The sequence below is a fragment of the Arthrobacter sp. BF1 genome, from assembly GCF_056680215.1.
The window spans coordinates 2910827-2967431 of sequence record NZ_CM155271.1 but is presented as its reverse complement, the minus strand read 5'-3'; the positions used below and the strand labels follow the sequence as shown (position 1 = coordinate 2967431).

Annotated in this window: 53 protein-coding genes and 1 tRNA gene (2 of these 54 cut by a window edge); 36 read left to right on the top strand and 18 right to left on the bottom strand. The window is 65.9% G+C overall.

Annotated features, from left to right (window positions below):
• The 3 genes from tsaB to tsaD form a co-directional block, all read left to right on the top strand.
• Positions 1-358 carry the 3' portion of a tRNA (adenosine(37)-N6)-threonylcarbamoyltransferase complex dimerization subunit type 1 TsaB gene (gene tsaB, locus AC1MCD_RS13865; RefSeq protein ID WP_498672794.1) on the top strand. 314 nt of this gene lie to the left of the window's left edge, so the window shows 358 of its 672 coding nt (coding positions 315-672); the start codon falls outside the window, past its left edge; it ends in the stop codon at positions 356-358.
• 68 nt (positions 359-426) lie between these two features.
• Positions 427-930, top strand: a complete 504-nt coding sequence (rimI, locus tag AC1MCD_RS13860; protein WP_498678351.1) for a ribosomal protein S18-alanine N-acetyltransferase — start codon at positions 427-429, stop codon at positions 928-930.
• Positions 927-2069: a tRNA (adenosine(37)-N6)-threonylcarbamoyltransferase complex transferase subunit TsaD gene (gene tsaD / locus AC1MCD_RS13855; RefSeq protein WP_498672793.1), complete on the top strand. Its 1143-nt coding sequence runs from the start codon at positions 927-929 to the stop codon at positions 2067-2069. The genes rimI and tsaD overlap by 4 nt, the downstream gene beginning before the upstream one ends.
• A gap of 120 nt (positions 2070-2189) precedes the next feature.
• On the opposite strand, the gene AC1MCD_RS13850 is transcribed toward tsaD, so the two are convergent.
• Positions 2190-3341: a glutamate--cysteine ligase gene (locus AC1MCD_RS13850; RefSeq protein ID WP_498672791.1), complete on the bottom strand. Its 1152-nt coding sequence runs from the start codon at positions 3339-3341 to the stop codon at positions 2190-2192.
• Positions 3342-3697: 356 nt separating this feature from the next.
• Here AC1MCD_RS13850 and AC1MCD_RS13845 point away from each other — a divergent pair, with 356 nt between their 5' ends.
• Both AC1MCD_RS13845 and AC1MCD_RS13840 read left to right on the top strand, forming a co-directional pair.
• Complete coding sequence (locus AC1MCD_RS13845; protein WP_498678350.1) at positions 3698-5155, top strand: glycoside hydrolase family 3 N-terminal domain-containing protein; 1458 nt, start codon at positions 3698-3700, stop codon at positions 5153-5155.
• Between the two features lie 99 nt (positions 5156-5254).
• Positions 5255-6052: a shikimate 5-dehydrogenase gene (locus AC1MCD_RS13840; RefSeq protein WP_498678349.1), complete on the top strand. Its 798-nt coding sequence runs from the start codon at positions 5255-5257 to the stop codon at positions 6050-6052.
• Here AC1MCD_RS13840 and AC1MCD_RS13835 read toward each other — a convergent pair.
• A complete protein-coding gene (locus AC1MCD_RS13835) occupies positions 6036-7283 on the bottom strand; it encodes a THUMP-like domain-containing protein (protein WP_498672790.1) in 1248 nt (415 codons plus the stop codon). The two genes, AC1MCD_RS13840 and AC1MCD_RS13835, sit on opposite strands and share 17 nt — an antisense overlap.
• Positions 7284-7337: 54 nt before the next feature.
• Between AC1MCD_RS13835 and AC1MCD_RS13830 the strand changes: the two genes are divergently transcribed.
• Positions 7338-7718, top strand: coding sequence for a hypothetical protein (locus tag AC1MCD_RS13830; RefSeq protein WP_498672788.1), 381 nt, complete (start codon positions 7338-7340; stop codon positions 7716-7718).
• Here AC1MCD_RS13830 and AC1MCD_RS13825 read toward each other — a convergent pair.
• Entirely contained in the window at positions 7643-8209 is a 567-nt protein-coding gene (locus tag AC1MCD_RS13825) for a DMT family transporter (RefSeq protein WP_498672786.1), read from the bottom strand. The genes AC1MCD_RS13830 and AC1MCD_RS13825 overlap by 76 nt on opposite strands.
• Positions 8210-8233: 24 nt before the next feature.
• Positions 8234-8575 carry an EamA family transporter gene (locus AC1MCD_RS13820; RefSeq protein ID WP_498672783.1) on the bottom strand — a complete coding sequence of 114 codons (342 nt, stop codon included), beginning with the start codon at positions 8573-8575 and terminating at the stop codon, positions 8234-8236.
• A gap of 227 nt (positions 8576-8802) precedes the next feature.
• On the opposite strand from AC1MCD_RS13820, the gene groES reads away from it, so the two are divergent.
• Positions 8803-9096, top strand: a complete 294-nt coding sequence (gene groES / locus AC1MCD_RS13815; RefSeq protein ID WP_056344177.1) for a co-chaperone GroES — start codon at positions 8803-8805, stop codon at positions 9094-9096.
• 76 nt (positions 9097-9172) lie between these two features.
• Positions 9173-10783: a chaperonin GroEL gene (gene groL / locus AC1MCD_RS13810; protein WP_498672780.1), complete on the top strand. Its 1611-nt coding sequence runs from the start codon at positions 9173-9175 to the stop codon at positions 10781-10783.
• 86 nt (positions 10784-10869) lie between these two features.
• Here groL and AC1MCD_RS13805 read toward each other — a convergent pair whose 3' ends face one another.
• The gene (locus AC1MCD_RS13805) at positions 10870-11472 is read right to left on the bottom strand and encodes a dihydrofolate reductase family protein (protein ID WP_498672778.1); all 603 of its coding nucleotides are present in this window, start codon (positions 11470-11472) and stop codon (positions 10870-10872) included.
• A 62-nt stretch (positions 11473-11534) separates the two neighbouring features.
• On the opposite strand from AC1MCD_RS13805, the gene AC1MCD_RS13800 reads away from it, so the two are divergent.
• A complete protein-coding gene (locus tag AC1MCD_RS13800; protein ID WP_498672776.1) occupies positions 11535-13058 on the top strand; it encodes an ATP-dependent DNA ligase in 1524 nt (507 codons plus the stop codon).
• Positions 13059-13062: 4 nt separating this feature from the next.
• Here AC1MCD_RS13800 and AC1MCD_RS13795 read toward each other — a convergent pair whose 3' ends face one another.
• Entirely contained in the window at positions 13063-14031 is a 969-nt protein-coding gene (locus AC1MCD_RS13795) for a DUF389 domain-containing protein (RefSeq protein WP_498672774.1), read from the bottom strand.
• A gap of 131 nt (positions 14032-14162) precedes the next feature.
• Between AC1MCD_RS13795 and AC1MCD_RS13790 the strand changes: the two genes are divergently transcribed.
• From AC1MCD_RS13790 to AC1MCD_RS13780, 3 genes are all read left to right on the top strand, one after another.
• A complete protein-coding gene (locus AC1MCD_RS13790) occupies positions 14163-16229 on the top strand; it encodes an acyltransferase family protein (RefSeq protein ID WP_498672772.1) in 2067 nt (688 codons plus the stop codon).
• 219 nt (positions 16230-16448) lie between these two features.
• Positions 16449-17960: an IMP dehydrogenase gene (gene guaB / locus AC1MCD_RS13785; RefSeq protein ID WP_498672770.1), complete on the top strand. Its 1512-nt coding sequence runs from the start codon at positions 16449-16451 to the stop codon at positions 17958-17960.
• Positions 17903-19807: an ABC transporter ATP-binding protein gene (locus tag AC1MCD_RS13780; RefSeq protein ID WP_498678347.1), complete on the top strand. Its 1905-nt coding sequence runs from the start codon at positions 17903-17905 to the stop codon at positions 19805-19807. The genes guaB and AC1MCD_RS13780 overlap by 58 nt, the downstream gene beginning before the upstream one ends.
• Here AC1MCD_RS13780 and AC1MCD_RS13775 read toward each other — a convergent pair.
• Entirely contained in the window at positions 19792-20781 is a 990-nt protein-coding gene (locus AC1MCD_RS13775) for a hypothetical protein (protein ID WP_498672768.1), read from the bottom strand. The genes AC1MCD_RS13780 and AC1MCD_RS13775 overlap by 16 nt on opposite strands.
• A gap of 300 nt (positions 20782-21081) precedes the next feature.
• Between AC1MCD_RS13775 and AC1MCD_RS13770 the strand changes: the two genes are divergently transcribed.
• The 7 genes from AC1MCD_RS13770 (at position 21082) to AC1MCD_RS13740 (ending at position 31955) form a co-directional block, all read left to right on the top strand.
• A complete protein-coding gene (locus tag AC1MCD_RS13770) occupies positions 21082-22218 on the top strand; it encodes a GuaB3 family IMP dehydrogenase-related protein (protein ID WP_498672765.1) in 1137 nt (378 codons plus the stop codon).
• 83 nt (positions 22219-22301) lie between these two features.
• On the top strand, positions 22302-24041 hold the full coding sequence (locus AC1MCD_RS13765) for a glycerol-3-phosphate dehydrogenase/oxidase (RefSeq protein ID WP_498672764.1): 1740 nt from the start codon (positions 22302-22304) through the stop codon (positions 24039-24041).
• A gap of 45 nt (positions 24042-24086) precedes the next feature.
• On the top strand, positions 24087-24575 hold the full coding sequence (locus tag AC1MCD_RS13760; protein WP_190992005.1) for a PTS sugar transporter subunit IIA: 489 nt from the start codon (positions 24087-24089) through the stop codon (positions 24573-24575).
• 100 nt (positions 24576-24675) lie between these two features.
• Complete coding sequence (locus tag AC1MCD_RS13755) at positions 24676-25536, top strand: SURF1 family protein (protein WP_498672761.1); 861 nt, start codon at positions 24676-24678, stop codon at positions 25534-25536.
• Positions 25533-26033, top strand: a complete 501-nt coding sequence (locus AC1MCD_RS13750; protein WP_498672759.1) for a DUF3817 domain-containing protein — start codon at positions 25533-25535, stop codon at positions 26031-26033. Before AC1MCD_RS13755 ends, AC1MCD_RS13750 begins: the two co-directional genes overlap by 4 nt.
• A gap of 100 nt (positions 26034-26133) precedes the next feature.
• Positions 26134-27723, top strand: coding sequence for a glutamine-hydrolyzing GMP synthase (gene guaA, locus AC1MCD_RS13745; protein WP_498672758.1), 1590 nt, complete (start codon positions 26134-26136; stop codon positions 27721-27723).
• A gap of 128 nt (positions 27724-27851) precedes the next feature.
• A complete protein-coding gene (locus AC1MCD_RS13740) occupies positions 27852-31955 on the top strand; it encodes an AAA family ATPase (protein WP_498672756.1) in 4104 nt (1367 codons plus the stop codon).
• Between the two features lie 51 nt (positions 31956-32006).
• On the opposite strand, the gene cpaB is transcribed toward AC1MCD_RS13740, so the two are convergent.
• The 3 genes from cpaB to AC1MCD_RS13725 all read right to left on the bottom strand — a co-directional run bounded on the left by cpaB (position 32007) and on the right by AC1MCD_RS13725 (position 33963).
• Entirely contained in the window at positions 32007-32753 is a 747-nt protein-coding gene (gene cpaB, locus AC1MCD_RS13735; RefSeq protein ID WP_498672755.1) for a Flp pilus assembly protein CpaB, read from the bottom strand.
• Positions 32754-32939: 186 nt separating this feature from the next.
• Positions 32940-33206, bottom strand: a complete 267-nt coding sequence (locus tag AC1MCD_RS13730; RefSeq protein WP_498672753.1) for an FmdB family zinc ribbon protein — start codon at positions 33204-33206, stop codon at positions 32940-32942.
• A 136-nt stretch (positions 33207-33342) separates the two neighbouring features.
• Positions 33343-33963, bottom strand: coding sequence for a 5-formyltetrahydrofolate cyclo-ligase (locus AC1MCD_RS13725; RefSeq protein WP_498672752.1), 621 nt, complete (start codon positions 33961-33963; stop codon positions 33343-33345).
• Positions 33964-34073: 110 nt separating this feature from the next.
• On the opposite strand from AC1MCD_RS13725, the gene galU reads away from it, so the two are divergent.
• The 6 genes from galU (at position 34074) to AC1MCD_RS13695 (ending at position 39346) form a co-directional block, all read left to right on the top strand.
• Complete coding sequence (galU, locus tag AC1MCD_RS13720) at positions 34074-34979, top strand: UTP--glucose-1-phosphate uridylyltransferase GalU (protein ID WP_498672751.1); 906 nt, start codon at positions 34074-34076, stop codon at positions 34977-34979.
• A gap of 5 nt (positions 34980-34984) precedes the next feature.
• Positions 34985-35602 (top strand): GNAT family N-acetyltransferase, encoded by a 618-nt coding sequence (locus AC1MCD_RS13715; RefSeq protein ID WP_498672749.1) that lies wholly within the window; start codon positions 34985-34987, stop codon positions 35600-35602.
• A 109-nt stretch (positions 35603-35711) separates the two neighbouring features.
• Positions 35712-36635 carry a hypothetical protein gene (locus AC1MCD_RS13710; protein WP_498672748.1) on the top strand — a complete coding sequence of 308 codons (924 nt, stop codon included), beginning with the start codon at positions 35712-35714 and terminating at the stop codon, positions 36633-36635.
• Between the two features lie 83 nt (positions 36636-36718).
• Positions 36719-36791, top strand: a tRNA-Ala gene (locus tag AC1MCD_RS13705).
• A 179-nt stretch (positions 36792-36970) separates the two neighbouring features.
• Complete coding sequence (locus AC1MCD_RS13700) at positions 36971-37555, top strand: hypothetical protein (protein ID WP_498672746.1); 585 nt, start codon at positions 36971-36973, stop codon at positions 37553-37555.
• 195 nt (positions 37556-37750) lie between these two features.
• Complete coding sequence (locus AC1MCD_RS13695; RefSeq protein ID WP_498672744.1) at positions 37751-39346, top strand: ABC-F family ATP-binding cassette domain-containing protein; 1596 nt, start codon at positions 37751-37753, stop codon at positions 39344-39346.
• Between the two features lie 23 nt (positions 39347-39369).
• On the opposite strand, the gene corA is transcribed toward AC1MCD_RS13695, so the two are convergent.
• Genes corA through AC1MCD_RS13680 form a run of 3 tightly spaced genes read right to left on the bottom strand, consistent with a single transcriptional unit; the run spans position 39370 to position 41288 of the window.
• Complete coding sequence (corA, locus tag AC1MCD_RS13690; RefSeq protein ID WP_498672741.1) at positions 39370-40365, bottom strand: magnesium/cobalt transporter CorA; 996 nt, start codon at positions 40363-40365, stop codon at positions 39370-39372.
• 1 nt (position 40366) lies between these two features.
• Entirely contained in the window at positions 40367-40792 is a 426-nt protein-coding gene (locus AC1MCD_RS13685; protein WP_498672739.1) for a DUF1761 domain-containing protein, read from the bottom strand.
• 10 nt (positions 40793-40802) lie between these two features.
• The gene (locus tag AC1MCD_RS13680) at positions 40803-41288 is read right to left on the bottom strand and encodes an Lrp/AsnC family transcriptional regulator (protein ID WP_498672736.1); all 486 of its coding nucleotides are present in this window, start codon (positions 41286-41288) and stop codon (positions 40803-40805) included.
• A 168-nt stretch (positions 41289-41456) separates the two neighbouring features.
• On the opposite strand from AC1MCD_RS13680, the gene AC1MCD_RS13675 reads away from it, so the two are divergent.
• A complete protein-coding gene (locus AC1MCD_RS13675; RefSeq protein WP_498672734.1) occupies positions 41457-42698 on the top strand; it encodes an MFS transporter in 1242 nt (413 codons plus the stop codon).
• An 11-nt stretch (positions 42699-42709) separates the two neighbouring features.
• Here the strand turns inward: AC1MCD_RS13675 and AC1MCD_RS13670 are convergent, their stop codons facing one another.
• A complete protein-coding gene (locus tag AC1MCD_RS13670) occupies positions 42710-43213 on the bottom strand; it encodes an Lrp/AsnC family transcriptional regulator (protein ID WP_498672732.1) in 504 nt (167 codons plus the stop codon).
• A 147-nt stretch (positions 43214-43360) separates the two neighbouring features.
• Positions 43361-44617: an MFS transporter gene (locus AC1MCD_RS13665; protein WP_498672730.1), complete on the bottom strand. Its 1257-nt coding sequence runs from the start codon at positions 44615-44617 to the stop codon at positions 43361-43363.
• Between the two features lie 104 nt (positions 44618-44721).
• On the opposite strand from AC1MCD_RS13665, the gene AC1MCD_RS13660 reads away from it, so the two are divergent.
• Positions 44722-45708 carry a LysR substrate-binding domain-containing protein gene (locus AC1MCD_RS13660; protein ID WP_498672728.1) on the top strand — a complete coding sequence of 329 codons (987 nt, stop codon included), beginning with the start codon at positions 44722-44724 and terminating at the stop codon, positions 45706-45708.
• Between the two features lie 131 nt (positions 45709-45839).
• Positions 45840-46733, top strand: a complete 894-nt coding sequence (locus AC1MCD_RS13655; RefSeq protein ID WP_498678345.1) for an N-acetylglucosamine kinase — start codon at positions 45840-45842, stop codon at positions 46731-46733.
• Here the strand turns inward: AC1MCD_RS13655 and AC1MCD_RS13650 are convergent.
• The gene (locus AC1MCD_RS13650) at positions 46719-47747 is read right to left on the bottom strand and encodes a pirin family protein (RefSeq protein WP_498672726.1); all 1029 of its coding nucleotides are present in this window, start codon (positions 47745-47747) and stop codon (positions 46719-46721) included. The two genes, AC1MCD_RS13655 and AC1MCD_RS13650, sit on opposite strands and share 15 nt — an antisense overlap.
• Before the next feature lie 221 nt (positions 47748-47968).
• Between AC1MCD_RS13650 and AC1MCD_RS13645 the strand changes: the two genes are divergently transcribed.
• From AC1MCD_RS13645 to AC1MCD_RS13620, 6 genes are all read left to right on the top strand, one after another.
• A complete protein-coding gene (locus AC1MCD_RS13645) occupies positions 47969-49069 on the top strand; it encodes an ABC transporter ATP-binding protein (RefSeq protein WP_498672725.1) in 1101 nt (366 codons plus the stop codon).
• Positions 49069-49779: an ABC transporter permease gene (locus AC1MCD_RS13640; protein WP_498672724.1), complete on the top strand. Its 711-nt coding sequence runs from the start codon at positions 49069-49071 to the stop codon at positions 49777-49779. Before AC1MCD_RS13645 ends, AC1MCD_RS13640 begins: the two co-directional genes overlap by 1 nt.
• Positions 49776-50528 (top strand): ABC transporter permease, encoded by a 753-nt coding sequence (locus tag AC1MCD_RS13635; RefSeq protein ID WP_498672723.1) that lies wholly within the window; start codon positions 49776-49778, stop codon positions 50526-50528. Before AC1MCD_RS13640 ends, AC1MCD_RS13635 begins: the two co-directional genes overlap by 4 nt.
• On the top strand, positions 50518-51474 hold the full coding sequence (locus AC1MCD_RS13630) for an ABC transporter substrate-binding protein (protein ID WP_498672722.1): 957 nt from the start codon (positions 50518-50520) through the stop codon (positions 51472-51474). The genes AC1MCD_RS13635 and AC1MCD_RS13630 overlap by 11 nt, the downstream gene beginning before the upstream one ends.
• 137 nt (positions 51475-51611) lie before the next feature.
• Positions 51612-52832, top strand: a complete 1221-nt coding sequence (locus tag AC1MCD_RS13625; protein WP_498672721.1) for a pyridoxal phosphate-dependent aminotransferase — start codon at positions 51612-51614, stop codon at positions 52830-52832.
• Between the two features lie 50 nt (positions 52833-52882).
• Positions 52883-53737 carry a polyphosphate kinase 2 family protein gene (locus AC1MCD_RS13620; RefSeq protein WP_498672720.1) on the top strand — a complete coding sequence of 285 codons (855 nt, stop codon included), beginning with the start codon at positions 52883-52885 and terminating at the stop codon, positions 53735-53737.
• Here AC1MCD_RS13620 and AC1MCD_RS13615 read toward each other — a convergent pair.
• A complete protein-coding gene (locus tag AC1MCD_RS13615) occupies positions 53734-53952 on the bottom strand; it encodes an exodeoxyribonuclease VII small subunit (RefSeq protein ID WP_441868836.1) in 219 nt (72 codons plus the stop codon). The genes AC1MCD_RS13620 and AC1MCD_RS13615 overlap by 4 nt on opposite strands.
• A 13-nt stretch (positions 53953-53965) precedes the next feature.
• Positions 53966-55258: an exodeoxyribonuclease VII large subunit gene (gene xseA / locus AC1MCD_RS13610; RefSeq protein WP_498672719.1), complete on the bottom strand. Its 1293-nt coding sequence runs from the start codon at positions 55256-55258 to the stop codon at positions 53966-53968.
• A gap of 195 nt (positions 55259-55453) precedes the next feature.
• On the opposite strand from xseA, the gene AC1MCD_RS13605 reads away from it, so the two are divergent.
• Complete coding sequence (locus tag AC1MCD_RS13605) at positions 55454-56305, top strand: hypothetical protein (protein WP_498672718.1); 852 nt, start codon at positions 55454-55456, stop codon at positions 56303-56305.
• 9 nt (positions 56306-56314) lie between these two features.
• A protein-coding gene (locus AC1MCD_RS13600) for a 4-hydroxy-3-methylbut-2-enyl diphosphate reductase (RefSeq protein ID WP_190989288.1) crosses the window boundary here: on the top strand, positions 56315-56605 show its start. The gene runs 786 nt beyond the window's last position; 291 of the gene's 1077 nt are visible here — the first part of the coding sequence; the start codon lies at positions 56315-56317; the stop codon falls past the right edge of the window.

Below are 56605 nucleotides of genomic sequence, written 5' to 3'. Positions count from 1 at the left end.
GGCCGAGTCCACCGATGCGGCGTCAGAGTTCCTCGTGGTCACCGACGCCCGCCGCAAAGAGGTCTACTGGGCCCGGTACAGCCTGGCCGAGGGCCAGTTGCCGCAGTTGGAGGACGGCCCCCACGTCAGCTTCGCCGCGGACCTGCCGGACCTCCCGGCCTACGGGGCCGGCGCCGGACTCTACAGCGACGTCCTGCGCGCTGACCCAGGCTTCAGCCAGGAGCAGCCGGACGCCCTGTATTTGGGCCAGTTCGCCCTGGCCCGGCTCGCTTCCGGCGCGCAACTGCTCGACTCCACGCCCCTGTACCTGCGGGAATCCGACGCCCAGGTCCCCGGGCCGCGGAAGCGGGCGCTGTGAGCACACCCGCCAGCCCCGGCCGTTCCAGTACCGACCGTCCGAGCGCCGACGGCGTGGTCTTCCGCGACATGGCGCTCGAGGACGTACCCGCAGTCAACGCCCTCGAACAGCGGCTGTTCCCCGCGGATGCGTGGCCGCTGGAGATGTTCCTGGCGGAACTGTCCCAGCCGGAAACGCGCCGTTACACGGTGGCCGAGAGCGGCGGCGAGATTGTGGGCTACGCCGGCCTGATGTGCATCGAGCCGATCGCGGACGTCCAGACCATCGCCGTTGTGCCTGAATTCGAAGGCCGGGGGATCGGCTCGGCTCTCCTGACCCGGCTGATCGACGAGGCACGGCGCCGCCGCGCGGCTGATGTCCTGCTGGAGGTCCGAGAGGACAACCCGCGGGCGCAGCAGCTGTACGTGCGGTTCGGCTTCGAACAGATCCACGTGCGCCGCAAGTATTACCGCGACGGGGTCGACGCCCTCATCATGCGGCTGCAGCTGGTGCCAGAGGGCGCCACCCCCGGCGCTGTGCTACCCGCCGACCCCGCAGCCGGCGGCCCGACAACGGAAGCAGGACAGGCATGAACCGCTCGCAGCCCCTGGTGCTGGGCATCGAATCCTCCTGCGACGAAACCGGCGTGGGCATCGTCCGCGGCACCACGCTCCTCACCAACACTGTGTCCTCCTCGATGGACGAGCACGTGCGCTTCGGCGGGGTGATCCCCGAGATCGCCTCCCGCGCGCACCTTGACGCCTTTGTCCCCACCCTGCGCCAGGCACTGGCAGACGCCGACGTGAAGCTGGAGGATGTGGACGCCATCGCGGTCACCTCCGGCCCCGGGCTCGCCGGCGCACTCATGGTCGGGGTGTGCGCGGCCAAGGCCCTAGCCCTCGCCACCGGCAAACCGCTCTACGCCATCAACCACCTGGTGGCGCACGTGGGCGTCGGGCTGCTGGAAGGTAACCCAAACCGCGGTGCAAAGCACGACGGCGGGTCGCCGGCTTCTGTGCCGGCAGGCGCCGCGGATGCACCGCGCCTGCCCGAGAACCTCGGTGCCCTGCTGGTCTCCGGCGGCCACACCGAGATCCTGAAGATTAACAGCATCACCAGCGACGTTCAGCTCCTCGGCTCCACGATCGACGACGCCGCCGGCGAAGCCTACGACAAAGTGGCCCGCATCCTGGGCCTGGGCTACCCCGGCGGCCCGGCCATCGACAGGCTGGCCCGCACCGGCAACGCGAAGGCCATCAGGTTCCCGCGGGGGCTCAGCCAGCCGAAGTACATGGGCACCGCGGAGGAACCCGGCCCGCACCGTTATGACTGGTCCTTCAGCGGACTGAAGACCGCCGTCGCGCGTTGCGTTGAGCAGTTCGAGGCCCGTGGTGAGGAGGTGCCGGTGGCCGACATCGCCGCGGCCTTCCAGGAGGCGGTGGTGGATGTGATTACGTCCAAGGCCGTGCTGGCCTGCCGTGAGCACGGCATCAAGGACGTCCTGCTGGGCGGGGGAGTGGCGGCCAACTCGAGGCTGCGGGAGCTCACCGGACAGCGCTGTGCCTCGGCCGGAATCAAACTCCACGTGCCGCCGCTGGACCTGTGCACGGACAACGGCGCCATGGTGGCGGCCCTGGGCGCGCAGCTGGTGATGGCAGGGATCGGGCCGAGCGGCATCCGCTTTGCCCCTGACTCCTCGATGCCCGTCACGGCGGTTTCGCTCCCCGCCTGAGTCAGGCCGGACTCGCGAACAGCCTGCGAACCGTCGCGGGGCACTTTGGGGGCGTCGTCGTCGTAAATCACGACGGCGGCTGGCGTGTTCGTGTTGAAGTGCCCCGTTTCGAGCGGGAAACTACCCCGTCGGGCCGTTCCGCATCTGCTTCACGAGGTCCAGCACCACGGCCCGCAGGTCCCCGCCATGCTCGGCGGCGACGCGGCGTTGGCGCTGGTAGCCGGCGCCGCGGCGGATGATCTTTTCGACGTCGGCCAGCTCGTCCGTGCAGCCGAGTTTAGCGGCAACCGGCTCCAGCCGGTTCAGGGTTTCCATCAGGTGGTCGGTAACCAGTTGCTCGTTGCCGGCGGCATCGAGGATGATGATGGCTTCCATGCCGTAGCGGGCGGCCCGCCACTTGTTCTCCTGGATGTGCCACGGCGGCATGGTGGGGATGGTCCCGCCGTTGTCCAGCGTGGTGGAGAATTCGTCCACCAGACACTGGGTGAGGGCCGCGATGGCGCCCACTTCCTCCAGGGTGGCCAGCCCGTCGCAGATGCGCATCTCGATGGTGCCCAGGTTGGGGACGGGCCGGATGTCCCAGCGGATCTCGGACAGGGTGTCGATCACGCCGGTGGTGAACATGTCCTGGACGTAGGATTCGTATTCTTCCCAGGAGCGGAACTGGAAGGGCAGGCCGGCCGTCGGGAGCTGCTGGAACATCAGAGCACGCTGCGAGGCGTAGCCGGTGTCCTCACCGCCCCAGTACGGGCTCGACGCCGAGAGCGCCTGGAAGTGCGGGAAGTAGTTGACCAGGCCGTCCAGCACCGGAAGGGCTTTTTCGCGCCGGTCCAGGCCCACGTGCACATGGACACCGTAAATGACCATCTGCCGGCCCCACCACTGCGTGCGGTCAATCAGCTTTGCGTAGCGGGCCTTGTCCGTCACCGGCTGCAGCTGCGGCGGGCTGAACGGGTGGCTGCCGGCGCAGAAGACCTCCACGCCCATGGGATCGGTGATTTCGCGGACAGCGGCCAGCGACCTGCTGAGATCTTCCTTGGCCTCGCCGGCCGTCTCGCAGATCCCGGTGACGAGTTCCACCGTGTTCAGCAGGAGTTCCTGCTTGATGTGGGGATGCTCGTCATCTTCGTTGAGTTCGGGGTGTTTGGCTGCCACGCCGCGCAGCACCTCGTTGGCCACCGATGCCAGTTCGCCGGTCTGGCCGTTCACCAGGGCCAGCTCCCATTCCACACCAAGAGTTGATTGCTTCGATGAAGCGAAATCAATCTTCAAATGCGTTCCTAACTGTTCGGTTGTCCGTGGCCGCGCGCCGCGTCCAAGTCTAGTGCAGGGGTAGCATCGACTTAATGGCTTTGTTCGTACGGACCCGTGACAGTTTTCACAAAACTACCCTCTTCCTCGCCGTTGCGGCCGCCGCAACCGCGATGGCTGCCTGCACCGCTGTCCCGGCAACAGCGCCGGAGGCATCAGACTCCGCACCGGCTTCCGCGACTGCCTCACCGCAAGCGTCAGTGCGCCCGACGACGGCACCTCCTTCGGCGTCGCCCTCACCTGATCCCGGGCTGAGGCCGCTGGGCTGGGGACCGGAACAGCGGGACCGTGACGTTGCTGCCGCTGCCGTGTCGGCAATGTCTGTGGAGCAGAAGGCAGGCCAGGTACTGCTGCCCGTGTACGCCGGGACCGATCCTGCAGCCCAGGCTGCCACCATCGAACGCCTTCACCTGGCCGGGTCCATCATCATGGGCGACAACATTCCGCTGGATGCCAACGGCCAGGCGGACCTTGGAGCCCTGACGGCCGTGAATGCGCGGCTTTCGCAGGCTGCCCGCGCGGACGGGCGGAGATGGCCCGGGCTGATCGGCGTGGACCAGGAAGGCGGGATCGTGACCCGGCTGGGCGCACCGCTCACGGAATGGCCCACACCCCTGAGCTACGGGGCCGCGGGCAACGTTCCCCTGGCCAAGGACGCCGGCCGGGCATTGGCTTCCGAGCTCGCGCCGCTGGGCTTCAACCTTGACTTCGCACCGGATGCCGACGTCACCATCGGCCCGACGGATCCCACCATCGGGGCACGGTCCATGTCCGGGAACCCGGACCAGGCGGGACAGCTTGCGGTGGCGTCCTCGCAGGGGATGCGGGAGGCCGGCGTGCTGCCCGTCATCAAGCATTTCCCCGGCCATGGCTCCGTCACCGTGGACTCGCACCAGGATCTGCCGGTGCAGCCCGCAGGCATCCCCGAGCTCGAGGCCCGCGACTGGAAGCCGTTCCGGGCCGCCGTCGCCGCCGGTATGCCCATGGTCATGACGGGACACATCGCCGTGCCCGCGCTCGAACCCGGTGTTCCGGCGTCGTTGTCGGCACCGACGTACGCAGCCCTCCGCGGTATGGGTTTCAACGGCGTAGCCGTGACCGACGCCCTGAACATGGGCGCGGTCCAGAAGAAATATCCTGGCGGCTCTGCCGCCCCGGCTGCACTCGCCGCCGGCGCGGACCTGCTGCTGATGCCCGCCGACGTGGGGCAGGCCCATGCCGCCATCGTGGGTGCTGTGGCCGCTGGAACCGTGCAGGCAGCGCGCCTGGACGAGGCGGCAACGCGGGTTGCCACCATGCTGACCTGGCGCGGCCGGGCGGCCTCATCCGCGGGCGGCCCGCAGGGAGCTGGGCCCGGCAGCAGCGGCGATACGTCAGCGAGGGTCTCCGCCGCGGCCATCACGGTACTGTCCGGGCAGTGTTCCGGGCCCATCGCCCCCGCAGGCGTCCGGGTTGCCGGGGGGTCGGACCAGGACAGGGCACGGTTCGCTGCGGCGGCCGCCAAGGCCGGGCTGAGCATCGGTCAGGGCCCCCTGGTCACGCTCGTCGGCTACGCGGGGCGACCCGCCGGAGGCGACATCGCCGTGACGCTGGATGCGCCCTGGCCGCTCGCAGGTTCCGGCGCGCCCGTGAAGATTGCGCTTTACGGCCGGACCCCCGGCGCTTTCGATGCGCTGGTTGCCGTGCTGACCGGCAAGGCAACCGCCCCCGGGAAGCTGCCCGCCGCCGTCGGAAGCTTCCCGGCCGGCACCGGCTGCCCCCAAACCCGCAACTAAGTAGCGCCAACTGTCGTTTTGGAGCGTCAAAACGACAGTTAGTGCTACCTACTTGGGGGAGGCAGGTTTAATGGTGACGTGCCCATTCTGAATAAAGACATGACCCTCTGCATCTCGCTGTCGGCCCGGCCCAGCAACAACGGGACCCGGTTCCACAACCACCTCTACGATCAGCTGGACCTGAACTGGATCTACAAGGCGTTTGCCCCCACCGACCTGGCCCAGGCGATTGCCGGCGTCCGGGGCCTGGGGATCCGCGGCTGCGCTGTGTCCATGCCCTACAAGGAGGACGTGATGGCCCTCGTGGACGAGCTTGATCCTTCCGCCAAAGCCATCGATTCGGTCAACACCATCGTGAACACGGACGGCCACCTCAAGGCCTACAACACCGACTACACGGCCATCGAACAGCTGCTGAAAACCAATGCCGTGCCCACGGACTACTCGGTGCTGGTCCAAGGCGCCGGTGGGATGGCCAAAGCCACCGTCGCCGCACTGCGCGACGCCGGCTTTACGGACGTCACCGTCCTCGCCCGCAATGAAACCACCGGCCGGGCGCTCGCGGAGCAGTACGGCTTCCAGTGGCGGGCAGCGCTCGACGGCGGCACGGCAGACCTGATCATCAACGTCACTCCCATCGGTATGGCAGGAGGTCCCGACGTCAACTCACTGTCCTTCCCGGAGGACGCCATCGCGGCGGCCCAAGTGGTGTTCGACGTCGTGGCGCTGCCGGCCGAAACGCCCGTGATCAAGGCTGCGCGTGCTTCCGGGAAACAGGTCATCACCGGTGCCGAGGTGGCCACCATCCAGGCACTTGAGCAGTTTGTGCTCTACACCGGCGTGCGTCCCACCGACGAGCAGGTCCGCGCCGCCGAGGACTTTATGCGGGCGCAGTAACAGGCTCCACCGAGATGGCCACTCGGTCCTCCCCAATGCGGGTCAGGACCAGGGTGGCCGTCTTGGTTCCGGCCTTTTTGTTCTTGTAACCGGCCTTGCCCCCTGGGAGCAGCTGCTTCCGCAGTTCTTCCGGAGTGACGGACATGCCGCGTTTCTTGATGTCCAGCACCGTGATGCCGTTGTCCTTGACCCAGGCCTTGAGCGCCTTGACGTTGTACGGCATCACCTCCAGAACCCTATAAGCGCGGGCGAATGGGGTGTCCAGCCGGTCCGGTGCGCAGATGTAGGCGATGTGTTCGTCCAGCAGGTGTCCGCCCAGTTGAAGCGCGACGTCGGCAACCAGACCTGCGCGGATCACCGCACCGTCCGGCTCGTACAGGTAGCCCTCTGCCGGACCCACCGGAGCTGTGGGACCGCCGTCGAAATCCTCGGCACTGGTGATCTCGGCGGCACCCTGCGGCCCGAGAAGGAGGGCGGCGCGGCGGATTCCGGGCCGGCTGACGGAATTGAACCAGAGGGTCACTTCGGTGACGTCGCCGCCCACGGAGACCCACTGCGCCTCGCAGCCGGCAGGGACTGATTCGTGCGGCATCCCGGGGCCCATTTTGACGCCGACAGCGCGTCCGGTGGCGGCGAGCGATTCCACAAAGGACAGCGGCGGCGAGAACGCCTCGGGATCCCAGATCCGCTTGGTGCCCGAGGTGGAGGTGACGCGGCGGGCGGGATCCAGCCAGACGCCGTCGACTCCTTCCAAGGAAACAGAAGTGGCGTCAGCGTGCACCACGGTGGCGTTGGGAAACGGGATGAGGTTGACGGTGGCGCAGGCCGCGGTGGTTTCGTCCATCTCCACCGCCGTGACCGTGATGTCCATCGATGCCAGGGCCAGGGAGTCAGCTGCCAGTCCGCAGCCGAGGTCCGCCACATGGCGGATGCCTGCCTGCGCGAAGCGCTCCGCATGCCGGGCGGCAACGTTGAGCCGGGTGGCCTGTTCGAGGCCCGCCCGGGTGAAAAGCATGCTCCTTGCGAACTCCCCGAACTTGGCCTCAGCCTTGGTGCGCAGCCTGGACTGGGTGAGCACGGCTGAGACGAGTTCGGGGGAGTGTCCGGCCTTGCGGAGCGTCGAATTGAGCTCGAACGCCTCGTCCTCGCGGTACGGCCCCAGGGATGCCAGCAGCTCCCAACCCTCGCTCGTCAGCAGTGGGGCGATCTGTTCCTGCGGTGCTTGAGACATGGGTTCAAGCCTAGTGGAGGTGGCCAAGCGCCGGTTCCGGCTAGGGTTGAAGACATGGAAGACAGCGCAGGCACCCAGCCGTCCGGACCGCCCCAAAACAGCCGCACGGATCTGGTGAAGATTGCCCGCCCCGCCCTGATTGCTGGATCCGCCATAGCCGTTGTCTGCATCGCCCTGCTGGTGATCATCTTCTTCCTGGACACCTTCAACGCCACCGTCTATTCCGTGGGCGGCAAGGACATCCAGGACGCCACCGACGAAGCCCGCGACATCCGCAACCTCTACAGCGGCGCCCGGCTGGGCGGCGTCATCCTGCTGGTACTCTCGCTGCTGGCGGCCCTAGGGGGCGCCGTCGTGCTTTATTTGCGGCGCGGCACCTTCAAGGACGGGAACGACGGCGACGAGGACGTCGATTTCGACGACCTGGGACGCTGAGGTGCCTTCCCGGCGCTCGTGAGCAGCACCCCTGAAATGACCAGTATTCCGCCCAGGATCTGCGGAAGGGTGATGGGCTGACCCATCACCACGGTCATGATGGCGGTGAACACGGCGATGAGGTTCAGATAGTTGCCGGCGTTCGCCGCCGACGTGCTTTTCAGTGCGAGGTTCCAGAGGAGATAGGAACCCAGCGAGGGAAACAGGACGATGTAGGCCAGGGACCAGCCCTCTGCAGGGGTGGACGGCAGCCCGGCCCCCGCCGCCAGGGCGAAAGGGGTGAGGACAACCGCGGCCATGGCCACCTGAACCGCAGTTGACGTGATGGCGGGAATGGAAAGCCTGCGGGCAAGAATCGTGTAGAAGCCCCACACCGTAATGGCGGCCAGGATGAGCAGTTCGCCGGCGCCGATGGAGAAAGTCAGCAGCCGCCCGAGGTCGCCGCCGGTGAGAACCAGCACGACGCCCAGGAGACCCAGGACAACGCCCACCCAGCTCAGCGGGCCAGGTCTGTCCTAGAGCAGTATTACGGCCATGACCATGATCAGGGCCGGGTTCGCGGCCGTCACCAGCGAGGCGTTCAGGGCCGAGGTGTGCCCGAGCGCGCTGTAGAGCAACAGCGTGTAGGCGCTCATGCCCAATGCGCTCAAGAGCAGCAGAGCCGGCCAGCGGCGCAGGACCGCGCGCCAGTCGGGACGTTCCACCGCATGGGCCAGCACCAGCAGCGGGACAGCGGCCAGGGCCCAGCGCCAGTAAGTCAGCTGAAGGGGCTGCATGGTTTTCATGGCGGCCTGGCCGATCACGAAGTTGCCCGCCCAAAACAGGGTGGCAAGGGTCAGGTAAACGGCGGCTCGCACCGCCCCAATCTACACGGAGACTGTTCGCCGGAGACATAATTCTGGCACTCGCCTTGACCGAGTGCTAACGAGTACATAGAGTCATCATTAGCACTCTCCCTAGGAGGGTGCTAACACATGAAGAGCTGCCAGCCAGGCTGCTGCCGGCACCGCGACGACGGTTTGCCAGCCACGGTGAAGCAGTTCAACTGTCCACAAATTTCGCTGACGTAGAAGGAGAGGTCCGAGTGTCGGTCTCTATTAAGCCTCTTGAGGATCGTATTGTTGTCCGCCCGCTCGAAGCCGAGCAGACCACGGCTTCCGGCCTGGTTATCCCGGACTCCGCACAGGAGAAGCCGCAGGAGGGTGAAGTTGTTGCAGTAGGCCCCGGCCGCTTCGAAGACGGCAACCGTGTTCCGGTCGACGTAGCCGTTGGCGACGTTGTTATCTACTCCAAGTACGGTGGAACCGAAGTCAAGACCGGCGGCAACGAGTACCTCGTGCTGTCCGCCCGCGACGTTCTGGCGATCGTCGTAAAGTAACTTTTGGATCCCCGTGCCGCTGACCATGCATTCCGCTGGTCAGCTGTGCGGGGTTCTGTCTTGAAAGGACAAAACCATGGCAAAGCAGCTTGCGTTTAATGACGCTGCACGCCGGTCGCTCGAAGCCGGCATCGATAAGCTCGCCAACACTGTCAAGGTGACGCTCGGCCCCCGCGGCCGCAACGTTGTCCTCGACAAAAAGTGGGGGGCACCCACCATCACCAACGACGGCGTCACCATCGCCCGCGAAGTTGAGCTTGATGACCCGTACGAAAACCTCGGCGCGCAGCTGGCCAAGGAAGTAGCCACCAAGACCAACGATGTTGCCGGCGACGGCACCACCACGGCCACGGTGCTGGCCCAGGCCCTGGTCAAGGAAGGCCTGCGCAACGTTGCGGCTGGCGCCGCTCCGGGCCAGATCAAGCGCGGCATCGAGGTTTCCGTTGAAGCCGTTGCCGCCCGCCTGCTGGAGAACGCACGCCCGGTTGAAGGCACCCAGGTTGCCAACGTGGCCGCCATCTCCGCCCAGAGCGACGAAATCGGCGAGCTCCTCGCCGAAGCGTTCGGCAAGGTCGGCAAGGATGGTGTGATCACCATCGAGGAATCCTCCACCACGCAGACCGAACTGGTCCTCACCGAAGGCATGCAGTTCGACAAGGGCTACCTGTCCCCGTACTTCGTGACCGACTCCGAGCGTCAGGAAGCCGTCCTCGAGGACGCCCTCATCCTGATCAACCAGGGCAAGATCTCGTCCGTCCAGGACTTCCTGCCGCTGCTGGAAAAGGCGCTGCAGAGCTCCAAGCCGCTCTTCATCATTGCCGAAGACGTCGAGGGCGAGGCTCTTTCCACCCTGATCGTCAACCGCATCCGCGGCACCCTGAACGTGGTTGCCGTCAAGGCTCCGGGCTTCGGCGACCGCCGCAAGGCCATGCTGCAGGACATCGCCACCCTCACCGGTGCGCAGGTTGTCTCCGCCGAACTGGGCCTCAGCCTGGACACCGTTGGCCTTGAGGTGCTGGGTACCGCCCGCCGCATCACGGTCACCAAGGACAACACCACCATCGTTGACGGTGCCGGTTCCGCAGAAGACGTCGCAGCCCGGGTTTCCCAGCTGCGCGCCGAGCTGACCCGCACCGACTCCGACTGGGACAGGGAGAAGCTCCAGGAGCGCCTGGCCAAGCTGGCCGGCGGCATCGGCGTGATCAAGGTTGGCGCAGCCACCGAGGTTGAGCTGAAGGAAAAGAAGCACCGCATCGAAGATGCGGTTTCCTCCACCCGCGCCGCCCTCGAAGAAGGCATCGTGGCCGGTGGCGGTTCCGCCCTCATCCACGCGCTGAAGGCCCTCGACGAGGATCCCGCAGTGAAGGCCCTCGAAGGTGACGCCGCCGCAGCTGTGGGCATCGTCCGCCGCGCGCTGGTCCAGCCACTGCGCTGGATCGCCCAGAACGCCGGCTTCGACGGCTACGTTGTCACGGCCAAGGTTGCCGAACTCGAAACCAACAACGGCTTCAACGCCAAGTCGGGCGAGTACGAAGACCTGATCGCCGCCGGTGTCATCGACCCGGTCAAGGTCACCCGTGCAGCCCTCCGGAACGCTGCTTCAATCGCCGCACTGGTTCTCACCACCGAGACCCTCGTAGTGGAGAAGCCCGCTGACGAAGACGAGCACGCAGGCCACAGCCACTAAGGTTGTAGCCCGCGCGTGGGCCCAGGCCCGCTGACAGTCACAACAAAAAACCGGTCCGGCATCCGCTGGGCCGGTTTTTGTTGCCCTCAGTCGACCGCCATCTCCTGCGTCTGGACGTCGCCCGCGCGCTCGTAGACCAGCGACACTGCCCCCTTCGGGAAGGTGCGCGCCGGCTCGGCGAGGCGGAAGGTGGCGGGGATGGATCCGGCGTCGAAGAGGCGCTTGCCCTGCCCGAGGGTGACCGGATACAGCCAGAGGTGGAGGCGGTCAAGCACGTCAGCCGCGAGCAGTGAACGGATGAGGACGCCGCTCCCGAACATGTGCACCTGGTCGTTGTCCTCCCGGAGCCGGCCGGCGGCCGCAGCGTCCGGCAGCACGGTAGTCTCCGCCCAGGTCGGCTCGGTCAGGGTTTTCGAGACGACGAACTTGGGTACGCGGTTGAGTATGGTCCCGATCTCGTCGGTCTGATGGGGCCAGAATGCGGCGAAGATATCGTAGGTCTTGCGGCCGAGCAGCAGGGCATCGATGCGGCCGATCTCGGCGCTGATGGCTGCACCGGCCTGGTCGTCAGACACCGGCGCCTGCCAGCCTCCGTAGGCGAAGCCGCCTTCAGTGTCTTCCTCGCGGCCGCCGGGCGCCTGGTAGACGCCGTCGAGGGTGATGAACAGGTTCGCGACGATGATACCCATCCACCAAGTCTGGAACGGCGTTCCGGCGCTGTCCAGAGCCGGCAGCGTGGCAGACTGATGCCATGCTGCTCGACGAGCTCGTGAAAACCACCAACGCCGTCGCGTCCACCCGCTCCCGGCTCGCAAAGGTCGCTGCGCTGGCGGACCTGCTGCGCCGCCTCGAACCCGGGGACATCGCCGTAGCCGTCGGCTTGCTCACTGCCAGGCCGCGGCAGGGCCGGGTAGGGATCGGCTGGCGCGGCATGTCGGCAGCCATGGGAGAGCCGGCCGCCGAGCCGAGCCTTACCGTAGCCGATCTCGACGCCGCACTGGATCGGCTGCTCGTCACTGCAGGCGCCGGATCTGCCGCGGAGCGTGCCGCGACCCTTCGGACGCTCACGGCGGCGGCCACCGAACGCGAGCAGGCCTTCATCGCCGGCGTGCTGCTCGGGGAACTGCGAACCGGTGCGCTCGAGGGCGTTCTCACGGATGCCGTGGCCAGCGCCGCTGACCGGCCCGTCGACGCCGTGCGCCGCGCGGCCATGCTTTCCGGGGACCTGGGCGGGACAGCGCTCCTGGCGATCACGGGCACGGCAGCCCAGCTCGACGCCGTCGGCCTTGTAGTCGGCCGTCCCGTGCAGCCCATGCTCGCCGCAACCGCGGCAAGCGCAAGCGAGGCGCTGGAGGTCACCGGGGAAGCTTCCGTGGAATTCAAGCTCGACGGCGCACGCATCCAGGTGCATCGCCTCGGCGACGATGTCCGCATCTTCACACGCACCCTGGCCGAGGTGACCCACCGGCTGCCCGAGGTGGTGGAGGTGGTGCGCGGGCTGCCGGTCCGCGACGTGATTCTCGACGGCGAGACCCTCACCCTCGACGAGGACGGCGCCCCGCGGCCGTTCCAAGAGACCATGTCGCGCTTCGGGGCGGATGCCGCGCGGGCCACGGTGCTCCATCCGTGGTTCTTCGACGTGCTGCACATCGACGGGCAGGACCTGCTCGACGAGCCGCTGTCCACGCGGATCGGTGTGCTCGAGCGCATCGCCGCTGCGCACCGGATTCCTGGGGAGATCACCGCGGATGCCGCCGTTGCCGAGAGAGTGTCCCGCGATGCGCTCGCCGCGGGCCATGAGGGCGTGGTGGTGAAGGCAGTAGGATCGGCCTACGCGGCCGGACGGCGAGGTTCCAACTGGATCAAGGTGAAGCCGGTGCTGACCTACGACCTGGTGGTCCTCGCCTGCGAGTGGGGGTCAGGACGGCGCACCGGGCTGCTGTCGAACCTGCATCTCGGAGCCCTTGACCCCACCGGCGAGTTCGGCGAACCCGGCGGCTACGTGATGGTGGGAAAGACGTTCAAGGGCCTCACCGACGCGCTGTTGCGCTGGCAGACCGACAGGTTTCAGGAGCTCGAGGTGCGGCGCACGGCGGGCACCGTCTGGGTTGAGCCCGTCACCGTCGTCGAGATCGCCATCGACGGCGTGCAGCAGTCCTCGCGCTATCCGGGCGGAATTGCACTGAGGTTCGCCCGCGTGAAGCGCTACCGCGACGACAAAACGGCGGCGGAGGCCGACACCATCCAGACGCTGCGGGGGCTGCTGCGTTCTTAGCCCGTCAGCCGCGGGTCCGCCGTAGCTGCCGCCTGAGCTGGCGTGCCGTAGCTTCGGGCAGCCGCCTGGAGACCACCCGGTAAAAGAGGAGGACGGCCACGGCGGACACAACGATGCCCACGAGATTCAGCAGCAGTTGGAAAGCCGAGCCTGCCGCTTTCTGGAACTCGCCCAGGACCAGGGCCACCGCCACGAAGCCGGCCGCCGGGACAGTGGTGACCGAGATAAAAACACCGATGAGCGCCGCTGAACGGCGGCTGATGACGGAAAGCATTCCGGCGGCTCCGGCCAGGACCGCCACGATCAGCGAATACGGTCCCGGGTGGTAGATGAACTCGACGGCGGATCCGGTATCCAGTGCATCGGTGGGAAAAAGGCCCAGGGGGACGGACAGCCAAGCGGTCAGTGCCGCGAGCAGCATGGCCACCGGAAAACCCACCGCCAGCGCAACGGCAGCGCGGCGCCCCAGGGCCCACTGGCGTCTCGCCAACGCCACTGCCAGAGCAGCCAAGGGACCGAACTCCGGCCCCACGGCCATGGCCCCAACGATCGCAATGGTGGAATTCGTCACGATGCCGATGGCCGCAAGCTGTGTGGCCAGTACCAGGAAGGCCAGGTAGCTCCACGTGAGCCGGGAGTCCTCGCCTGTCTGGTGGCTGACTTCGTCCCAGATCATGGCGTCCGCACCGTCTCCGGGTGCCGAAGATTCCGCCTTCTCTGCACGCCGGGACAACACCAGGTCCGGCATGGCAATGACGATCGAGCCCACCTCCTGTACCTTGAGGACGTGGAGCTTTTCGAGCAGTTCCTCCACCGCCTCCCGGGCAGCCTGCACCTCGATGACGTCGCCCTTCGGAGCTACCGACGCGCCCGGGAAAAACGCTGTCTCGGCCGTTCCCACCTGGTCCTGGCAAGCCTGCAGCGCCACCGCCGACAGCTCTTCGGGCACACAAATCCGCAGCTGGACAATCACGTCCGCTCCCTTCCCTGGTAGAGGCCAGCTTAGTTCGTGCTGCCCGCGGCTTTGGGGGATCTGATTGGCCTTGAACGTTGCCTGTCCGTAGGGTTGATGTTTTTGCCAGCGGGCTTGAAGGGTCACTTGTGTTGATTGCGGGAACAGAGGCTGCCCCGGGCGGTACGGCCGGCGCCACCAGCGCCCGCCGGAAACCCAACTTCCGTCCCGAGGTCCAGGGGCTCCGTGCGCTCGCAGTCCTGATGGTGGTGACCTACCACGTGTGGCTTGGCCGGGTCTCAGGTGGTGTGGATATCTTCCTCCTCATCTCGGCCTTCCTGCTGACGTTGTCCTTCGTCCGGAAGGTCGAAGCGGGGACCTCACTCAACCTCCTTCGGCACTGGCTGCACCTCTTCAAACGGCTGCTACCTGCCGCCGTCGTAGTGATCCTGGGTGTCCTCGCCGGGACCTGGCTGATCCTCCCGCAAAGCCGCTGGCCTGCAGTGCTGGATCAGGCCTGGGCGTCGCTGCTTTACCGGCAGAACTGGCTGTTGGCAGACACCGCCGTGGACTACTACGCCCAGGACCATGCCGGCGCCAGCCCGTTGCAGCACTTCTGGTCGCTGTCCATCCAAGGGCAGGTCTTCATCCTGTGGCCGCTCGTCTTCGCTTGCGCCGCCGTGGTGTGGAAGCTCCTCCGCCGGCGGTTTAACACCAGCTACAGGGCCGTGCTGGCGGTCGCGTTTACCGTCATCCTTGCAGTCTCGCTGTCTTTTTCGGTTGACCAGACAGCCACGAACCAGGCGTACGCGTACTTCGATACGAGGGCCCGGCTGTGGGAATTCGCCCTCGGCTCATTGCTGGCGCTGGGCCTGCCGTTGCTGAACCCAGGCAAAGTGCTCCGGCTGGTGCTCGGCTGGGCAGGCATGGTGGCCATGATCTCCTGCGGGCTGGTGCTGACCGTGGACCGGGCCTTCCCGGGATTCGTGGCCCTGTGGCCCACCCTCGCCGCGGCAGCGATCATTGTGGCCGGCCAAAGCGGCAGCTGGTTTGGCGTGGACCGCTTCCTCAGCTGGAAGCCGCTGGTTTCACTTGGTGACAACTCCTACGCCCTCTATCTGTGGCACTGGCCGGTTTTGGTGCTGGCGCTGGCCGCAACCGGCGTCGAGTCACCCAACCTCAGCCAGGGCGGGGCGATCATCGCCGCTTCGATCGTCCTGGCCGTCCTCACTACCCGCTTTGTCGAAAAGCCGCTCCGCGAGTGGCGCTGGCCGCAGGTGCGCAGCTGGCGCACCGCCGTCGTCATTGCCGCCTGCTGCGCCGTCCTGGCCGGACCGGTGGCCGTCTGGCAGACGAGCCTCACCGAGGAGGAGGCTGCCACCGCAGCGCAGCCCCGGGAGCTGACTCCGGGGGCGGCCCAACTCACGCAGGGGAACGGCGGGGCGCCGGCTCCCGCGGCGCGGATCATTCCTGCGCCGGCGGCCCTTGATAACGACTGGGCGGGGATCCACGCGCCCTGCATCGACGGGAACGCGACGCCGGATCCCGTCCTGGAAGGCTGCCGGCAGGAGGTCCCGTCAGGCGAGACCACCAAACGGATTGTGGTGCTGGGGGACTCGCACGCCCAGCAGTACCTGGCAGCCCTGGCCCCCATCGCGGAGGCCCGCGGCTGGGAACTCGTCACGCTGCTGATGCCCGCCTGCCGTTTCGGTGCTGAGTCCGAGACCCGGAACGCCGAATGCAACGCCTACAACCGCGCCAGCACGGCGTATGTGCTCGAACACCGGCCGGATGCCGTGTTCACGGTGGCCACGCTGACGCATGAGGAAGCCCCGTTCGAGACCGATGTCCCCGCGTACCTTGAAGGAATCCAGCCGATCGCCGAAGCCGGCATCGAGATTGTCGGGATCCGGGACAACCCCCGGTTCACCTTCAACATGCCTGAGTGCGTCCAGCGCTACTCCCCGGCCGCAGCGGCCTGCAATCCGCCGCTGAACGAGTCCCTGGTGGATCCTTCGCCGTTGGAGAGCTACCGCGGCAAAGTCGACGGCCTGCACCTGATGGACCTGAGCGATTTTATCTGCGCCGGCGGCATCTGCCCCGCCGTGGTGGGGAACGTCTACGTGTACAAGGACGACAACCACCTGAGCCGGACGTACGTCGAAAGCATGATCCCCATGTTCGAGGAGCGACTGCTGGCAGCCACAGGCTGGAAGTGACCCTCCGGCCGGGCGGGTAGTGCCCTTGCTCACAATGCGCTCCCGGAATAGGGGGAACGGCTGCGAGGTTCTAATATTTACTCAAAGCTTTGCGCATGGCTTTCCGTGCGTGCGGCACCCGACGTATTAGGCCCTGCACCGACCAGTCCCGTAATGACGGGCTGGTCATCAGCTGCAACCCCTACCCGAGAACCCAAGACCAAGGTAAGAGGCGCACTCATGACCCAGCCCGAGCACAACCCCTTCGGCTTCATCGGCCTGACCTACGACGACGTCCTGCTCCTCCCGGGCCACACGGACGTCATCCCGTCCGAAGCTGACACGTCGTCACGGATTTCCAAGCGGATCTCGGTTCACACGCCGCTGCTCTCCGCCGCCATGGACACCGTCACCGAATCGCGGATGGCTGTTGCCATGGCACGCCAGGGCGGCATGGGCGTCATCCACCGCAACCTCTCCATCCAGGACCAGGCCGACCAGGTGGACCGCGTCAAGCGCAGCGAGTCCGGGATGATCACCAACCCGCTGACCATCGGCCCGGAAGCCACGCTGGCGGAACTGGACGAGATCTGCTCGCACTACCGCGTGTCCGGCCTCCCCGTGGTGGACGAGGGCATGCGGCTGCTCGGCATTGTCACCAACCGCGACACCCGCTTTGTGCCCGAAGCAGACTTCCCGCTGCGACTGGTCAGCGACGTGATGACCAAGATGCCGCTGATCACCGGCCATGTTGGCATCAGCCGTGAGGAAGCCTCCCACAAGCTGGCCACCAGCAAGGTCGAGAAGCTGCCGCTCGTTGACGAGCAGGGCCGGCTCAAGGGACTCATCACCACCAAGGACTTCACCAAGGCCGAGCAGTACCCGCTGGCCACCAAAGACGACGAGGGCCGGCTCCGTGTTGGCGCCGCCATCGGATTCTTCGGTGACGGCTGGGAACGCGCCATGGCCCTGATCGACGCTGGTGTCGACGCCCTCTTCGTTGACACGGCCAACGGCCACTCGCAGGGTGTGCTGGACATGATCCGCCGCCTCAAGTCTGATCCCGTGGCAGCCCACGTGGACATCATCGGCGGCCAGGCGGCCACCCGGGAAGGTGCCCAGGCACTGATCGACGCCGGCGCCGACGGCATCAAGGTGGGCGTGGGTCCCGGCTCCATCTGCACCACCCGCGTGGTGGCCGGCGTGGGCGTTCCGCAAATCACCGCCATCTATGAGTCCGCCAAGGCAGCCATCCCTGCCGGGGTGCCGCTGATCGCCGACGGCGGCCTGCAGTACTCGGGCGACATCGGCAAGGCGCTGGTAGCCGGGGCCGATACCGTCATGCTGGGCTCCCTCCTCGCCGGCTGCGATGAGTCCCCGGGTGACCTGATCTTCGTCAACGGCAAACAGTTCAAGCTCTACCGCGGCATGGGTTCCCTCGGGGCCATGCAGACCCGTGGCAAGAACACGTCCTACTCCAAGGACCGCTACTTCCAGGCGGACGTCTCCGGTGACGACAAGCTCATTCCCGAAGGCATCGAAGGCCGCGTCGCTTACCGCGGCCCGCTCGCTTCGGTGGCCTACCAGCTGGTGGGCGGCCTCCGCCAGACCATGTTCTACACCGGCGCACCCACCGTTCCGGAGCTCAAGGCGCGCGGCAAGTTTGTCCGCATCACCGCTGCGGGTTTGAAGGAATCCCACCCCCACGACATCCAGATGACTGTGGAGGCTCCGAACTACGGTTCGCGCTAACGGCCGTGTCTGAGCTGCGGCCCGCCCGGACGCCCAGCCGGAAACTTGCCCTGCGGCCTTACGCCCGGGCCGTGTCACAGGTGCTTCGGGTCAGTTTCCGCGCCTCGCCCGCCGCCGTCGTGATGAAAGTTGTAGGGTCGCTCATCTCGGCGACGCTGCCTCTGGTAACCACCTTCTTCGCCGCGCTGACCACCACGGCCCTGGCAGCCGCCTACGCCGGCGACGCCGCGGCGGGCCAGCAGGCCATCGTGTACGTGATCATCACTGCTGCTCTGGGACTGTTCTGGGGTGCCTTCAGCAGCGTGGACCGGTACATCCAGCAGCTCATGAGCTTCAAGGTGGGCGCCATTGTGGGCGACCAGATGTACGAGCGCTTCCTGGCCCTCGAGTTCTGGCGCTATGACGACAAGGAGACCGTGGACCTTTACGACCGCGCCAAACGGTTCTCCGACTCCTATGCCAGGGTCCTGGACCGGATCGCCGCGATCTTCACCCAGCTGGTTTCGGTGATCCTGGCCATCGGCGCGCTGCTGCTGGTCAGCTGGTGGATCGCCGTGATTGTCCTGGTGGCGATCGTGCCCAGCGTCTACCTGCAGTTCAAGCTTTCCCGGGAGCAAATCGCGCATTGGAACACCCAGGTGGATTCGCGCCGCCAGCGCAGAATGATCGAAACGAACCTGCTCCGCCCGCAGCACATCGCGGAGATGCGGCTCTATGGGATCGTTGGCTACCTGATGGACCTCCGCTCCAGGCTCCGCGACGCCGACGAGCGCCGGCGCCTGGACTTTCAGAAGCGGTACATTCCCAAGCAGCTCGCGGCCGACGCCCTGCAGTACGGCGCCGAAGTGGTCTCGTTGATCTGGGTGGTGGGGCAGATCATCGCCCGGGCGCAGCCGGTGGGCCAATTCCTGTACGTCCAGCAGATTGTCAGCCGCGCCCTCTCCACGGCCAACAACCTGGTGTCTTCGCTGAGTTCCATCGATGAGGATCTGGCCAACCTCAAGGACTATGAAGTATTCATGGCGCTGCCCGTGCACTCGCACCACGCCCCGCCGCTGCTGCAGTCGCCGAAGGTTGTAGAGCTGAGGGACATCCGCTTTACCTATACAGGCAGCGACCTCGAGGTGATCCGCGGTATCAGCATGACCATCCGCGAAGGGCAGCACATTGCCATCGTGGGGGAGAACGGTGCCGGGAAGTCCACCCTGATCAGGATTCTGGCCGGGCTTTACGCCCCGGACTGCGGCCAGGTAATGCTCGACGGCGTCGATCTCGCCGCCGTCGATGTCACCTCCTGGCACCGCCACCTGGCGGTGCTGAGCCAGGAGTTCCTGAAGTACGAGTTTGCCACTGCCGCCGACAATATCCGTTTTGGCGACGTCGATTCGCCGCGCGACGATGACCGTATCCGGCGGGCGGCGGCCGACTCCGAAGCCCTCGAATTCATCAACAAGCTGCCCAACGGCCTGGACAACCACGTCAGCAACTGGATGGAGGATCCGCGGGGCAGGAAGGGGAGTGGACTCTCCGGCGGGCAGTGGCAGCGGCTCGCAATGGCCAGGAACTTCTACCGGGACGCCCAATTCATGGTGATGGACGAGCCAACCTCAGCGATCGATGCGCTGGCCGAGCACCGGATCTTCACCCGGCTGTTCGCGGACCGCAGCAGCACCATCATTGCCATCAGCCACCGGCTCGCCACCATTGAGAAGGCCGACATCGTCTACATGCTCGAGGACGGGCAGATCGTGGAACATGGCACCCATAAGGAACTGGTTGCGCTGCGTGGCCGGTACTTCCGGATGTTCGAGTCCCAGCTCAGCCTCGACGCTCAGAGCGGGCCGTAACTCGCGTTGCCGTACGGGTCGCGCCATGTGGCCAGGTCGCTTTCCAGCGCAAGGCGGAGAGCCGGGTCACTCTGGGCCCTTCGCCGGAAAGACTGCCGGGCCCGGCCCATCACCACCGACGGGACAAGGATGCAGGCCATCAGGAACATCACGAAGAGGACGTAGATGCCGATCAATGTGACGACTGTGGAGTTTCCCGGAGAAGCGGTCCCGGCCAAGGCCGAGGCCAGGATCACGCCCACGATGGCGGCCAGCACGGATACCATGACGATGCCGCCGCGGGCCGTGCCTGGGCCACGGCTGATCAGGAGCCTGTCGGTATTCGGCACCGTGGCGCGTGTCCGCTTCCACGAAAAGACGCCCAGCGCGGCTAACGCAGCGCCAAGCAGCCCGAGGACCAGGACCCAGGCAGGGTTCCCTGACGTGGCGGAGGCGAACGCGCCACCCAGGATCAGGACGGGTCCGCAGCTGATCGCGCTGCTCCAAGCCGCCGCCAGGGTCCCCTGGGCGTCGGCCAATTGCCGCAGACGGGAAGGGGCCCCGGGTGGGCTGATCCGGGCGAGCTCCGGGGAGAGCCAATAGTCCAGAGGATGTACGGGCTGGCCGGCCGGGAAGGGAACCCCGTTGGGCAGGGCCGCGATGCCCAGTGCGCTGGCGATGAGCATGGTCCGGATCATGCCGGGAGTGATCCGGATTCCCTGTTCCACCCGGGGGATGTCCGAGGCTGGCCTTGGCGGCTTGCGGGTGAATCGCGGCCAGGTAGTAAAGATCCAGCCCAAGGCCGCGAAGACCCCACCAAGGATCACCATGACCACCCCGATTTCCGCGCTTTGTCCCAGGACCGTGGCCAGGCCGGCGTGCACTGCTCCTGCGATCGCCAGTACGGCCGGGTACCACCACGCAGAGAAGACCCAGGACCGGCGCTGGCTGAAGCCGAAGGCCGCCGCGCGAGGATCCGTGACCGTACCCGTCATGCCGGTGCCGACAGGAGAGCGCGGACAACGGACCCGGGTTGTCCGCCGTCACGCAGGTCCCTGAGGCGTGTTCCTGACTGCCCCAGTGATTTCGACAGTGCTCGGAGCTGCTCGATGTCAGCACCGTATATGCCTGGCGCCATGCCGTTCCCCAAATTTTGTTCACCGGCAGTCCGTGCCGGTCTTCTGTTGCCTTCAAAGTATTTCATTGCAGCGCCCACCGCGATGGGGACCAGTTCCCATGGGTTGCCGTCCGCTCGCCGTCCGCCCGGAGAAGGTCCGCTGGGATAACCTAGAGCAGTGACTTACGAGATCGAGATCGGCCGTGGCAAGCGTGGGCGTCGTGCCTACTCCCTGGATGACATTGCGATCGTCCCTAACCGTCGTACCCGCGACCCCAAGGACGTGTCTGTCTCGTGGCAGATTGATGCCTTTAAGTTTGAGATGCCCGTGATCGCGGCGCCTATGGATTCGGCCATGTCCCCGGAGACGGCCATCGCCCTGGGCCGTTTGGGCGGTCTGGGTGTCCTGGACCTCGAGGGCCTCTGGACCCGCTACGAGGATCCGCAGCCCATCCTCAACGAGATCGGCGCCCTCGAAGATGAGGTCAACAGCCCCGCGGTGACCGGCCGCATGCAGGAGCTCTACCGGGCCCCCATCCAGCCGGAACTGATTACGTCACGCCTCGCCGAGATCCGCGCAGCCGGAGTGACCGTGGCCGGATCGCTGACGCCGCAGCGCACCCAGGAACACTACAAGACCGTGGTGGCCGCCGGCGTCGACATTTTTGTCATCCGCGGGACCACCGTCTCAGCCGAGCACGTCTCGAAAGAAGACGAACCGCTCAACCTGAAGCAGTTCATTTACGAACTCGACGTTCCGGTGATTGTGGGTGGCGCGGCCGGCTACACGCCTGCCCTGCACCTGATGCGGACCGGTGCCGCCGGCGTCCTGGTCGGCTTCGGTGGGGGAGCCACCACCACCACCCGCCGCGCGCTCGGAATCCACTCGCCCATGGCCTCCGCAATCTCCGACGTCGCGGCCGCGCGCCGTGACTACATGGACGAATCCGGCGGACGCTACGTCCATGTCATCGCCGACGGCGGCATGGGCACCTCGGGTGACATCGTCAAGGCCATCGCCATGGGCGCCGACGCCGTGATGCTTGGCAGCGCGCTCGCGAGGGCCGAAGAGGCTCCGGGCAAGGGTTGGCACTGGGGCCAGGAGGCGCACCACCTGGAGCTGCCCCGCGGGGACCGGGCCAATGTGGGCACTGTCGGGCCGCTCGAAGAGGTGCTCTTCGGACCGGGCCACCACACCAACGGCACGTCGAACCTGATCGGTGCGCTTCGCCGGTCGATGGCCACCACGGGTTACTCGGATCTGAAGGAATTCCAGCGCGTCGACGTCGTGGTGTCTCCGTACGCCGGTAACTAAGGGTCCGCAGACGCCTGCCCAACTGCGCGGCAACGAAGTAGTGTGGGTTTACTACCGGCAGCAGCGGCAAGGGGAGGCGTTCCATGAACAGTGTTCCAAACGAAGGCGGTGCCCTGGGGCCCGCAGCCCGGGAAGCATCGATTGCCCGGCTGAAGGCCACCTCGGAGCCAGGCAACGAACTGGACATCCTTATTGTGGGCGGCGGGATCGTCGGTACCGGTGCCGCCCTGGATGCGGTGACCCGTGGACTTAGCGTGGGAATCGTGGAGGCCAGCGACTGGGCTGCCGGCACGTCGTCCCGGTCATCCAAGCTGATCCATGGTGGCCTGCGCTACCTGGAAATGCTGGACTTCGGGCTGGTCAAGGAAGCTTTGCAGGAGCGTGGACTGCTGCTTTCAGAGCTCGCGCCGCACCTGGCCCGGCCGGTGCCGTTCCTGTACCCCCTGACCAAACCCTTCTTCGAACGCCCCTACGTAGGGGCCGGCATCGCCCTGTATGACCTGATGTCCGTCTCCAACGGGCACCGGCGGGGCGTGCCGTTCCACAAGCATCTCAGCAGGCGAGGCACCCTGCGGGCCGCGCCCAGCCTCAAAAAAGATGCCTTTGTGGGGTCAATCCGCTACTACGACGGCCAGGTGGACGACGCAAAGTACTGCGCCAACCTCATCCGGACGGCAGCCCACTACGGCGCCCATGCAGTGAACCAGATGGCCGTGGTGGACTTCCTCCGTGAAGGCGAACGCGTGGTTGGGGCCAAAGTGGTCAACCACGAGGACGGTTCGGAGTTCAATATCCGGGCCAAGCAGGTCATCAACGCCACCGGGGTGTGGACTGACGAAACCCAGGCCATGGTCACGGACCGCGGCCAGCTGAAGGTCCGGGCGTCCAAGGGCATCCACCTGGTGGTGCCCCGCGACCGGTTCCAGTCCACTGTTGGCCTGATCCTGCGGACCGAGAAATCGGTGCTGTTTGTGATTCCGTGGGGCCGGCACTGGATCATCGGCACCACCGATACCGACTGGCATCTGGACAAGGCCCATCCGGCAGCGTCCAGCAAGGACATCGACTACATACTGGAACACGTCAACAAGGTGCTTAAGCGCCCCCTGACGAGGGAAGACGTCGAAGGCGTCTACGCCGGGCTGCGTCCGCTGCTGGCCGGTGAGAACGACTCCACTGCCAAGCTTTCGCGCGAACATGTGGTGGCCCACCCCGTACCTGGCCTGGTGGTGGTGGCCGGCGGCAAATGGACCACCTACCGGGTGATGGCCAAGGACGCGGTGGATGAAGCCACCCGCACCATGGATGAGCGGGTGCCGCCAAGCTGCACCGAAACCATCCCGCTGCTCGGTGCCAGCGGCTACAAGGCAGCGTGGAACCGGCGGAGCAGGACCGCCGAGGAATCCGGCGTCCATGTGGCCCGGGTGGAACACCTGCTCAACCGCTACGGCTCCATGACGCCCGAAGTGCTCGCCATCATCAAGGAGCGGCCAGAACTTGCAGAGCCGCTGCCCGGCGCTGACGATTACCTGCAGGCGGAGGCCGTCTACGCAGCAACCCACGAAGGCGCCCGGCACGTTCAGGATGTCCTGACCCGGCGGACCCGCATTTCCATTGAATCGTGGGACCGTGGCGTATCCGCGGTGCCGGTAGTCGCTAAACTGATGGGCGAGGTCCTTGGCTGGAGCGATGTGCAGCGCGAAAGCGAAATAAAGCATTACATCGCTCGCGTAGAGGCCGAACGGCTGAGCCAGCAGCAGCCGGACGACGAATCAGCCGACGCCGCACGCCTGGGCGTGGAGGACATCGTCCCGTTGCGCTGAGGGGCTCTGGCATCACCACTTCTCACCTGACCGAAGGAACACGCCTTGGCCGAACCACTTGACCGGTACGATGCCGATCTGACCACCTCCGAACTGGTGATTTTGGAGTTGGAGGCAACGGACAAGGCGGACGCTGCGGCGCAACTCGCAGAACGGCTCTTCGCGGCCGGCCGGGTCACGGACCTTCCGGGCTTCCTTGAGCACGTCAACGCCCGTGAACACCAGCTCGCCACCGGCCTGCCGGGAGGAATCGGGCTGCCGCACGCCCGCAGCGAGTTCGTCTCGCGGACGTCGATCGCCGTCGGAATCACCAAGTACGGGCACGCGCTCGATTTCGGTGCCGCCGACGGTCCCGCCACCGTCATCCTGCTGATCGCCACCCCGGCCAGTTCGTTCTCCGATCACCTCGAAGTGCTCGCCACGCTGGCGCGTTCACTGTCCAAGGAATCCTTCCGGGAGTCCCTGCGCAGGGCCTATGACGCCGAAGTGATCGCCGAGCTGATCAACTCAAGCCTGGTGTTCTTCGACCACTAAGGATTCGGGCAGCAAAGTCCCATATGACCCTCCTGCCCCACTCCGGGGGTAGGACAGGCTCGTTTAGTTGTTCTACAGCGGAACGAAGTACGGTTAAGGGGTGTGGAAAACAGCCCTTAAGCCCCGATGGATCGCAGGCCTGGTGTTCGCGATCGCCGTCTCCGGGGTGTTTGTCCTGCTCAGCCAGTGGCAGTTCGGGCGGTCCGTGCAACCCGAAGTTCCGGTGAGCCCGGCCACCGAAGAGACAAGGGCCCTCACCGAAACCCTTGAGCCCGGACACTTCTTCCCCGGGTCCGTGTCCGACCAGATGGTTTCAGCCGACGGCACCTATGACCCCGCAAAACAGGTCCTGATTCCCGGACGCCTGAAGGACGGCCACACAGGCTATTGGGTTGTGTCCGCCTTTGCCGTCCAGGGGGCCCCTGCCCTCAGCGGCGTAGCAGCGTCCCCCCAGACGTGGATTCCGGTAGCCCGCGGCTGGGTGGCCAATCCCGACGACGCCGGCGCGCCGCCGTCGGGCGCCGTCCACCTGACCGGACGGCTGATTCCCTCCGAATCGCCGCTCCCGGAAACCGCGCCGGAAGCCGGACGCGCTTCCGCCGTCTCGGTCGCCGAACTCATCAATTACTGGGACGTCAGCAGTTACCCGGGATTTGTGGCTGCCACCGCCGAAGTAGCGGACGGCGCCGACGTCAGCGCTGCGGCCGTTCGCGGGAGCCTGTTGCCACTCAACATCGGTCCGCAGCCCCCGGCCCAGCAGGTCAACTGGCTCAACCTCTTCTACTCCTTGGAGTGGGTGGTTTTCGCCGGCTTCGCCCTGTTCATCTGGTGGCGGCTGGTCAAGGACGACTACCGGCGGGACCTCGAAGAGGATCTCGACGACGACATCCACGAGGATGCGCCGCCCACTCCGCACGGCCCTCCAACTTCTGAACAGCTCCAACAAAAGGTAAAGCCATGATCGAACCGAAACCGGCCATCCAGCAGGGTACCGCCCAGGGAAAGAACAAAAAACGCCGCTTCGGCGGTACCGAGGCCCAGATCCGGTCAGCCCTGAAGTTCTACAAGGTGCTGGCCTACCTGACCGGCGGGATGCTGCTGCTGCTGTGCGCCGAACTGATCACGCGGTACGCATTTGGCCAGTACCTGTTCGCAGGCGGCACAAACGCCGTGACCGGCCAGCCCTTCGGCCTGGGCTTTGCCGACGCCGAACCCCAGGGCGTGGTGGGCGGAGTCAACCTTTCCATTGCCGTGCTGATCGTGCATGGCTGGATGTACGTGGTGTACCTGATCTCCAACTTCCGGTTGTGGACGCTGATGCGCTGGCCGTTCCTCAAGCTCATCCTGTTGGCCCTGGGCGGGGTAGTGCCGTTCCTTTCGTTCTTCGTGGAGAAGAAGTTCCACGCCGAGGTCGAAGCGGAACTCGCGGCGCACCCGCAGGCGGCGCAGCGGTACTGACGCGAGCGACGGCGGGTGAGTCCCGCCGTCGGACGTTCACTCCGTCACACCGGCGGTCCTGAATGTGCGGCGGGGCAACCACGCAAAGTAGGCTAGTACGGTGACTACTCCCTCTGCACCCCAGACTTCCCAGAAGCCGGTGCTGGTTGTTGACTACGGTGCCCAGTACGCGCAGCTGATTGCCCGCCGCGTCCGGGAAGCGAATGTGTATTCGGAAGTGGTTCCGCATACCTACAGCACCGAGCAGCTCCTGGCCAAGGACCCCGCTGCCATCATTCTGTCGGGTGGCCCGTCCAGCGTGTACGCGGACGGTGCGCCATCGGTGGGCGCCGACCTGTTTGAGGCCGGGATTCCCGTGCTCGGCATCTGCTACGGCTTCCAGGCCATGGCCAACGCGCTGGGCGGAAAAGTCGACAAGACAGGCCTGCGCGAGTACGGTTCCACCCTGACCACCATCCTCGGCGAGGGCCGATCGGTGCTTGAGGGTATGCCGCAGCACCAGAACACCTGGATGAGCCACGGCGACTCCGTGCACGCCGCCCCTGAAGGCTTCGAAGTGCTGGCGACGACGGCGGGCGCCGAAGTGGCTGCCTTTGCCAACGAGGAAAAGTGCCTGTACGGCGTGCAGTGGCACCCGGAGGTCAGACACTCAGCGTATGGCCAGCAGGTGCTGGAGAACTTCCTGTTCAAGGGCGCGAAGCTCGAGCCCAACTGGACCGCGGGGAACATCCTCGAGGAACAGGTGGACCGGATCCGCCAGCAGGTCGGCGACGCCAGGGTCATCTGCGGACTCTCCGGCGGCGTTGACTCCGCAGTAGCCGCAGCACTGGTCCAGCGCGCGGTCGGCGACCAGCTGACTTGCGTGTTCGTTGACCACGGGCTGCTGCGCGAAGGCGAAGCAGAACAGGTGGAACGCGACTTCGTGGCCGCCACCGGCGTCAAGCTCTACGTCGCCAACGAGCAGGAGCGCTTCCAAGCAGCCCTGGCCGGCGTCAGCGATCCTGAAACCAAGCGCAAGATCATTGGCCGCGAGTTCATCCGCGCGTTCGAAGAGGCTGAACTGGCCATCATTGCGGAGGCAGCGGCCCACGGCGAGAAGATCAAGTTCCTGGTCCAGGGCACGCTGTACCCGGACGTCGTCGAATCCGGCGGCGGCGAGGGTGCAGCCAACATCAAGAGCCACCACAACGTGGGCGGACTTCCCGAGGACCTGCAGTTCGAACTCGTGGAACCGCTGCGCGCACTGTTCAAGGACGAAGTCCGTGCCGTTGGCGCCCAGCTGGGCCTGCCGCAGGAAATCGTCGGCCGCCAGCCTTTCCCCGGCCCCGGCCTCGGCATCCGCATCGTCGGCGAGGTCACCAAGGAACGCCTGGACCTGCTGCGCAAGGCGGACGCCATCGCCCGGGCCGAGCTGACCGCAGCCGGACTGGACAACGAAGTATGGCAGATGCCGGTTGTCCTGCTGGCCGACGTCCGCAGCGTTGGCGTGATGGGCGACGGCCGCACCTACGGCCACCCGATCGTCCTACGCCCAGTGTCCTCCGAGGACGCCATGACGGCCGACTGGTCGCGCCTTCCCTACGATCTCCTGGCCCGGATCTCCAACCGGATCACCAACGAGGTGGAGGGCGTCAACCGGGTGGTGCTGGACGTGACCAGCAAGCCGCCGGGAACCATCGAGTGGGAATAGCAGTGTGAGTGGCCGGTCTCCGTCAGCGGAGGCCGGCCATTGTTCTTATCCGTCCAAATCCCCTAATTTGGCCTGACCCAGTGTTGCGGTCTCTCATACCGGCCGCTTTTGCGGCTACGCTCGAAAGCATGCCGGTATGGTCCAGGGCGTCACGTGCAAACGCAGAAAAGAAGGCAGTAGTGTCAGTTGGTCAAGGCCACCCGGAGGGTTCTGAGGAGCTAGGAAAATGGCTGTCCGGGCTCAAACCCGTCACCGGGGCAGACGCCATGCTGCGTTTCACCAAGACCCCCGAGGGCTCCATTGACCTGACCCACGCCCACCCGTCGGGGCTGGCGCAGCTGATGGCGGGCCGCCGTACCCGGCTATCCACGCTGATCCGGGACCAGCAGCAATACGTGGTGGCGGCACGGGCCTCCCGGAACATCCGCTCAAAAATCTTTGAACTCGCAAACGACCGCGGCATTGACGCAGGGTATTTCTCTGCAGGCACCGTGGTGTGGACATCCGCCGTCGGCGGCAAACCCCAGCGAATTTCCGCGCCGGTCATGCTCACCGCAATTTCGCTCACGGTCCGTCCCGGCGAGGACGACTACGAGTTGCAGCTCACCGAACAGGCCCACATCAACCCGGCCCTGGTCCGGCACCTGAAGAACATCCACGGCATCGTTTTCGACGTCAACGCCGTCACCCGCCTCGCCTACAGCACCGCCCGCTTTGACCCGCAGCCGGTCCTGGACCGGCTGGCCACCCTGATCAGGCCCATCCACGGCGCGGAAGCCCAGCACAACCTGCTCGTGTCCACTTTTGCCGACCTCTCCGGCAACCTCGACGACCCCTGGATCAATGACGCCAACCCGCTCATCACCGCACTGGCCAAGTCGGGCGGCGGCGAAATGGTTGACTTTGACCAGCCGGACACCTCTCGCTTTCCGAGCCTGGACGATCGCCACCCCGGCGACGAACTCCTCCTGCTTGATGCGGACCCGGACCAGCAGTACGTCATTGACGCTGCGCGCGCCGGCGACTCCCTGGTGGTCAGCACCCCGCCCGGCACGGGCCAGACCCAGACCGCCATCAACACCATCGGCGCACTGGTGGACGCTGGACGGTCGGTACTGGTGGTCGGAGACCGCCGCGCCAGCCTGAACGAAGTGTCCGGGCAACTGGAAGCCCTGGGCCTGGAGTCCATTCTTTTCCAGCTGTCCGGCACCGCCACGCCCCAGCAGCTCAAAGCCCAACTGGTTCGGGCCATCGTACGCAACGAGAAATCGCTGGAACCGCAGCTGGGAAACCTGCACAAAACCCTCACCGAACACCGCCACGCCCTGATGGACCACGTGGCGTCCCTGCACAACGTGCGCCAGCGCTGGGGCTGCTCGCCGTACCAGGCCATGCAGTCACTCGCCGAGTTGACGTCCATCCACCCGGCCCCGGCCACCACTGTGCGGCTCAAGCGGAGTGTGCTGGACAGCATCCGTGACCGCAACGAGCTTGCCGGCAGGCTCCGCCGCGCAGCCGAGCTTGGCAGCTTCAGCCGCGCGTCCACCACCAGTCCATGGCACGGTGCCAGGCTCCTCACCCGCAAAGAGACCGAGGAAGCACAGGAGCTGGCCCGCTCGGTGGCGAAGAACCTTCCGGTCCTGCGCGACCGCATGCACAGTGTGGCCGAGCACGCCGAGATCCGGCTGGGCACCTCCTTCGCTGAATGGGGAGAGCAACTCGAGCTGCTGGTGGCCGTCCGCGAAAGCCTGGACAAGTTCACGCCGGACATCTTCGACCGGCCGGTCCATGACCTCATCTCCGCCACTGCCACCTCTGCCTGGCGCCGGGAGCGGAACATCGACATGGCGTCGATGCAGCGGTCCCGGCTGCGCCGCGTCGCCAAGGAGTACGTCAGGCCAGGAGTCCACATCGCCGACCTCCACAGTTCGTTGGTGCTGGTACAGGAGCAGCGGGCCCTCTGGTCCGGGTACGCCACCTCGCAGCGCCACCCTGCTGTCCCCTCCGGGCTCGCCGAAATGAACGTCATGTACCGTTCGCTGGACCGGGAGCTCACCGAACTGGGGGAGGCCCTTCGGCACACGGCGGCCGGCGGCTCGCTGGCCACTGCCCGCTACGAGGAACTCATGGAACGGCTTGAGCGGCTGGTCGCGGACACCGGCACCCTCAAAACACTGCCGGAACGCACCCTGCTCGTGGAAAACATGCGCGAACACGGCCTGGGTGAACTCCTCGCCGACCTTGCCGACCGTGAGGTTCCGGAAGAGTCCGTGGCCGCCGAGCTTGAGCTCGCCTGGTGGCAGTCCGCCCTGGAAGCCATGATCAGCGGCGATGACTACCTGGCCATGTCCGACGGTGACGCCCTCCGCCAGCTTGAGGCCGAATACCGGCTTGCAGACAACGCCCACATTGCCAGCGGTGCGGCGCGGCTGCGCTGGGATCTCTCCGAGCGGTGGCGGGCCGCGCTGGCGGAGCACCCGCGCCAGGCCCAGTTGCTCCGCAGCCTGCTCAAGGACGGCAGGGTCACGCTGGCTGCGCTGACGGCGCAGGCGCCGGACCTTGTCCCGATGCTGGTTCCCGTATGGTCGGTGAGCCCGTACCTGATGACAGGGCTTCTGCCGGCTGAGCAGCGCTTTGATGCCGTGGTCATACTGGACGCCGAAGCCACGTCGCTGCAGGCCGTACTGCCTTCCATTGCCCGCGCCAAGCAGGTGATTGCCTTCGGTGACGCCAAGATCGCCAGTCCCCGAACCTTCACGGTGGGCGTGGAACGCCTGGCCGTTGGCGAAGCCGCCCACCACCGGGTGGAAAGTGCATACTCTGCATTGTCCGCCGTGCTGCCCGTCTGGCGCCTGAATTTTGTCTACCGGGCAGTGGACGAGGACCTCGTCCTGCAGCTGAGCAAGAATTTCTACGACGACGGCCTCCGCCGGCTCCCTGAGGGACAGGCGGCTACAGGCCTGGACCGGGCGTTGACGGTTGAGTACCTGCCGGATGGGACCGGGCTGCCAAGCGCCGACCATGAGGGCGTGGAGTCCGTGGTTGCCGAGGTCAACCGCGTGGTGCAGTTGGTTTTCGAACACGCCAGGCTGCGTTCCCGCACATCCCTGGCCGTGGTGACTGCCAGTCTCCGGCACGCGGCCCGGATAGGCGAGTCCATCCGGCTGCAACTGCCCAATCACCCCACCCTCGCCGGGTTCTTCGGCGGCGGGGCGGAGTCCTTCCGGGTGGTTGACCTTGAGCGGGCGCAGGGCCTGGTCCGCGACCACATCATCTTCTCGCCCGGTTTCGGCCGCACCCCCCACGGGCGGGCGCTGCATAACTTTGGTCCGCTTTCCGCTGAGGGTGGCCGCGAAAAATTCGCACTGGCCATGACGCGTGCCCGCCGGTCCATCCACGTCCTGACATGCTTCCAGCCTGAAGACCTTGACCACACCCGCCTTTCGCACGGGGCCGTGGAGCTTTACGAGCTCCTGAACCGGGAAATCGCGGGAAAGACGGACCTTGGCACCCCTGCGTCCCGGGCCGCTGCCAGCGAACAGGCACTCGGTGCCGACCCCCTCGTAGCAGATCTCGGCGACCGGCTGCGCGCCCGCGGTGCCCGCGTCTGGCACCAGTACGACGGCGTCATCGACGTGGTGGCAGCGGCGGACCCGCTGAGTACCATGGGGCAGGACGACGCGGATATCCCGTGGCCGGTGGCGATTGAATCCGACGGCACGGAACAGTACCGCACCATGAGCGTCCGCGAACGGAGCCGACTGCGCCCGCAGCTGCTGGAACGGATGGGCTGGCGGTATATGCCGCTGTGGACTATTGAGGTCTTTACGGATCCCTCCACCTGCGCCGACAGGATCGCAGGCTACCTGGGCCTTGAGAACGTCATGCCACCCGGACGAGGCACCGCCGCGGGAGGATTCTTTGACGAGGATCTGGACTCGCAACGCCTGGGGACGGCTGGAAACGACAGGAACGAATACCAGGCCGAACGCCTGGAGAGCGAGGAGGTTGTTGTGAACGCACAGAACCCCGGCCAGGCCGGTACCGAAGGCGACGACCAGCCAGACCCCGCGGGCAACGGCCAGGCGCCCGCACCGGAAGCCCCGCAGACCGGTACCGCAGCAATTCTGCCGAACAAGGCGGCTGAGGATGATCCCCGGAACTGGGGCGACGGCACCGAGGACGATCACGACGCGTGGCTCAAGGAGAACAAACCGCCGCACTGGGGCTGACCGCGGCCACGGTCTCGCGCTGACAGGCTGTAGCGTCGCTGCCGCCCCACGTCATCCTGCCGCACTGGGAGGTCCCACCAGGACAAAGAACAGTTTGCCCTGTGTGGACGCTCCGGCCAGGCGGGCGGCCTGTTCAGGGGCTGCTGCCACCACAATCAGCCCGTCAGTCTCGCCGGTGCCGAGCCACTGGCCCGTTTTCCCGCCCTGCCCCGAGGTCCAGAGGACCGGTACCGAGGAAGCAAGCACTTGGGACGGGGCGTTCTGGTCGTAGCCGTTGGCGCCGGTCAGCACCACGTTAACGAGCTGCCCGGGGGAGACCAACTGGATGGAGGATGGATCCGCCATCCTCAAGGGCACGGCCGCGGAACCCGGCGGCGCTCCGGCGAGGAGGCCTGGACCCAGCAGTTGGGAATCGGTCAGCAGCTGGCCCTTCCGCAGCGGTGCTGCCAGCTGCTTGCCCGTGGCTTGGCTTGCGTCGGTGATGGACCCGGTATTCACCAGCTGCGGCGGAATCTTCACGGGCGCCAGGTCGGCTGCTGCCAATGCTGTGCCGGCGGGCAGGTCCCGTGCGGCGGCCAGTGTCGTTGCCGTGTCAGCGGGAGGGGGAGTGAGCTGATGGACGGTGATTCCGGCGGCGATGCACAGCAGGAGCGCGATGGCGAGGCGCCGGTTGCGGCTCAGCCACGACATGAGCCTGCGGCGGCCGGGGCGGCGAGTGTCTCTGGTCGCTAGCGGATGGCGGGCCGCGCGCGCGGGCGGGGCGGTCCGGCGGCTGGGGCGGAAGAGGGTGGCGGGCATGGCAACCACGCTATGTTCCGGAGACTGCGCGGCACAGCAGCAGAGGTGCCTATGTGGACAACTGCGCTGCCGTCGTCGGACGCGGTCATAAACGGTGTCGTTACACCGGACTCAACGCGACACCGGGCTTAACGCGGGCGGATCAGCCCTTTGCTACAGAAAGGTCCGTGAAGACCGAGAGTAACGTCAGCTGGCTGCAGCTGCGGCGGCCGGTGCCGGTGCAGCTGCCGGAGCGGGTGCCGCGGCGGGCGCGGAAGAGACCGTGCTTCCCTTGGCATCGCGGGAGTCGGTCCGGTAAAAGCCGGAGCCCTTGAAGACCACACCAACGCTGTTGAACTTCTTGCGCAAGGCTCCCTGGCACTCCGGGCATGAAGTCAGGGTGCTGTCGGTAAACGACTGGAAAACGTCGAAGGCGTGGCCGCAATCCTTGCAGGCGTAGGCATAAGTGGGCACTGGTGATCCTCCTCTTGGGCAAACGAGAGGTCCTGTATTGCCTTGAACAAGAAATCCGTTCATTAGCAGTCTCAGGGCCTGAGTGCCAATTCTATCACCCCGAACGGGCGGCACGTGGGACTGCCGGCGGCGCTGGTCAGGACCGGGCCGACAAGGGAACCAGCCCAGACGGAGTCAGGGCTACAGGGACCTTCCGGTCAAACTCTTCGGCGGGAATGGTTCCGGCTGGCAGTACTTCTGCATCGAACACGATGGCCGCCAGCGGAATATCCAGCCCTTGGCGGGCCAGTGAGCCCAGAAAAACGTCGTAATAGCCGCCCCCTTGGCCGATCCGGTTCCCGCTGCGGTCCAAAGCCGTGGCGGGGATCAGGAGGCCGGATACGGAGGCCATGATGGAGAGGTCATGCCGGGGTCCGGCGGGTTCCAATACGGGAGCAAACCGGCTGCGGACAAACTCCGCCTCGGGGGTCCAGCGGGTCCAGCTCAGGTGGCGATCCGGTTCGCAAACGGGAAGCAGAACCGTGTGGCCGCGGCGGTGGAGTTCGCTGATCAGCGGCAGAGTGGGCGGCTCAGGTGCCACGCCCAGGTAGGCGCAAAAGGTCGACGGCGTTGCGCCTGTCAACTGTTCGGCCCACGTTGCGCCGTGCACGGCGAGGGCCTCGCCGGCTGCCTCGCGTTCGCCGGGTTCCGTGGCCGCGCGCTTTGCGCGGTGGCGTGCGCGGATGCCTTCCTTGGCCGCCCTGTCGCGCTCAGACATACCGATCCCTCTTCCAGGTGCGGTGTTGCGGATGTGCCGCCTGCGGGTGTGCAGGGCACGGGGCGACCAGGGATTACTGAATGATCAGCCCCCTCCGTTAGATTAGTCCAGTGACTACCTCTCAGCAGACTGTACGCAAAGCCGTCATCCCCGCAGCCGGGCTCGGCACCAGGTTCCTCCCGGCCACCAAGGCGATGCCCAAGGAAATGCTTCCCGTGGTGGACAAGCCTGCCATTCAGTACGTGGTTGAGGAGGCTGTCAACGTCGGTCTCAACGACATTCTGATGATCACGGGGCGGAATAAGCGCGCGCTGGAGGACCACTTCGACAGGGTTCCTTCGCTGGAGGACACGCTGGAAGCCAAGGGCGATATGGCCAAGCTCGAGTCCATTCAGGCAGCCAGCAACCTCGGTGACATCCACTACGTCCGCCAGGGTGACCCCAACGGCCTGGGTCACGCGGTGCTTCGTGCAAAGCAGCACGTGGGCAACGAACCGTTCGCCGTCCTCCTCGGTGACGACCTGATCGATGCCCGGGATGAGCTCCTCAGCACCATGATCGAAGTGCAGGCCAAGACCGGCGGATCCGTGGTGGCCCTCATCGAGGTGGAGCCCTCGCAGATCAGCGCCTACGGGTGTGCCGACGTCCAAGCCATCGATGGCGAAAGCTACGTCAGGATCAACAAGCTCGTCGAAAAGCCCGACGTGGACGAGGCCCCCTCAAACCTGGCCGTCATTGGCCGCTACGTCCTCCACCCCGAAGTTTTCGAGGTACTGGAACGCACGGGCCCGGGCCGCGGCGGGGAAATCCAGCTGACGGACGCGCTGCAGGAACTGGCCGCCGGCGATGGCGAGGGCTACGGGGTTTACGGGGTGGTCTTCCGCGGCCGCCGTTACGATACCGGTGACAAACTCAGCTACCTCAAAGCCTGCGTCCAGCTTGCCATCGACAGCGATGACCTCGGCCCCGGTCTGCGGGAGTGGCTGCCGGGCTTCGCTGCCGGCCTCGCTAAATAGCTGCCGTGCGTCCCGGACCAATCTGGCCCACCACCCTGGAGTGCGGTGACCTGGTCCTGCGCCCCATCAGGTACCGGGACAAGAGGGAGTGGACCGAGGTCCGGTCACGCAACCGGGAGTGGCTGGAGCCTTGGGAAGCCTCCAACCCGGCGCCCGGTGGCCTCCTCCCGGACTACCGGCAGATGGTGCGGTCCCTGAAGATACAGGCAGCCCAAGGCACCGCCTTGCCCTTCCTGATCACGGAACGGACGCCAAGGTCCGCGGCACCCGTCATCGTTGGCCAGCTGACAGTGTCCTCCATCGTGTGGGGCTCGGCCATGATGGCGACCCTGGGGTATTGGGTTGACCAGGCGCGGGCCGGGCACGGCATCGCGCCCACTTCTGTTGCACTGGCCACCGACCATTGCTTCCAAGTCCTCGGGCTGCACCGGATGGAGATCAATATCCGGCCCGAGAATGGCCCCAGCCTGCGGGTGGTAGAAAAGCTCGGTTTCCGCGATGAGGGCTACCGGCCCCGTTTCCTGCACATCAACGGGGAATGGGCTGACCACCGGACGTTCGCGTTGACGGCGGAAGAAGTACCCGAAGGACTGCTCAACCGATGGCTGGCATCCCGGTCCTGACCTGCAAAGGCTCTTCCCGGGGTCATAAATCCATTGATTTGCCACGTTGCCCGCGACACACCGAGGCTAATGCGGGAGCGGCTGACGGAATACTCATACGGTTTTGATTGTGGACTTCCCTCTAAGCAGCTCAGTGATCCTTGTGGTTGCCGTTGTGCTCTGGATCGTATGGGTTGCGCCCTACGTCCTGCAGAACCGTCGGCACCAGGCCCAGGCCGCTGCTGATTATTTCGCGGATGTTCCAGCTATTGAATCATCGGACCCGAGAGCCGGGATGGTCATGAACATCGCCGCCCCGCAGGAGAAAGCCATGGATATCAGGAAGAGCCCCGAAACCGTAGCCGCGCCTGCCGGCAGTGCAACCACGGGCGCGTTCCGGATCCGATACGGCCGGACCGTCATTGCCCTCGTCGGCGTGGCGGGACTGCTGACCGCCTTTGTTTCCGCTGTTCTGCTGCTGTTTGGGCTGGGAACTGCCCTGCTGCCGGTAGCGGGCTTGGCCACCACTGCAATCGCCGTGGTGCTGTTGCGTTTCCTGGCTGTGCGGGACCGCAAAGCCAAGGTGCAGGCTGCCTTCCGCTCCGCGATGAGCGCCCCCGTCCGCCGCCAGGAACCAGTGTCGGAGGTCCGGGACACGCCCCGCCCGGCCGCGCAGCCGGAAAGCCGGCTCTTTGACGCCGAGGCTCACACGACTGCACCGAAACCGCTCACCGCGATGGAGCTCAGGGAAGCCGCGTTGGCCGTCGCTGTTGCCGCGGGAGACGCCAGCGCCAGCGAAGCGATGAAGTCGGCGCCCGTCGAAACCACCTGGGAACCTGTAGATGTGCCCAAGCCTGTGTACGTTGAGGCTGCCAAGGCTGAACGTCCGGCGCCTGAGCCGCTTGATCTGCCGGAAGCGCCCAAAGCTGTGGGTAAGCCGTCCCTGAAGCAGGGCACCCCCGCAGTCCCGCCCGTGCCGTCCGCCAAGCCGCTCACGAAGGCGCAGAGCGCGTTGAGTAACCTCGACGACGTCCTGCAGCGTCGCCGCGCCTGACACCGGAGTTGGTAATGCGCAGAGAAAATTTGTAGCCTAAGTTCACCGGCGCCGCCGTTCCTAACCGGGAAGCGGACCGTTCCGGGGCTATAGCTCAGTTGGTAGAGCGCTTCGTTCGCATCGAAGAGGTCAGGAGTTCGAATCTCCTTAGCTCCACAAATCTCAAGGTTTTGAGCCGCCGATCGGCGTGCCCTAATTTCCACCAGGTCGATCACCGGCTTGGTCTCCTCGCCAGTCTTCTGTTTGTTACCTGGTGCGCCGTTTTGCGCGCAACTCCTCGGTCAGCAGCGCACGCAGGTAATCTGGCATCGAAACGACTTCTAACTGGGGGAAGCATGACAGAGAACATCCCGCCGATACCGCCGGCGCCACAACCACAGAGCTACCCGTCCCACGCGCAGTCCGGGCCCATCCCGGGCAATGAGCCGCCGTACGGACCGCCTCAGCCGTATGCACCGGCGCATCACGCGCCATACGGCCAGCAGCCGCAGTACGCACCCTATCCGCATCAGCAATACGGACAGCCCGGTTACTGGCCGCAGGCTGGCCCTCTGAAGGCAAAATCCTCTGGCTTCCGGATCGCATCCGGCATCATCGGAATCGTCCTCGGCACCTTTCTCCTCATCCCCGCCATCGCCGGGTTCAGCAACGGCACTGTGGTCTTTATGGCGTTCCTCGTCCTGGTCGCAGCCCTCGGCAATATCACAGCAGGGATCGTGCTCCTGGCGAACCAGCGCGGACGCTCCCGGGGGCCGGTAATCACCTCCCTGGCTCTCGCCGGGTTTGCGGTACTGCTGGGTTTCATCGGCTTGATCGTCACGTTCTTCGGTGGAGCACTCCTCGTGTCCACGCTGCTTTTCGGTGCACCGATCCTCATCATCCTGGGCATCGGACTCTCGCGGGAAAAGCCGGGCGTCTAGCGGCGTCCGTGGTCGGCGCTGCATCCGGTTTCCGTGACAGAATGTGAACCGGCGTTGTTCGGAGTTCGCATCGAAGAAGCCAGGACCTGAATCCCTTCAGCTCCACAGAAACTACTGAGCGGCCACCATTCTGGGTGGCTGCGGCCGGGCTTTCCCCGGGCCCATCAGCCACAGCACCTGGATTGGACACCATCAATGAGCTTGATCCGGCTGAACGACGTCAACGTCAGTTTTGAAAAGACCCAGGTTCTCCGCGAAGCCTTCTTCAAGCTTGAGGCTGGAGACCGTGTGGGCCTGATCGGCAAGAACGGATCCGGCAAGTCCACCATCCTCAAACTGGTCCAGGGCCAGGTTGCCCCGGACAGCGGAACAGTCGCCGTCGAGTTGGGGACCAAAACGGCCTACTTCTCCCAGTTCTCCGAGCTGAACGGCGAGTCCACCATCTTGGAAGTCCTGGACGGCCTATTCGCCCACGTGAAGGAGATCGAGGCCGAACTCGCCGGAATCGATGCTGCCATCGCCACCGATTCCTCCGATAACGCGCGGCTGGACGAGCTGACCCACCGCCAGTCCGAGCTGTTTGAGGCCATGGACCGGCTGGACGGCTGGGACTACGAGCGCAGCATCGACAAAGTCCTCACAACCCTGGGCTTCAGTGAACACCACCGCACCTGCGCCATCGACGAGCTCTCCGGCGGCTGGCGGAACCGGGCAGCACTGGCGAAAATCCTGCTCGAGGCCCCGGACGTCCTGTTGCTGGATGAACCCACCAACTACCTGGACGTTGCCGGCGTCGAATGGCTCGAGGGCTGGTTCAGAACGTTCAAGGGCGCCGCGATCATCGTCTCGCACGACCGGAAGTTCCTGGACTCCGTTGTCACCCGGATCATCGAGGTGGAGAACTACCACCTCCACGAGTACCCGGGGAACTTCGCCGAGTACGTGGTGGCCAAACAGTTCCGGCTCAAAAGCCTGGAAAGCCAGTTTGTCCACGAGTCGGAGCTGCTCGCCTTCGAAGCCGAAGGCATCTCCGACCGCAGGGAGGCCGCCAAGGCCGCGGGCAAGGGCCTGGCGAACCAGCTGGCCAGGATCAAGAAGTCCAGGGCGCCCCGGCCGGTGGACCAGATCATCACGGAGATCTATGGCGGCCTCTACGTCAAGGACGTCCTGTGCCGCGTGGAATCGCTGGGCAAGGCCTACGGCGGAAGGACTCTTTTCAGCGGCTTGAGTTTCGAAATCGGTCGAGGCCATCGGATCGCCGTCCTCGGAGCCAATGGCAGCGGCAAGACCACGCTGCTGCGGGCGCTCACCGGTGAGGAGCCGGCTGATGCCGGCACCGTTTCCTGGGCCAAGGGCGCGGGCATGGTTTCGTACAACCAGGTGCTTGAAGAACTGGACGACGACGACACGGTCACCCATGCGGTGAATGCGATGCCGGACAGCCTCGCCCTGACCGCGACGAAGAAATCGGTCAACAGGTTCCTCGCGATGTTCCAGTTTTCCGAAGCCGACCTGAAACAGAGAATCGGGAACCTTTCCGGCGGCCAGCGGGCCCGGGTGGCGATGGCCCAGTGCCTGCTCTCCGGCGCCTCCGTGATGCTCCTTGACGAGCCCACCAACCACCTTGACCTGTCCAGCACGCAGGTTATGGAGCGCGCCCTGCTGCACTTTCCTGGGGCGGTTGTGGTGGTCAGCCACGACCGTTTCTTCACGGACAAGATCGCCAACCGCAGGCTGGTCTTCAGCACGGCCGACTCAGGCCACGGGGCAGTAAACCTGCAGGCCAGCTAAAGCCCTGGAGTGGCGGACGAACGCTAGAGCCAGCCCTTCCGCTTGAAGATGGTGTACATCAAGGTTGCGGTGGCTGCCATGAGCACGATGGCCATGGGGTAGCCCGCGGCCCAGTGCAGCTCGGGCATATGGTCGAAGTTCATCCCGTATACCCCCGCCACGAACGATGGTGCGAAGAAGATCGCCGCCCATGAGGAGATCTTCTTGACCTGTTCGTTCTGTTCGGCGCTGGCCTCGTTCTGCCGGTTGGCGGTCAGGGTTCCGTCCAGGGTGAGGGCGTTCTGCAGCAGGTCACGGAACGAATCCGCGCGGGAGATCACGCGTTCCACGTGGTCCTCCACGTCGCGAAGGCTGTGCTGCAGTTCGGTGTTGACGCCGTACTTTTCGAAGCCCCGCCTGAGCTGCTGCATCATCTCCGGCAGGGGATGGATGGCACGCTGGAACTGGATGACTTCGCGGGCGAGCTCGTAGATCCGGCGGGACACGCTGTTGTCCCCGCTGAACAGCTGGTCCTCGATCTCGTCGATATCGTTCTCCAGGCCGGCCACCACAGGTGCGTAGTCATCCACCACCATGTCCAGCAACGCGTATAGCACAGCTTCCGGGCCGTGCCGGAGCAGGTCGGGACGGTCCTCCATGCGCCGCCGCACCCTGCCCACACCGGCCATTTCGGCATGGCGGATGGTCACCACGAAGTTCCGGCCGGTGAAGACGTGCAGCTCGCCGAACTCCACGGTCTCGGTGGAGTCCAGGTAGCGCGCGGGCCGGAGCACCGTGAACAGATTGTCCTCATAGCGTTCCAACTTGGGCCGCTGGTGCGCCGAAATGGCATCCTCCACCGCCAAAGCGTGCAGCCCGAACTCGCTGGCCACGGCAGCCATTTCCGCCGCGGTGGGCCGGTACAGCCCGATCCAGGCCATGCCGCCATGATGGGTGAGCGTTTCGAAAGTCTGCTCCAGGCTTTCGGGCTCTGCACTGCGGAGGCCGTCAACGTAGACAGCGTTATCGATGATGGTCATGTCAGGACATCGCCCCAATGATGGCGCCGGCCACCGTCATGGCGAGCAGGTCGTGCCCGGAGTCGATGAGTGTGACTGCCGTCGGACGGCCTGCGAACCCGTTGTGGATGAGATGGCCTCCCGCCCGGAACACCAATGCCAGCACCAGGGCGAACCAGCCGCCCGCCGCGGCGTTGTCCAGGCCCAGTTTGCTGATCAGGACAGCGAGCAGAACGGCGGTCAGGGCGGCGGCCACCATCATGGGAACCCAGATGCCGGCGCCGCCGCTGATGTTCTTGAGGTCCTCCTCCGTCTTGCCAATCGCGGCCATCCAGCGCCTGCCCAGGACAGCGGGCATGTACCAGACAAAGCCGATGACCATGCTGGAGATGAACGCCAGCAGTACGGCGAGCCAGTTGAGCTGGGAGATGTGTGAGAGCCAATCCATGCTGGAAATCCTAGTCTTTGCCTGGTGCGGCCTGTGCGAGGCGGCTGATCAGGGGTTCGGTGCGGTAGGGGATGTGGGTGTGGAGCGCCAGGACTGTTTCGGTTCGGATGACACCCTTGATGCGGAGGATCTGGCGGAGGGCGGACTGCAGATTGTGCGTATCGGTGGCCACGACGCGGCACCACACATCGCCCCGGCCGGAAATCTCGTGGACCTCCAAAACCTGGGGCAGCAGCCGGAGGGCGCCCACCACGCCGTCCAGTTCCCGGTGTGTCACTTCGATCGTGACGAAAGCGACGACGTCGTACCCCACCGCCTCGAGGTCAATCTCGCGCCCGCCGTCGTGCAACACACCAGCACGGAGCAGGCGCCGTACCCGCGACTGAGCCGTGTTGCGTGCGATCCCCAGCAGCTCGCTGAGTTCCCCGATCTGGACACGGGGATCGCGGATGAGCTCCAGCAGTATCTTCAGGTCGGTGGGGTCAAGAGTATTCAAACTGTCACTTTCGGTTATCCCTGGCACTGTAAATTGCGTGTTTTGCTCAATTGAACCACAAACCGCGGCTGCATCCGGCAGGAATGCTCCATTATTTGGTTATCCATGTAAACCCCGGGGGCCGTCCCACAAGGACCTCAAACCCCGGCAGATGCTAAGGCCCCGCCAATGACCGTCTTCAGTGAACTCCGCATGCGCCCGGCCACCGCCGCGAGCCGCGGCTGGAATGCTTCTACCACCGCCCGGCTGGTGATGGCCGGCGCCGTCATCTCCCTGCTGCTCGTGGGCGCTAACCTGGCCACCCCCCTCTACCCCCTGTTGCAGGCAAACCTGGGCCTCTCACCGCTCGGCGTAACCACGGCCTTCGCCAGCTACGTCCTGGCGCTGGTGGCCACGCTGATGCTGGCCGGCCACTGGTCTGACCATATCGGCCGGCGTGCTGCGCTCATTCTCGCCGTCCTGGCAGGGCTGGCCGGAGGGTGGGTGTTTTCGCAGGCAGGGACCCTCGTGGCACTCTCGGCCGGCCGGGCCCTTCAGGGTGTAGCTGTGGCGCTGGCCACCGGTGCCAGCGCCGCCGCACTGCGGGAACTGCTGCCCTCCCGCCCGGACTGGGCCTCCCGCTTCACCCTGCTGGCAACGTCCGGCGGCGTGGCTGCTGGCCCCGTCATCGGCGGGCTGCTGTCCATGCTGCCTGGACCCACCACGGCCCCGTACTACGTCCATTCCGTGGTGCTCGCCGGAATGCTCGTACCCTTGTTCCTGCTGAACGCCCGGCCTGCCATCAAGCCACCGGCAGGACCCCGGCCCATCCTCGTCCTGGCCCCACGCCGCCCGGCGGTGTCCACCGAGGCGAGGGGCGCCTTCTGGCTTGCGGCCGGCGTCGGATTCCTCAGCTTTTCCGTATTTGGTTTTTGCCTCTCACTGGCGCCCGGCTACTTCGCCCACATCGTAGGCACCGATTCCCGCCCACTGATCGGTGCATTGGCCGGGATCACGCTAGGAGCCTCGGCGCTGAGCCAGCTGCTGGCAGTGCGCGGGCGCTTTGTGGTTCCGGCCGGTCTGGCGGTCCTGGGTATCTCGGTGCTGCTGCTGGCGTCAGCCGCGGCCTGGCACTCTTTATTGCTGTTGGTGGCTGCCAGCGTGTGTGCCGGACTCGGTCAGGGCGTCGCCTTCCGGACCCTCTTCAACGATGTGGCCGCCAAGGTGGAGGTTTCGCACCACGCCCAGGTGGTGAGCACCGTCTACGTCATCACGTACCTGGGCAGTGCCGTGCCGGTTATCGGGCTGGGATGGGCAACCGCAGCGTTCGGTCTTCAGGCCGCCGTGGCTGCGTTTGTTGCGGTGTGCAGTGCCGCCGCACTGGCACTGGCCGCCGTGACTTTCCGGACGGCCATTCAGCAGCGGCCCTAGCCGCCGACACGCTATGCCGGCAGCGGACCGTGGTTGCCTTGGATGTGCTCGAAGACCAGGGTGGTTTCGGTGTGGCCCACCACGGGGTCGGTGGCCAGGTTGTCCAGGACCCAGTCCCGCAGATCCTCGGTGCTTCCGACGGCGATGTGCAGCAGATAATCCACGGAACCTGAGGTGTGGAAAGTTGAAAGGACTGCGGGCAGGTGGGGCACCCGGGCCGTAAAGCGGTCGATCTGGTCCCGGTCGTGGGCCCTGAGCCGGACGGCCACCAGCGCCTGGACGGACCGGCCGATCGCCGAAAGGCTGAGCTTGGCCTCAAAGCCCTGGACGATGCCCCGCTCGGACAGTGCACGGGTCCGCATGAGCGCCGTGGACGGGGCGATGCCCACCAGCTCGGCCAGCTGCTTGTTGGAGATCCTCGCATCGTCCACCAGTGCGGCGAGAAGCCGCTCATCGATCGCGTCCAGCGGTTCGAAGTAACTGCCCGGCCTGGTATTTTTTGGAATGCTGCTCATGGGAACTCCTCAACTGTCCTTGAGTTCATCCTAGACGCGTGTTTCCGCCCGATCACCTCCGGTCAGGGCCTATCTCCGAATAATCGCCAGAGATACGCGCCGTTTGATGCCAGATAGTTCTGCAGCGTGCCGGCCCGTGCCGCTCCCTCAGTTCAGGCCACGTGCTGCTGCGCTTCGCGGGGGATGGACGACGACGACTGTCACCGCGGTGATGAACGCCATCACCATGATGGCGAGGGCAAGCGCCGTCCAGCCGAGGGACTGGAAGAGCAGCCCGCCCGACCAGCCGATCAGGCTCGAGCCCAGGTAGTAGGCCAGATTGTATAGCGACGCTGCCTGGGCGCGGCCGGTGGTGGCAATGCTTCCGGTCCAGCCGGAGCCAATGCTGTGGGCCGCGAAGAAGCCGCCGGTAAAGATCACCAGGCCGGCGAGGATGAGGGCGAGCACCTGCGTGAGCGTCAGCGCGAGGCCGGCGGCCATCAGGACAAGGCCTGCCAGCAGGACGGTCCTGCGGCCGAAGCGGGCCGTCAGTGCCCCGGCCCACCGGGAGGTCACGGTCCCTGACAGGTAGGCGAGGAAGATGAAGCTGATCAAGGTGGCAGGCAGTGCAAAAGGCTCCGCGGACAGGCGGAAACCCAAATAGTTGTAGACCGCCACAAAGCCTCCCATCATCAGGAACGCCTGGACGTAGAGTGCGGCCAGACGGGGGTTCCGCAGATGGCCGCCGAGGGTTGAGAAGGCGCCACGGAGCCCGGCGGCCCTGGTGGCGGCGAACCCTTTGGCCCGGGGTATCAGGATGAGGAAGAGCACGGCAGCCACGGTTGCCAGCAGGGACACCGCCAAGGCCGCTGTCCGCCAGCCCCACACCTCACCCACCGGGCCGGCCACGAGCCGGCCGGCGAGCCCGCCCAAGGTGGTGCCGGCAACATAACTTCCGGCTGCCATCGCGGCATGCGCCCGGTTCACTTCCTCGTTCAGGTAGGCGATGGCGATGGCGGGAATTCCCCCTAGTGCCATGCCCTCGAGGAGTCGGAGGGCAAGGAGCATGCTGAAGTTGGGGGCGAGCGGCACCAGAAGTCCAAAAACAGTGGCTGCCGAAATGCCCCAGGTCATGGCCTTGACCCGGCCTATCCTGTCCGCCAGAAAGGACCAGGGAATGACCGTGACGGCCAGGCCCACCGTGGCCAGTGAGATGGTCAGCGCTGCCTCGGCGGCGGTGATCTGCAGGTCCGTGGCCATGATCGGCAGCACGGCCTGGGTGGAATAAAGCTGGGCAAACGTCGCCACGCCGGCGAAGGCCAGCCCCAAGAGGATCTTGCCGTACGCGGCCGAGCCTTTGGGGTGGCCCGCCCAGGCGTTCCCCTGGGGCGCGGACGTTCCTGATGCGGTGGCGGTCTGTGGCATAGGTCAAGGGTAGGCTTTTGCAATTCATGCTTCCAATGCATGCTTTAGCTAGAATCAATAGCAGATATGGAACGTTTGCACGCCGACAGGGAAGGGCGGCTCCCATGCCCACCGATCATCAGCAACTGGCAAAACTCCTGCCTCTGCTCCCCATCCTTGCGGAGCTGGGCCGCACGCAGCACGTCACGGAAACAGCCGAGTTGCTCGGAGTACCCCAGTCAACGGTGAGCAGGGCACTGTCCCGGGCCAGCGCCGTCGTCGGAACTGAACTGCTCATCCGCGACGGACGCGGAGTGCGCCTCACGGCCGCCGCCAGGACCCTGCTTCCCTACATCGACTCAGCACTGACCGAATTCCAGGCCGGGCTGGATCTGGTCCGGCACGAATCGGACGTGGTCCGGGGAAAGGTCTCACTGTCCTTTCAGCACACCTTCGGTGAGGCCACGCTGCCCCTGCTCATCAGCGCCTTCCGCAGCCGGCACCCGGAAGCGGGATTCATCCTGCGACAGGGCGCTCGGGACGCCTGCCTCGCGGAACTCGCTGCCGGACAGGCGGATCTTGCGTTGACGGCCCCAGTGCCCGCTGCAAGCAGCACCGTCGCATCGGCTGCCCTTTACCGGGAGCCGCTGCGCCTCGTGGTGCACCATGGCCATCCCCTGGCAGGCCGCAGCAGCGCCGGGTTGCAGGACATCCGCCGGGACCCCTTCGTAGCGCTGGAGCCGGGGTATGGCATGCGGTCGCTGACAGATGCGCTGTTCCGGGAAGCAGGTTTCCGTCCCCGGATCGCCTTCGAAAGCCAGGACACGCACACCGCCCGCGGCCTGGTGTCCGCGGGCCTTGGCGTCAGCATCCTGCCGCCCGGTGGCAACGGGCCGGGGCGTCACGTCAGCCCCGAGACGGGCAACCTGGGCTGGGTTGAACTCACGCTGGAGTCCGGGCTCGCCTACCGGGAGATCGGGCTCGGCTGGCGCAGGCGCAAGCCCGGACCGGACGCGGAACCGGATTCCGTCCGGTATTTCCGCGAACTGGTCCTGCAGGAGGGACCGGAGCTGCTGGCGGGACTGGTGGCGGCGCGCTCGCAGGGCAGCTGAGGGCGGCCGCTTGAGACACGACGGCGGCCTTTCAGTAGGCTGATGAGGTGACTGATACCGAGCACCCCCAGGCCGCACCGTCCGGAAACCAGCCCGAAACCGGCTGTGGGTCCGGAGCTGCTCCGCTTGCCCTGGCAGGCGTCATCATTGGCCTGGACATCGGCGGGACAAAGACCCGCGGTGTCCGTTTCGAGGACGGCGTGGCGGTGGCGGACCAGTCCGCCGGCAGCGCCAACGTCCAGAACGTCAGCCGTGAACAGGCTGCCCTTCACCTCGCGGACCTCTTTGCCCGGATCGGTGGCGGGCCGGTGACCCAGGTGTATGCGGGGGCCGGCGGAATCGATACCGACGACGACGCTGCCGCCCTCGCCGCGCTCATCGCACCGCATGCCCCGGGAGCCGCAGTCACGGTGGTCCACGATTCGAGGCTTCTGCTGGCTGCCGGCGGTGCGAGCACCGGCGTGGCCGTGATTGCCGGGACAGGTTCCGCGGCCTGGGGCCGGAACGCAGCAGGAGAGGAAGCCCGGGCCGGGGGCTGGGGCTACCTGCTCGGTGATGAAGGCAGCGGCTACTGGCTGGGCCGCGAGGCCGTCCGGCACAGCCTGCGCCGCATGAACCAAGGGCTCCCTACCGACCGGCTCACCGCGGCACTCCTTGACGCCTGCGGAGTGGACCACCCCAACAGGCTGATTGCGCTCTTCCACTCCCCGGACACCGGCCGCCGGTTCTGGGCCCAGCAGGCGCGCCTGGTCGTGGACGCGGCCGCTGCCGGCCATGAGGCCAGCCAGGAATTGCTGGACCAGGCCGGCAAGGACCTCGCTGCGCTCGCAGCGCAGGCACTCCGGAAGCTCGGAATCGAAGGCCCGGTCATCCTGGGCAGCGGGCTGGGCATGAACGTGGTTGCGCTCCAGGACGCCTTCCGGAAGTATCTCGCAGCTGCAGGCATTACCGAGGTGCGCGTGCTGGACCAGGATCCCGTGTTCGGGGTCTTGCAGTTGGTGAAGGAACCGTCAGGAACCGAGTGACCGCCGCCGCGGGGCGAGCCTGACGGCCGGCATCGGGGGAGCCGGGATGCGGCCGGCTTCCGCGCCGGCATCGGGGCCGTGCCCCTCGACCAACCCGTAGCGTGCCGTGCGGGCGGCATCGTCGGACAGTGTTGCCTGAGCCTCCCATTCGTCGCGCGCCTGCTCCACTTCGTCGTGGGTGCGGCCCACGAAGTTCCACCACATCAGCAGTTCCTCCTCGAAGGGCTCGCCGCCGATGAGCAGGAACCGTGTGCCGGGCAGCGCCTCGACGTCAAGCGCCGGGCGGCCCGCGCCCAGGTAGCCCAGCGGACCCGGCGGGACCTCCTGCCCATCGAGCGTCAGCCCGCCGTCGAGCACCAGGACAGCATGCTCGAAATCGGCGTTGAGCGGCAGGACTGCCCTGCCTTCGCAGGAGATGTCGGCCCCGACGATGGGGGAGTACATGGTGGCGGGTGATACCGCCCCGGCGAATTCGCCCACCATGACGGTCGCGGTGAAACCCGGCCCGGTTGCCGAGGGCAGATCTTGGTGCTGCTCGAACGCCGGCTCCCGGTGGCGGTCGCCGTCAGGAAGGGCAACCCAGAGCTGAAGTCCGCGCTGCAGCGGCAGCAGTCCGCCGGCGTCGGGACCCGGCAGGACCGCAAACTCGGAGTGGGATACGCCACGCCCCGCCGTCATGATGTTCAGTTCCCCGGGCCGGACCACCACATCGCTGCCCACGCTGTCCCGGTGCCGGATGTTCCCGGCGAGCGGCCACGTGACGGTCTGCAATCCCGTGTGCGGGTGGGGGAGCACTGACATAGCGGTGCGGTCCGGACCGAAACTGTCCAGGAAGCACCAGGCACCGATGGTGGGCAGGCCGCGCTGGGGGAGGGTGCGCTGCACGTTCATGGCGCGGACGCCGCCCAACGGGACCTCGCGCTCGGGCCAGAGCTTGAGGCAAGGACCGGACGTCCCGGCTGAGGCGGCGGGCGGACAGAGTTCCTCTACGGGTGCCACTTCCAAGTTCGTCACAGTCCCACTGTAGATCCGGACGGGGTCCGTGCCCATCCACCGGGACCCATCCAATCGGGGGAGGCCTGCGAATGAATGATTACAGTAGGGATTCGCTTGCCCGGAATTGCCCGCGGATCTGGTTACGCTGGGAACTGATTGCGCTACGGTAATTATCAGTGACCTTACGGCCCACCGCTCCACCGTCCGATGCCGTCCAACAGAACGGGTAAAGTCCGGGAATGGACCCAGCCATGATCGAGTTCCAGAGCGTCACCAAGCAGTATCAGGGCGGGAATCCGGCCGTGGACAGCCTCACCATGTCCATCGACAAGGGATCCATCACCGTTTTCGTGGGCCCCTCGGGCTGCGGCAAAACCACGTCCCTGCGGATGATCAACCGCATGGTGGAACCGACGTCGGGCGTCATCACCGTGGACGGGCGCGACGTGACCACGGTTGCGGCCGCCGAACTGCGCAGGTCCATGGGCTACGTCATGCAGTCGTCCGGCCTCATGCCGCACCGCTCCGTGCTGGACAACATCGCCACCGTGCCCCGGCTCAACGGTGTCTCCAAGGCTGAAGCCCGGAAGCGTGCCACGGAACTGCTCGACGTCGTCGGGCTGGCTTCATCGCTCGGCAAGCGGTACCCGTCCCAGCTGTCCGGCGGCCAGCAGCAGCGCGTCGGCGTGGCCCGGGCGCTCGCGGCCGATCCGCCCATCCTGCTGATGGACGAGCCGTTCAGCGCCGTGGACCCGGTAGTTCGGGACGAACTGCAGCAGGAGCTCCTGAGGCTGCAGCAGGACCTCGCCAAGACCATCGTTTTTGTCACCCACGATATTGACGAGGCCACCATTCTCGGTGACAAGGTTGCCGTGTTCGCCGTAGGCGGGAAGCTTGCCCAGTACTCCACGCCCGAGGAAATCCTGCGGGCCCCCGCGAACGACTTTGTGGCCTCCTTCGTGGGGCGGGACCGCGGCTTCCGTCACCTCGGGTTCACCACTTCCGACGCCGTGGCCATCCATCGGGTGCCCACCCTGGTAGTCCGCGACGGGCAGTTCGACGGCGATCCCGCGGCCGTGACCGACTGGCAGCTTGTGGTGGATGAGGACATGCGGCCCTTGGGCTGGGCACGGCCCGGGACCGATAGTGACCTGATCCCGGGAGGTTCCCTGTTCCACCCCGGTGAATCCCTGCGGCGGGCCCTGGACTCAGCGCTTTCCTCACCTTCCGGCCAAGGCGTGGCCGTGGACCGAGAGGGCCGGGTCCTGGGGGCCATCAGGGCTCAGGAAGTCCTGGCCGTCATCGAAGCGGCCCGGCAGGTACGGCAGGCTGCCCTCTGATGGAGTGGTTCCTGGCGAACACCGGAATGGTCCTGGAGCGGGCGGGGCAGCACCTCGTCCTTGCGCTGATCCCGATGGTCCTGGGGCTGGTCATTTCCATCCCGCTGGCCCAGCTGGCCCGGATCCACCCCGCGGTGCGGTCCGTCGTGGTGACGGCCAGTTCATTGCTCTACACCATCCCGTCACTGGCACTGTTCATCATCCTGCCCTCCATCCTTGGAACGCGGATCCTCGACCCCATCAACGTCATCGTCGCGCTGACCATCTACGCTGTGGCGCTGCTGGTCCGAGCCGCGCTTGACGCCTTTGACTCCGTCGAAGAAGACCTACGGCAGGCCGCCACCGCCATGGGCTACAAACCCTGGCTCCGCTTCGTCCAGATCGACCTGCCGCTGTCCCTGCCGGTGATGTTTGCCGGGCTGCGCGTGGTCTCCGTCAGCAACATTTCGCTGGTGAGCGTCGCGGCCCTCCTGGGAGTGGGCAACCTCGGAATGCTGTTCACCGACGGACTGCAACGGAACTTCGTCACGGAGGTGGTGGTGGGGATCGTGGCCATTTTGGTGCTCGCGCTGCTGATGGATGCGGTGCTGGTCCTGCTGGAGCGGCTGCTCACCCCCTGGACCCGCGCCACCAAAGCATCGGGCCCGTCAGTCCCCGCCAGCGCACAGTACGTGGCCGACGCCAACGTCCATGCGGGAGCCGGACCATGAGCAATATCTTCACTGACACGTTTGCCTGGCTCGCTGCCCCGGCCCACTGGACCGGCAGTTCCGGCATCCCCGTCCGGCTGGTGGAGCACCTCCAGTACAGCGCGCTGGTGCTGGTGATTGCCGCCGCCATCGCGGTCCCCACAGGGCTATACATCGGGCACACCGGCCGCGGTCGCGTGGTGGCCGTTGCGGTGGCCGGTGCGTTGCGCGCGTTGCCCACCTTGGGACTGCTTGTCCTCTTCGCACTCCTTGCCGGCAGCAGCCTGATGCCACCGGTCTGGGCCCTGGTGATCCTTACGGTGCCGCCGCTTCTCGCCGGGACCTACGCGGGGATCGCCAGCGTGGACAGGGCCGTGGTGGATGCGGCCCGGGCCATGGGGATGACCGAGCTGCAGATCCTGTTCCGCGTTGAGGTGCCCAACGGACTGCAGGTGATGTTCGGTGGCATCCGCACCGCCGTGCTGCAGGTCATCGCCACGGTCTCCGTGGTGGCGTACCTGCCGCTGGGCGGACTGGGCCGCTACCTCTTTGACGGGCTGGTCCTGCAGGACTTCCCCCGGATGCTTGCCGGCTCGCTGCTCATCGCCGGGCTGGCGATTGTTATTGACCTCATCCTGGCCGCGGTGCAAAGAAGCATTCTTTCGCCGGGCCTCAAAACCGATCGACGCGGTGGCCGGACGGCCACCGCTGATCTCCCAGCTGACGCGCCTGCGCCAGCTGCTGTTCAAGGAGGCACCCATGAAAGATAACGTCCGGACAACCGTCACCCGCCGGGGACTGGCTGGCCTGGCCGCCGGCGTCGGCCTTGCCGTAGCGCTGACGGCCTGCGGCGGCAGCGACCCGCTGGCCACCCCCAGCACCAGCGCTGCAAGCGGCGGCGCGGGGGGCTCCCTGGTGGTCGGCTCCGCTGACTTCCCCGAGAGCCAGATCATCGCGGAGATCTACGCAGGCGCGCTCAGCGCTGCCGGCGTGACGGCCACCACCAAGCCAAACATCGGCTCCCGTGAAATCTACGTCAAGGCCGTCCAGGACGGATCGGTGGACCTTGTTCCGGACTACACCGGCAACTTGCTCTCCTACTTCGACGCCGCGGCCCCGGAAGTTTCAGCTGACGATGTCTTTAAGGCCCTTCCCGGCAAACTCCCTGACGGACTTGCGGTCCTGGACGCGTCCAAGGCTGAAGACAAGGACGCCATGGTCGTCACCAAGGCCACTGCCGAGAAGTACCAGCTGAAGTCCATTGAGGACCTGGCCAAGGTGTGCAAGGACCTGACCATCGGGGCGCCTGCCACCTTCGAGACTCGTCCCTACGGGTTCCCCGGGCTCAAGGCAAACTACGGCTGCGAACTGAAGGCTTTGAAGCCGTTCAGCGACGGCGGCGGCAACCTGACCCTGCAGGCGCTGCTGACCGACGACGTCCAGGTGGCGGACATCTACACCACCACGCCGTCCATCGCGGACAACGACCTGGTAGTCCTGGCGGATCCCAAGAACAACTTCAAGGCCCAGCAGGTCCTGCCGCTCTACAACAAGGCGAAGATGACGGACAAGGCCAAGGATGCGCTCAACAGCGTTTCCAAAATCCTGACCACTGATGACCTGATCAACCTCAACCGCGCCGTCAGCGGCAGCCAAAAACAAAACCCCAAAGACGCAGCAGCCTCCTGGCTGAAGGACAAGGGCATCGTCAAGTAGCCCGCAAAGCGATTTGAGGTAAACCACGACGGCGGCTGCCGGACCCACGCGGACCGGCAGCCGCCGTCGTTCGCTGCCTGCACTCCTGTGTCCGAGGTCTCAACGGAAGTACATCCGTCCTGTGGCATATTTGATGAATGGCAGAATTCAAGCAGTCCACCAAGCTTCGCAACGTCCTTTACGACATCCGTGGACCGATTCTTCAGGCCGCCCAGCAGATGGAGGCGGAGGGTCACCGGATCCTCAAACTGAACATCGGAAACCCGGCCCCGTTTGGATTTGAAGCGCCGGACGCCATCCTGGTGGACATGATCCGCCACCTGCCGCATGCCCAGGGCTACAGCGACTCGCGGGGCATCTTCTCGGCCCGCACCGCCGTCTCGCAGTACTACCAGACCCGCGGAATCCAGAACATCCACGTGGACGACATCTACTTGGGCAACGGTGTCAGCGAACTGATCACCATGTCGCTGATGGCACTGCTCGACGCCGGCGACGAGGTTCTCATCCCGACGCCCGACTACCCGCTGTGGACTGCCTCCGTCGCTCTCGCCGGCGGCAAGCCCGTGCACTACCTCTGCGATGAGGAATCCGGCTGGCAGCCCGACCTTGAGGACATGGAAGCCAAGATCACGCCCCGCACCAAGGGCATCGTGGTGATCAACCCCAACAACCCCACCGGTGCCGTCTACCCGGAAGAGACGCTGAAGAAAATCGTGGCGCTCGCCGAGAAGCACGGCCTGGTGATCTTTGCCGACGAGATCTACGAAAAGATCCTGTACGAAGACGCCGTGCACATCAACCTTGCCGGGCTGACGGGCGACGACGTCCTCTGCCTCACCTTCAGCGGACTCTCCAAGGCCTACCGCGTCTGCGGCTACCGTGCCGGCTGGATGGCCATTTCCGGGCCAAAAAAGGATGCCGCGGACTACCTCGAGGGCATCAGCCTGCTTGCGAACATGCGCCTATGCGCGAATGTTCCGGCCCAGCACGCCATCCAGACGGCGCTCGGGGGCTACCAGAGCATCAACGACCTGATCCTGCCGGGCGGACGCCTGCTTGAGCAGCGCAACAAGGCCTACGACATGCTCAACGCCATTCCCGGGGTCAGCACGCAGCAGGCCAGGGGTGCCATGTATCTCTTCCCGAAACTCGATCCAGAGGTTTACCAGATTCGCGACGACGAGAAGTTCGTCCTGGACCTGCTGCGTGAGCAGAAAATCCTGGTCTCGCACGGCCGGGCCTTCAACTGGGTCCGCCCGGACCATTTCCGGATGGTTACCCTGCCGCTGGTGAAGGACCTCGAGGAGGCCATTAACCGCATGGGGGACTTCCTGAGCCGGTACAAAGGGAACTAGCCTGTGGTGACGCGCTTCTTGGCGCGCGGAGCGATCGGGAAGGGACCGCCGTGGCCGGAATCGTTGAATTTGAGAAGCATCCCGCCGACACGCTGAAGGTGGGAAAGGGCTTTTCCCTTGCCAGCGCTGATCCTGGCGCGACCCCCGGCTACAGCGGCAATAAAGCCGATGGGGAAGCGCTCCTGGCAGATCTGGACGGAAAGCTCTCAGATTTACAGGAAACCCTGTTTGCTGAGTCCCGGTTCGGCGGCAGGAAACGCATCCTCCTGGTGCTGCAGGCCATGGACACGGCAGGCAAAGGCGGGATCGTTAACCATGTCATGGCCACCATGGACCCGCAGGGTGTCCAGTTCAAGGCGTTCAAGGCGCCCACGGACGAGGAGAAGTCCTACGACTTTCTCTGGCGTATTGAGAAGGCCGTCCCCGCGGCGGGCATGGTGGGTATCTTCGACCGCTCGCACTACGAGGATGTTCTCATCCACAAGGTCCACAACTGGGCGACGCCCGACGAAATCAAACGCCGATACCGCGCCATCAACGAATTTGAGCGGCGGCAGACCGACGCGGGCACCAAGATCCTCAAGGTGATGCTCAACATCAGCAAGGATGAGCAGAAGGCGCGGCTCCTGGCCAGGCTGGACGACCCCGCCAAGCACTGGAAGTACAGCAGCGGAGATCTGAAGGAACGGGCCTTCTGGCAGGATTACATGGATGCCTACCAGGCCGCTTTCGATGAGACCAGCAAGGACCATGCTCCCTGGCATGTGGTTCCGGCCAACAAGAAATGGTATGCCCGGATCGCGGTGCAGCAACTGGTGCTGGGTGCGCTGTCTGAGATGAAGCTGGACTGGCCGAAAGCGGAGTTCGACGTCCCGGTTGAACGTGAGCTGGTGGAACGCTCCTAGAGGGGCTGGTCGCGGGCGGCGGCGAGGCGCTTGCGGGCGCCCTCCAGCCACTCCTCGCAACGCTTGGCCAGCGCTTCCCCCCGTTCCCACAGCGCCAGCGATTCCTCAAGACTGGCGCCGCCTGCCTCCAGCTTGCCTACCACCAGGACCAGCTGCTCGCGGGCTTCCTCGTAGCTCAGGGCGTCGATTTCGGGATCATGCTTCGTCTCGGGCATGTGCTTCTCCTTGTTAAAGTTCCCCGGTGGATGTTGCACCGAATTGGCCATCGGCGACCCGCACGGAAAGCGCGGTTCCGGCCGGCGCCTCCGAAGGGTGGCGGACTACTGCATGGCCAGCGGCTTCCGTGGCCCGGGCGGGCCGGCCGTCGGCGAGTTCCACCACGGCGTAGCCCCGGTCGAGGGTTTTTTGAGGTGACAGTGAACGCACCTGGGCCTGCAGATGCACCAGCTGGTCAGCTGCCCGCACCACTGTAGAGCTGACGGCCGCCGATGATCGCCTCAGGAGCCGCTCCACTTCCTCCGCGCGCACGGTGACCATCCCCTCGGGGCTGGCAAGGACAGGCCGGGAGTGAAGTGAGGCCAGCCGGTCCGTCTCGCGTTCCACGAGCCTGCCGATGCACCGGCGCAGGTACTCCCGCGCCTGGCGCACGCTCGCCAGTTCTTCGGCAACGTCAGGCACGATCCGTTTCGCAGCATCGGTGGGCGTTGACGCGCGGAGGTCAGCGACGTCGTCGAGAAGCGGCCGGTCGGCCTCATGGCCGATGGCGCTGACGATAGGAGTGGCCGCTGCGGCCACTGCGCGGATCAGTTCCTCGCTGTTGAACGGCAGCAGGTCCTCCAGGGCGCCGCCGCCCCGCGCGATGACGATGACGTCCACGTCCTCGCGGCCGTCCAGCTCCCGAAGCGCGCGGATGATCTGGGACACCGCGGTGTTGCCCTGGACGGCGACTTCACGGATTTCGAATTCGACAGCGGGCCAGCGCAATGCCGCGTTCTGCAGGACGTCCTTCTTGGCGTCCGAGTCGCGCCCGGTGATCAGCCCGATCCTGTGGGGGAGCATCGGGAGCGGCTTCTTCCGGGAATCGGCAAAGAGTCCTTCTGCGGCGAGGGCCTGGCGCAGGCGTTCGATGCGGGCCAGGAGGTCGCCCAGGCCAACCGGCCGGATGTCCCGGACCTGCATGTTGAGGCGGCCGGTCTTCAGCCAGAACTCCGGCTTGAGCAGGGCCACCACGCGGGAGCCGCGTTCCAGCGGCATGTTCTGGCGGTCGAGGACCTTCGTCCAGACGGACGCCGGCAGGGAAACTTCAGCGTCCACGTCCCGGAGTGTCAGGTAGGCGTTGCCGCCGCGGCGGTTCATTTCGATGACCTGGCCCTCCACCCAGGCTGCCGGCGCGCGGTCGATATGGACCTTAAGTTTCTGGGACAGCAGCTGCAAAGGCCAAGGATTGTCCGGGGTGGTTTCAGCAGCCGTGGCAGGAAGAGTCGTGGCCGCGGTGCCTGGGAGGGCAGCCTGTTCAGACATGCGCGCTGCTCCGGATAGGTGTAGCTGGAGGCATGGCAGTCCTTTGTTCGGCAAGTGCAGGTACAGCTTATGGATATGGTTGTTGGCGGCTGTCATTCAACCTTATCCATAAGCTGTACCACCCGGGACTGACATCCACCGTCCAGGAACCAGTCCTATGATGGCTTTGCCGCCGCCAACCAGTGAGGACCTGTTTTGCGCACCTTTGTCTCAGCCGTTGCCGCCGTCTTGGGCCTCCTGCTGTCCGCCGTGGCAATTCCGGCGATCTGGGCTGACCGCAACATGGTCCAGGAGGACGGCTTCGTGGCGCTGGCTGCACCGCTCGGCCAAGACGCCGGGTTCCAGCAGCGGCTCGCGGCCGCCACTGTGGGCACCATCGACACCGGCGCCGTACCGGACGCGCTGGCCGGTCTGGTCAGGCCCGTGCTGGAAGCGGCGGCCGACTCCCTGACAAAGCTGCCCGGATATCCTGCGGCCTGGGAGGAAACTCTGCGCAAGAGCCACCGGCTCAGCTTTACGGACCCGGCGTCACTGCCTCCCGAAGCGGACTCGTCGTCGTCCCTTACCCTGGACGTTGCACCCCTGGTGGCGCTGGCGATGGGGGAGATCTCGCGCACAACCGGGCTGCCGCTGGACGCTCCGGAGCAAACGTTGATCAACGTCGGGCATTCGGACCAGCGCCAGATGATCGCGGGCCTGACCGCCTACGCTCCGCTGGGCTATCCGCTGGCCATCGGGGCTGGAATCGCGTTTGCCTTGGCTTTGGTTGCCGCCCGCCGGAAGTGGTCGGTGCTGTTCTGCGTGGGCTTCGGGGCGCTGGTGCTGGCCGGCCTGTGGACTCTGGGCTCCACTATTGCGCGCGATACGGTGCTGCGGACGGCCAGCGGAAACGAGGTTGCGGACATGTTCAAGAACGAGTTTGTGGCGGCGGCTTCCACGAGCTTTGGATCATGGGTCACGGGAACCCTCATCGCGGGCGGTGTGCTCCTCGTTGCCGGCCTTGTGACCAGGGTCGCTTCGCCGGGGCCGCGACGCCCCAACCGGTAGCATGGAGGCATGACCTCCTCAGTTTCCCTTTCGATGCCAACTGTCCCGCGAAGGCGGCGCTCGCCTGAGGAAGTATCTGCCGCAGCGCCGGTGACGGGCCCCAAGAAGGTCCTGCTCGCAGCTCCCCGCGGCTATTGCGCCGGTGTGGACCGGGCCGTCATTGCAGTGGAAAAGGCCTTGGAACACTATGGCCCGCCCGTGTACGTCCGCAAGCAGATAGTGCACAACGTCCACGTGGTGAGCTCGCTCGAGGCGCAGGGCGCCATCTTTGTAGACGAAACCGATGAGGTGCCTGAAGGC

Bases quoted from the DNA above. Each gene is read 5' to 3' on its own strand.
- corA (WP_498672741.1), bottom strand. From the start codon at position 40,365: ATGACCATCATCGATAACGCTGTCTACGTTGACGGCCTCCGCAGTGCA.
- AC1MCD_RS13765 (WP_498672764.1), top strand. From the start codon at position 22,302: ATGAACAGTGTTCCAAACGAAGGCGGTGCCCTGGGGCCCGCAGCCCGG.
- AC1MCD_RS13740 (WP_498672756.1), top strand. From the start codon at position 27,852: ATGCCGGTATGGTCCAGGGCGTCACGTGCAAACGCAGAAAAGAAGGCA.
- guaB (WP_498672770.1), top strand. From the start codon at position 16,449: ATGACCCAGCCCGAGCACAACCCCTTCGGCTTCATCGGCCTGACCTAC.
- AC1MCD_RS13660 (WP_498672728.1), top strand. From the start codon at position 44,722: ATGCCCACCGATCATCAGCAACTGGCAAAACTCCTGCCTCTGCTCCCC.
- AC1MCD_RS13750 (WP_498672759.1), top strand. From the start codon at position 25,533: ATGATCGAACCGAAACCGGCCATCCAGCAGGGTACCGCCCAGGGAAAG.
- AC1MCD_RS13645 (WP_498672725.1), top strand. From the start codon at position 47,969: ATGGACCCAGCCATGATCGAGTTCCAGAGCGTCACCAAGCAGTATCAG.
- AC1MCD_RS13630 (WP_498672722.1), top strand. From the start codon at position 50,518: ATGAAAGATAACGTCCGGACAACCGTCACCCGCCGGGGACTGGCTGGC.
- AC1MCD_RS13800 (WP_498672776.1), top strand. From the start codon at position 11,535: ATGCTGCTCGACGAGCTCGTGAAAACCACCAACGCCGTCGCGTCCACC.
- AC1MCD_RS13640 (WP_498672724.1), top strand. From the start codon at position 49,069: ATGGAGTGGTTCCTGGCGAACACCGGAATGGTCCTGGAGCGGGCGGGG.
- AC1MCD_RS13725 (WP_498672752.1), bottom strand. From the start codon at position 33,963: ATGTCTGAGCGCGACAGGGCGGCCAAGGAAGGCATCCGCGCACGCCAC.
- rimI (WP_498678351.1), top strand. From the start codon at position 427: ATGGCGCTCGAGGACGTACCCGCAGTCAACGCCCTCGAACAGCGGCTG.
- AC1MCD_RS13670 (WP_498672732.1), bottom strand. From the start codon at position 43,213: ATGAGCAGCATTCCAAAAAATACCAGGCCGGGCAGTTACTTCGAACCG.
- tsaD (WP_498672793.1), top strand. From the start codon at position 927: ATGAACCGCTCGCAGCCCCTGGTGCTGGGCATCGAATCCTCCTGCGAC.
- AC1MCD_RS13830 (WP_498672788.1), top strand. From the start codon at position 7,338: ATGGAAGACAGCGCAGGCACCCAGCCGTCCGGACCGCCCCAAAACAGC.
- AC1MCD_RS13840 (WP_498678349.1), top strand. From the start codon at position 5,255: ATGACCCTCTGCATCTCGCTGTCGGCCCGGCCCAGCAACAACGGGACC.
- AC1MCD_RS13625 (WP_498672721.1), top strand. From the start codon at position 51,612: ATGGCAGAATTCAAGCAGTCCACCAAGCTTCGCAACGTCCTTTACGAC.
- AC1MCD_RS13665 (WP_498672730.1), bottom strand. From the start codon at position 44,617: ATGCCACAGACCGCCACCGCATCAGGAACGTCCGCGCCCCAGGGGAAC.
- groL (WP_498672780.1), top strand. From the start codon at position 9,173: ATGGCAAAGCAGCTTGCGTTTAATGACGCTGCACGCCGGTCGCTCGAA.
- AC1MCD_RS13845 (WP_498678350.1), top strand. From the start codon at position 3,698: ATGTCTGTGGAGCAGAAGGCAGGCCAGGTACTGCTGCCCGTGTACGCC.
- AC1MCD_RS13805 (WP_498672778.1), bottom strand. From the start codon at position 11,472: ATGGGTATCATCGTCGCGAACCTGTTCATCACCCTCGACGGCGTCTAC.
- AC1MCD_RS13835 (WP_498672790.1), bottom strand. From the start codon at position 7,283: ATGTCTCAAGCACCGCAGGAACAGATCGCCCCACTGCTGACGAGCGAG.
- AC1MCD_RS13675 (WP_498672734.1), top strand. From the start codon at position 41,457: ATGACCGTCTTCAGTGAACTCCGCATGCGCCCGGCCACCGCCGCGAGC.
- AC1MCD_RS13700 (WP_498672746.1), top strand. From the start codon at position 36,971: ATGACAGAGAACATCCCGCCGATACCGCCGGCGCCACAACCACAGAGC.
- AC1MCD_RS13775 (WP_498672768.1), bottom strand. From the start codon at position 20,781: ATGACGGGTACGGTCACGGATCCTCGCGCGGCGGCCTTCGGCTTCAGC.
- AC1MCD_RS13635 (WP_498672723.1), top strand. From the start codon at position 49,776: ATGAGCAATATCTTCACTGACACGTTTGCCTGGCTCGCTGCCCCGGCC.
- xseA (WP_498672719.1), bottom strand. From the start codon at position 55,258: ATGTCTGAACAGGCTGCCCTCCCAGGCACCGCGGCCACGACTCTTCCT.
- cpaB (WP_498672755.1), bottom strand. From the start codon at position 32,753: ATGCCCGCCACCCTCTTCCGCCCCAGCCGCCGGACCGCCCCGCCCGCG.
- AC1MCD_RS13695 (WP_498672744.1), top strand. From the start codon at position 37,751: ATGAGCTTGATCCGGCTGAACGACGTCAACGTCAGTTTTGAAAAGACC.
- AC1MCD_RS13685 (WP_498672739.1), bottom strand. From the start codon at position 40,792: ATGGATTGGCTCTCACACATCTCCCAGCTCAACTGGCTCGCCGTACTG.
- AC1MCD_RS13615 (WP_441868836.1), bottom strand. From the start codon at position 53,952: ATGCCCGAGACGAAGCATGATCCCGAAATCGACGCCCTGAGCTACGAG.